41 protein-coding genes, 1 tRNA gene and 2 pseudogenes are annotated in these 44,199 nt (G+C 52.7%); 20 read left to right on the top strand and 24 right to left on the bottom strand.

The annotated features are described in order from the left end of the window. On the bottom strand, window positions 1-1,308 hold a 1,308-nt coding region (locus tag FDW95_RS23835), incomplete at its 3' end, for a DNA translocase FtsK 4TM domain-containing protein (RefSeq protein ID WP_249359086.1). A 134-nt stretch (window positions 1,309-1,442) separates the two neighbouring features. Then, window positions 1,443-1,937 carry a leucine-responsive transcriptional regulator Lrp gene (gene lrp, locus FDW95_RS13670; protein WP_000228473.1) on the bottom strand — a complete coding sequence of 165 codons (495 nt, stop codon included), beginning with the start codon at window positions 1,935-1,937 and terminating at the stop codon, window positions 1,443-1,445. 584 nt (window positions 1,938-2,521) lie between these two features. Between lrp and trxB the strand changes: the two genes are divergently transcribed. From trxB to infA, 6 genes and pseudogenes are all read left to right on the top strand, one after another. Next, window positions 2,522-3,490 (top strand): thioredoxin-disulfide reductase, encoded by a 969-nt coding sequence (gene trxB, locus FDW95_RS13665; RefSeq protein WP_096757696.1) that lies wholly within the window; start codon window positions 2,522-2,524, stop codon window positions 3,488-3,490. 114 nt (window positions 3,491-3,604) lie between these two features. Beyond that, window positions 3,605-5,371, top strand: a complete 1,767-nt coding sequence (gene cydD / locus FDW95_RS13660) for a cysteine/glutathione ABC transporter permease/ATP-binding protein CydD (RefSeq protein ID WP_115258950.1) — start codon at window positions 3,605-3,607, stop codon at window positions 5,369-5,371. Further along, the gene (cydC, locus tag FDW95_RS13655) at window positions 5,372-7,093 is read left to right on the top strand and encodes a cysteine/glutathione ABC transporter ATP-binding protein/permease CydC (protein WP_115258951.1); all 1,722 of its coding nucleotides are present in this window, start codon (window positions 5,372-5,374) and stop codon (window positions 7,091-7,093) included. A gap of 43 nt (window positions 7,094-7,136) precedes the next feature. Further along, on the top strand, window positions 7,137-7,841 hold the full coding sequence (aat, locus tag FDW95_RS13650; protein ID WP_096757699.1) for a leucyl/phenylalanyl-tRNA--protein transferase: 705 nt from the start codon (window positions 7,137-7,139) through the stop codon (window positions 7,839-7,841). Further along, window positions 7,842-8,199, top strand: a pseudogene (locus FDW95_RS13645) (hypothetical protein). Beyond that, entirely contained in the window at window positions 8,127-8,345 is a 219-nt protein-coding gene (infA, locus tag FDW95_RS13640) for a translation initiation factor IF-1 (protein ID WP_002211347.1), read from the top strand. Before FDW95_RS13645 ends, infA begins: the two are co-directional and overlap by 73 nt. A 78-nt stretch (window positions 8,346-8,423) precedes the next feature. On the opposite strand, the gene FDW95_RS13635 is transcribed toward infA, so the two are convergent. Beyond that, the gene (locus FDW95_RS13635; protein ID WP_115258952.1) at window positions 8,424-9,335 is read right to left on the bottom strand and encodes a LysR family transcriptional regulator; all 912 of its coding nucleotides are present in this window, start codon (window positions 9,333-9,335) and stop codon (window positions 8,424-8,426) included. Between the two features lie 108 nt (window positions 9,336-9,443). On the opposite strand from FDW95_RS13635, the gene FDW95_RS13630 reads away from it, so the two are divergent. The 3 genes from FDW95_RS13630 to FDW95_RS13620 all read left to right on the top strand — a co-directional run bounded on the left by FDW95_RS13630 (window position 9,444) and on the right by FDW95_RS13620 (window position 11,234). After that, window positions 9,444-10,304, top strand: a complete 861-nt coding sequence (locus FDW95_RS13630) for a pirin family protein (protein ID WP_115258953.1) — start codon at window positions 9,444-9,446, stop codon at window positions 10,302-10,304. A gap of 16 nt (window positions 10,305-10,320) precedes the next feature. Further along, the gene (locus tag FDW95_RS13625) at window positions 10,321-10,998 is read left to right on the top strand and encodes an isochorismatase family protein (RefSeq protein ID WP_137363525.1); all 678 of its coding nucleotides are present in this window, start codon (window positions 10,321-10,323) and stop codon (window positions 10,996-10,998) included. A 148-nt stretch (window positions 10,999-11,146) separates the two neighbouring features. Continuing rightward, window positions 11,147-11,234: transfer RNA gene (locus tag FDW95_RS13620), tRNA-Ser, on the top strand. A gap of 137 nt (window positions 11,235-11,371) precedes the next feature. On the opposite strand, the gene rlmC is transcribed toward FDW95_RS13620, so the two are convergent. The 10 genes from rlmC to FDW95_RS13570 all read right to left on the bottom strand — a co-directional run bounded on the left by rlmC (window position 11,372) and on the right by FDW95_RS13570 (window position 20,231). Next, window positions 11,372-12,499, bottom strand: a complete 1,128-nt coding sequence (gene rlmC / locus FDW95_RS13615; protein ID WP_115258955.1) for a 23S rRNA (uracil(747)-C(5))-methyltransferase RlmC — start codon at window positions 12,497-12,499, stop codon at window positions 11,372-11,374. 40 nt (window positions 12,500-12,539) lie between these two features. Beyond that, complete coding sequence (locus FDW95_RS13610; protein ID WP_096757704.1) at window positions 12,540-13,049, bottom strand: YbjO family protein; 510 nt, start codon at window positions 13,047-13,049, stop codon at window positions 12,540-12,542. A 36-nt stretch (window positions 13,050-13,085) separates the two neighbouring features. Continuing rightward, window positions 13,086-13,931 carry a putrescine ABC transporter permease PotI gene (potI, locus tag FDW95_RS13605; RefSeq protein WP_115258956.1) on the bottom strand — a complete coding sequence of 282 codons (846 nt, stop codon included), beginning with the start codon at window positions 13,929-13,931 and terminating at the stop codon, window positions 13,086-13,088. After that, complete coding sequence (potH, locus tag FDW95_RS13600) at window positions 13,928-14,881, bottom strand: putrescine ABC transporter permease PotH (RefSeq protein WP_115258957.1); 954 nt, start codon at window positions 14,879-14,881, stop codon at window positions 13,928-13,930. Before potH ends, potI begins: the two co-directional genes overlap by 4 nt. 9 nt (window positions 14,882-14,890) lie before the next feature. Further along, complete coding sequence (gene potG, locus FDW95_RS13595) at window positions 14,891-16,024, bottom strand: putrescine ABC transporter ATP-binding subunit PotG (protein ID WP_115258958.1); 1,134 nt, start codon at window positions 16,022-16,024, stop codon at window positions 14,891-14,893. Between the two features lie 137 nt (window positions 16,025-16,161). After that, window positions 16,162-17,274 (bottom strand): spermidine/putrescine ABC transporter substrate-binding protein PotF, encoded by a 1,113-nt coding sequence (gene potF / locus FDW95_RS13590; protein WP_115258959.1) that lies wholly within the window; start codon window positions 17,272-17,274, stop codon window positions 16,162-16,164. 431 nt (window positions 17,275-17,705) lie between these two features. Then, window positions 17,706-18,182 carry a YbjN domain-containing protein gene (locus tag FDW95_RS13585; RefSeq protein WP_096757709.1) on the bottom strand — a complete coding sequence of 159 codons (477 nt, stop codon included), beginning with the start codon at window positions 18,180-18,182 and terminating at the stop codon, window positions 17,706-17,708. Between the two features lie 90 nt (window positions 18,183-18,272). Next, window positions 18,273-19,175, bottom strand: a complete 903-nt coding sequence (gene rimK / locus FDW95_RS13580) for a 30S ribosomal protein S6--L-glutamate ligase (RefSeq protein ID WP_115258960.1) — start codon at window positions 19,173-19,175, stop codon at window positions 18,273-18,275. Between the two features lie 59 nt (window positions 19,176-19,234). Beyond that, entirely contained in the window at window positions 19,235-19,957 is a 723-nt protein-coding gene (gene nfsA / locus FDW95_RS13575) for a nitroreductase NfsA (RefSeq protein ID WP_115258961.1), read from the bottom strand. Then, window positions 19,941-20,231: a DUF1418 family protein gene (locus FDW95_RS13570; protein ID WP_096757712.1), complete on the bottom strand. Its 291-nt coding sequence runs from the start codon at window positions 20,229-20,231 to the stop codon at window positions 19,941-19,943. Before FDW95_RS13570 ends, nfsA begins: the two co-directional genes overlap by 17 nt. A 172-nt stretch (window positions 20,232-20,403) precedes the next feature. On the opposite strand from FDW95_RS13570, the gene FDW95_RS13565 reads away from it, so the two are divergent. Then, a complete protein-coding gene (locus FDW95_RS13565) occupies window positions 20,404-20,667 on the top strand; it encodes a GrxA family glutaredoxin (RefSeq protein WP_115258962.1) in 264 nt (87 codons plus the stop codon). Window positions 20,668-20,701: 34 nt separating this feature from the next. On the opposite strand, the gene FDW95_RS13560 is transcribed toward FDW95_RS13565, so the two are convergent. Beyond that, the gene (locus tag FDW95_RS13560; protein WP_096759440.1) at window positions 20,702-21,082 is read right to left on the bottom strand and encodes an inner membrane protein YbjM; all 381 of its coding nucleotides are present in this window, start codon (window positions 21,080-21,082) and stop codon (window positions 20,702-20,704) included. A gap of 267 nt (window positions 21,083-21,349) precedes the next feature. Between FDW95_RS13560 and FDW95_RS13555 the strand changes: the two genes are divergently transcribed. Together FDW95_RS13555 and FDW95_RS13550 are read left to right on the top strand one after the other, a co-directional pair. After that, a complete protein-coding gene (locus FDW95_RS13555; protein ID WP_115258963.1) occupies window positions 21,350-23,035 on the top strand; it encodes an aspartate:alanine antiporter in 1,686 nt (561 codons plus the stop codon). Window positions 23,036-23,286: 251 nt separating this feature from the next. Next, window positions 23,287-24,084, top strand: a complete 798-nt coding sequence (locus tag FDW95_RS13550; RefSeq protein ID WP_115258964.1) for an SDR family oxidoreductase — start codon at window positions 23,287-23,289, stop codon at window positions 24,082-24,084. A gap of 15 nt (window positions 24,085-24,099) precedes the next feature. Here FDW95_RS13550 and FDW95_RS13545 read toward each other — a convergent pair whose 3' ends face one another. Further along, window positions 24,100-24,642, bottom strand: coding sequence for a TetR/AcrR family transcriptional regulator (locus FDW95_RS13545; protein WP_115258965.1), 543 nt, complete (start codon window positions 24,640-24,642; stop codon window positions 24,100-24,102). An 85-nt stretch (window positions 24,643-24,727) separates the two neighbouring features. On the opposite strand from FDW95_RS13545, the gene FDW95_RS13540 reads away from it, so the two are divergent. From FDW95_RS13540 to FDW95_RS13530, 3 genes are all read left to right on the top strand, one after another. Continuing rightward, a complete protein-coding gene (locus FDW95_RS13540; RefSeq protein ID WP_096757718.1) occupies window positions 24,728-25,936 on the top strand; it encodes an MFS transporter in 1,209 nt (402 codons plus the stop codon). Next, entirely contained in the window at window positions 25,936-26,751 is an 816-nt protein-coding gene (locus tag FDW95_RS13535; protein WP_115258966.1) for a Cof-type HAD-IIB family hydrolase, read from the top strand. Before FDW95_RS13540 ends, FDW95_RS13535 begins: the two co-directional genes overlap by 1 nt. Window positions 26,752-26,853: 102 nt before the next feature. Continuing rightward, window positions 26,854-27,141: a hypothetical protein gene (locus FDW95_RS13530; RefSeq protein WP_115258967.1), complete on the top strand. Its 288-nt coding sequence runs from the start codon at window positions 26,854-26,856 to the stop codon at window positions 27,139-27,141. Window positions 27,142-27,638: 497 nt separating this feature from the next. On the opposite strand, the gene FDW95_RS13520 is transcribed toward FDW95_RS13530, so the two are convergent. Next, the gene (locus tag FDW95_RS13520; RefSeq protein WP_096757721.1) at window positions 27,639-28,871 is read right to left on the bottom strand and encodes an MFS transporter; all 1,233 of its coding nucleotides are present in this window, start codon (window positions 28,869-28,871) and stop codon (window positions 27,639-27,641) included. A gap of 297 nt (window positions 28,872-29,168) precedes the next feature. Between FDW95_RS13520 and ybjG the strand changes: the two genes are divergently transcribed. Continuing rightward, on the top strand, window positions 29,169-29,777 hold the full coding sequence (gene ybjG / locus FDW95_RS13515) for an undecaprenyl-diphosphate phosphatase (protein ID WP_115258968.1): 609 nt from the start codon (window positions 29,169-29,171) through the stop codon (window positions 29,775-29,777). A 66-nt stretch (window positions 29,778-29,843) separates the two neighbouring features. Further along, window positions 29,844-30,602 carry a DNA-binding transcriptional repressor DeoR gene (deoR, locus tag FDW95_RS13510; protein ID WP_115258969.1) on the top strand — a complete coding sequence of 253 codons (759 nt, stop codon included), beginning with the start codon at window positions 29,844-29,846 and terminating at the stop codon, window positions 30,600-30,602. Between the two features lie 45 nt (window positions 30,603-30,647). Here the strand turns inward: deoR and dacC are convergent, their stop codons facing one another. After that, the gene (gene dacC / locus FDW95_RS13505; protein ID WP_115259972.1) at window positions 30,648-31,850 is read right to left on the bottom strand and encodes a serine-type D-Ala-D-Ala carboxypeptidase; all 1,203 of its coding nucleotides are present in this window, start codon (window positions 31,848-31,850) and stop codon (window positions 30,648-30,650) included. Window positions 31,851-32,168: 318 nt separating this feature from the next. Between dacC and FDW95_RS13500 the strand changes: the two genes are divergently transcribed. After that, window positions 32,169-32,795 (top strand): glutathione S-transferase family protein, encoded by a 627-nt coding sequence (locus tag FDW95_RS13500; RefSeq protein WP_096757724.1) that lies wholly within the window; start codon window positions 32,169-32,171, stop codon window positions 32,793-32,795. A gap of 16 nt (window positions 32,796-32,811) precedes the next feature. Here the strand turns inward: FDW95_RS13500 and FDW95_RS13495 are convergent. Next, window positions 32,812-33,923, bottom strand: a pseudogene (locus tag FDW95_RS13495) (PQQ-dependent sugar dehydrogenase). Between the two features lie 102 nt (window positions 33,924-34,025). Further along, entirely contained in the window at window positions 34,026-34,412 is a 387-nt protein-coding gene (gene bssR / locus FDW95_RS13490; protein ID WP_096757726.1) for a biofilm formation regulator BssR, read from the bottom strand. 207 nt (window positions 34,413-34,619) lie between these two features. Between bssR and FDW95_RS13485 the strand changes: the two genes are divergently transcribed. Continuing rightward, window positions 34,620-35,546, top strand: a complete 927-nt coding sequence (locus FDW95_RS13485; RefSeq protein WP_115258971.1) for a LysR family transcriptional regulator — start codon at window positions 34,620-34,622, stop codon at window positions 35,544-35,546. Window positions 35,547-35,578: 32 nt separating this feature from the next. On the opposite strand, the gene glgP is transcribed toward FDW95_RS13485, so the two are convergent. Further along, complete coding sequence (gene glgP, locus FDW95_RS13480; RefSeq protein WP_115258972.1) at window positions 35,579-38,029, bottom strand: glycogen phosphorylase; 2,451 nt, start codon at window positions 38,027-38,029, stop codon at window positions 35,579-35,581. 471 nt (window positions 38,030-38,500) lie between these two features. Between glgP and rimO the strand changes: the two genes are divergently transcribed. Beyond that, entirely contained in the window at window positions 38,501-39,808 is a 1,308-nt protein-coding gene (gene rimO / locus FDW95_RS13470; protein ID WP_115258973.1) for a 30S ribosomal protein S12 methylthiotransferase RimO, read from the top strand. A gap of 59 nt (window positions 39,809-39,867) precedes the next feature. Here rimO and gsiD read toward each other — a convergent pair whose 3' ends face one another. The 4 genes from gsiD to FDW95_RS13450 all read right to left on the bottom strand — a co-directional run. Beyond that, entirely contained in the window at window positions 39,868-40,779 is a 912-nt protein-coding gene (gsiD, locus tag FDW95_RS13465) for a glutathione ABC transporter permease GsiD (protein WP_096757731.1), read from the bottom strand. Window positions 40,780-40,781: 2 nt separating this feature from the next. Then, window positions 40,782-41,702 carry a glutathione ABC transporter permease GsiC gene (gene gsiC / locus FDW95_RS13460; protein WP_096757732.1) on the bottom strand — a complete coding sequence of 307 codons (921 nt, stop codon included), beginning with the start codon at window positions 41,700-41,702 and terminating at the stop codon, window positions 40,782-40,784. A gap of 47 nt (window positions 41,703-41,749) precedes the next feature. Next, the gene (gene gsiB, locus FDW95_RS13455) at window positions 41,750-43,288 is read right to left on the bottom strand and encodes a glutathione ABC transporter substrate-binding protein GsiB (RefSeq protein WP_096757733.1); all 1,539 of its coding nucleotides are present in this window, start codon (window positions 43,286-43,288) and stop codon (window positions 41,750-41,752) included. Window positions 43,289-43,311: 23 nt separating this feature from the next. Further along, window positions 43,312-44,199 (bottom strand): ATP-binding cassette domain-containing protein (locus FDW95_RS13450; protein WP_137363530.1); only part of this gene is annotated, 888 nt, incomplete at its 5' end.

Here is a 44,199-nt window from a genome sequence, read left to right as displayed (position 1 = left end):
AGGCGGCTGCCACTGCGGCTGCATTTGCGGCTGCGGAGCTACCGGCTGTTGGTATTGAGGTTCGACAACGGGCGGCACAGCATATTGCGGCTGAGGCTCAACCGGTGCGGGCTGCTGCCACGGCTCATAAGGCTGTGCCGTCGGTTGAGTATATTGTGCAGGCTGCGGATAACCTTCGTAGGCAGGAGTCACAACCGGCTCAGCCACCTGTGGCGCTGGCGCAGGTTGCCATGCAGCAGTCGGTGCAGGCTGAACAGGAACGCCACCGGAAACCAGCGGAGCTTGCATTAAAGGATCGGCTGGCGCACTCCAGGCCTGCGCGGTCGCCGTGGCTGCTGCTGCGGCTGTCACAGGCTCAGTCACCGAGTGACCACTTAGCAGCGGGTCGAACTCATCATATTCAGGCAGCGTCGCGCGATTACCCGAGAACAGAACATCATTCGGATCGGCGGCAACACCACGGGCGCTGTATTCAATTTCATCTTCGTCGTCCATCCGTTTACCGGAGAACAGTGCAGCATCGGTATGACGACCAAGCGGATTGGTAAACTTCTCGGTCAGCCGCTTACGACGTGCTAATGCCCCACGAAGAATACGCGCCCGGCGTGATTCATGCGGTTTTCCTTCGGCGATGTCGACGGACTCTTCATCGTCTTCATATTCTTCGTCATCGACCCATGTATCGTCACGACGAGTGCGGTTACTGGCAAAGGTCAGGATATTGAGTAACCAGCCGCCCAGTTTTTCCGCAATGCTCACCCATGACCAACCGGTAAACAACGTCAGACCTGCCGCCCAGATACACAATAGTGTGAGTGTTCCCCCGCTGCTATGCAGCAGAGGTTGTAGCGTGGTACTGAGCAGACTGCCAATCACGCCGCCAGACGCGAAATACCAGATATCATCGGCATTGATTGCCGCCAGTCCGCAAGAGGTGAGAATGAGCGCCAGAACGCCAATGATGCGCAGCGATACGGCGAAATAGTCAACGTACTCGTCACTGGCCTGATGTCGCCAGGTAAACCAACAGCCCCCAACAATGATCACAGGTAGGGTGTAGGCCATGATGCCAAAAATAAAGAACAGCGTGTCCGCCAACCATGCTCCGGGTATTCCCCCAAGATTGTGGATAGGCTCGTGCCACGCGGTTTGCGACCAGCTGGGATCCGAAGGGTTAAAGCTGAGTAAGGCAGCCATCAACCAGACGGCAAAAAGGGCAATAAGGATCAGTAGCGCTTCCAGAAGTCGGCGCCCGCTGCTTAACTTCGTCAATGTGACGTCTTTGTCTTCAGTGTATTCCTGGCTCAAAAACGGCTCTCCAGGTTTCAGGCTTTTCCTGCCCGATGCTAAAACGGACAACAGCACCGGGTTGCCCCGGCACTGTTGCTGTATGGATTAACAGGAGTGTAATCAAACTACGTCGATTTTGCACCTGTTCCGTGTTAGCGCGTCTTAATTACCAGACGATTGCTCTGTTTAACTTCTTCCATTACCACGTAAGTACGTGTGTCATTCACGCCAGGCAGACGCAGCAGGGTTTCCCCCAATAGCTTGCGGTATGCTGACATATCCGGTACGCGTGTTTTCAGCAGGTAGTCGAAATCACCGGAAACCAAATGACACTCTTGAATTTCTTCAAGTTTTTGCACTGCAGTGTTGAACTGCTCAAAGACATCCGGTGCGCCACGATTCAGAGTAATCTCAACAAAAACCAGAAGTGATGCATCCAGATAATGCGGGTTTAACAGCGCCGTATAGCCCTGAATAAATCCCTGTCTTTCTAACCGACGCACACGCTCAAGGCAGGGCGTTGGTGAAAGTCCCACTCGTTTAGAAAGCTCGACGTTAGAAATACGCCCATCCTTTTGCAGCTCATTAAGAATGTTACGATCGATACGGTCGAGATCTTTGCCAGGGCGCTTCTTACTATCTACCATTATTATTGTCTCTCTGTATTCCTTCCCTACTCCTGCCTGACCCTTCTAACATCACTGTTCAGAGTCGCTACCCATCACAATACCCGAAACCCAGAGGGATTTACGGTGTGAAATGTCTGGGTTTATGGTGAGAAGACCGTTGCCTGTCGGCGGCTATCGACATCACGAATGGCATCTGTCCACACCATGCGTAGATTTCGCTAACTCGGTAAACATGGTATCTGGATGCATGATTATGCAGCACACACACGACACAGTTTTTTTCTTCCTTGAATGTTTTCGCAAAACAGCAGGGGATTGTCAAAGCAAAACATCGATTTTTAGTACAACATGCCAGTTATTCATTGGGAGTGATGGAAAATCGTCATTTTATCGCCTTATAACTGGCCGATTTTAAGTAGAAATCGTTATGTCCCGTCATACTTCATGTTACCTGTGCGTTGGTTGACGTCCTTGCCGCCTGTCTGGCCGATCATCGGCTCCCGCTATTGCACAAATTGTTAACAAAATTGCCATGCTCTTTTTTTACGCCTGCAAATTCCCTACAATCCAGTTCATTGCCTGCCAACAACTATGGGGATCTCATGGGCACGACCAAACACAGTAAACTTCTTATTCTGGGTTCAGGCCCTGCCGGGTATACCGCTGCGGTCTATGCTGCACGCGCAAACCTGCAACCGGTACTGATTACCGGTATGGAAAAAGGGGGTCAGTTGACCACGACGACGGAAGTCGAAAACTGGCCTGGCGACCCGCACGATCTTACGGGCCCACTGCTGATGGAACGTATGCATGAGCATGCGACAAAATTTGAGACGGAAATCATTTTTGATCACATCAGCAAGGTTGATCTGCAGAACCGTCCGTTCCGTCTGACCGGCGACAGCGGCGAGTACACCTGCGATGCGTTGATTATCGCCACCGGCGCTTCCGCTCGCTACCTTGGCTTACCGTCTGAAGAAGCGTTTAAAGGTCGCGGTGTTTCTGCCTGTGCGACCTGTGACGGATTCTTCTATCGCAACCAGAAGGTGGCGGTTATCGGCGGTGGCAACACGGCTGTAGAAGAAGCGTTGTATCTGGCGAATATCGCCTCTGAAGTGCATTTGATTCACCGTCGCGACAGCTTCCGTGCAGAAAAAATCCTTATCAAGCGCCTGATGGATAAAGTCGAAAACGGCAACATCGTGCTGCACACGCACCGCACGCTGGAAGAAGTAACCGGCGATCAAATGGGCGTCACCGGACTGCGTCTGCGTGATACCCAAAACACCGATAACGTCGAGTCTCTGGACGTTGCAGGACTGTTTGTCGCCATTGGTCACAGCCCGAACACCGCGATTTTTGAAGGCCAGCTTGAGCTGGAAAACGGCTACATCAAAGTTCAGTCCGGCATTCACGGTAATGCGACGCAAACCAGCATTCCAGGCGTGTTCGCGGCCGGTGACGTGATGGACCATATTTATCGCCAGGCGATTACCTCTGCAGGTACGGGTTGTATGGCAGCCCTTGATGCAGAGCGTTATCTCGACGGTCTGGCTGACGCCTGCAAATAAGTTTTACAAATCAGTAACAAAAGTAAAAAAGGCGACTATCAGTCGCCTTTATTTTTGCCCCGTTGTAACATTGTCCTGCCTAAAAATTCCTATAACTCACCTGCTAAGCGAGCAATGAATAAAACCCGTCAAAAAGAGCTAACACGCTGGTTAAAACAGCAAAGTGTCATTTCCCAGCGTTGGCTGAATATTTCACGCCTGTTAGGCTTCGTCAGCGGCCTGTTAATTGTCGCTCAGGCCTGGCTCCTGGCACGCATTCTTGATCACATGATCATGGATAATATTCCCCGCGAAGCCCTTCTGCTCCCTTTCATCGTATTAGTGCTGATTTTCATCCTGCGTGCATGGGTGGTCTGGCTACGTGAGCGGGTCGGTTTTCACGCGGGACAGCACATTCGTTTTGAAATTCGCCGTCAGGTTCTGGACCGTCTGCAACAGGCAGGCCCCGCGTGGATCCAGGGTAAACCAGCCGGAAGTTGGGCCACGTTGGTGCTCGAGCAGATTGACGATATGCATGATTACTACGCGCGTTATCTGCCGCAAATGGCGCTTGCCGTCTGCGTCCCCATTTTGATTGTCGCGGCCATTTTCCCGTCTAACTGGATAGCTGCCCTTATTCTGCTTGGCACTGCACCGCTAATCCCCATGTTTATGGCAATGGTCGGTATGGGCGCTGCTGATGCTAACCGACGTAACTTTCAGGCGCTAGCCCGACTCAGCGGTCATTTCCTCGACCGCTTGCGTGGTATGGAAACGTTAAGAATATTTGGTCGCGGCGAAGCGGAAACAGAAAGCATTCGTGCGGCATCACAAGATTTTCGCCAGCGCACCATGGAAGTTCTGCGCCTCGCGTTCCTCTCCTCCGGCGTACTGGAATTTTTCACCTCGCTGTCCATCGCGCTGGTGGCGGTTTACTTTGGCTTCTCGTACCTCGGCGAACTCAACTTCGGCCACTATGGCGTTGGTGTTACCTTAGCCTCTGGATTCCTGGCACTGATTCTTGCGCCTGAGTTTTTCCAGCCCTTGCGCGATCTGGGCACGTTTTATCATGCCAAAGCCCAGGCCGTCGGTGCCGCAGACAGCCTGAAAACGTTCATGGAAACGCCGCTGGCGCATCCTGAACGTGGCGACATTGAGCTGGCCGTAAAAGAGCCGGTTTCGATTACCGCAGAAGATCTGGTTATCACCTCCCCGGAAGGAAAAGTGCTTGCTGGTCCACTTAACTTCTCGCTGCCAGCCGGTCAGCGCGCGGTACTGGTGGGACGTAGCGGCTCTGGTAAGAGCTCGCTGCTGAACGCCCTTTCTGGTTTTCTCTCGTACCAGGGTTCGCTGCGAATTAATGGTTTTGAGCTTCGCTCCCTGGCTCCTGACTCCTGGCGAAAACAGCTGTCGTGGGTAGGACAGAACCCACAGCTTCCTGCCCCAACGTTGCGCGATAATGTGCTGCTGGCACGTCCAGATGCCAGTGAACAACAGCTTCAGGCCGCGCTCGACAGCGCCTGGGTAAGTGAGTTTTTACCCCTGCTGCCTCAGGGCGTGGATACCCCGGTCGGCGATCAGGCCGCCCGGCTTTCCGTCGGGCAAGCGCAGCGCGTTGCCGTCGCCCGCGCCTTGCTCAATCCGTGTCAGCTAATGCTACTGGACGAACCCGCCGCTAGCCTCGATGCGCACAGCGAGCAGCGCGTCATGCAGGCGCTGAATGCAGCATCACGCCGCCAGACCACGCTGATGGTCACGCACCAGCTTGAAGACCTTACCGAGTGGGATGCCATTTGGGTCATGCAGGACGGACAGATCGTCGAGCAAGGCACTTATGCTCAACTGAGCGCAGCCAACGGGACTTTTGCAACACTGCTGGCTCACCGTCAGGAGGACATCTAAATGCGCGCTTTGCTACCTTATCTGACGCTGTATAAACGTCATAAATGGATGTTAACGCTGGGAATTATTCTGGCGATCATCACGCTATTAGCCAGTATCGGCTTGCTGACACTTTCCGGTTGGTTCCTCTCCGCTTCCGCGGTGGTTGGCGTCACCGGGATTTACAGTTTTAACTATATGCTCCCCGCTGCCGGCGTGCGCGGTGCGGCGATCACCCGTACCGCAGGTCGTTATTTCGAGCGACTGGTCAGTCACGACGCGACATTCCGTGTGTTGCAGCACCTGCGTATTTATACATTTAGTAAGCTGCTGCCACTCTCTCCGGCGGGTCTGGCCCGTTATGGCCAGGGTGAACTGCTTAACCGCATCGTTGCGGATGTCGATACGCTTGATCACCTTTATCTGCGCGTCATCTCTCCGCTGGTTGGGGCATTTGTCGTGATTATGGTGGTGACGCTGGGTCTGAGCGTGCTCGATCTCACGCTGGCCATCACCCTTGGCGGCATCATGCTGCTGACCTTGTTTATTTTGCCTCCTCTGTTTTATCAGGCCGGAAAACGTACCGGGCAAAACCTGACGCACCTGCGCGGGCAATATCGCCAACAGCTGACCTCCTGGCTGCAGGGCCAGGCCGAGCTGACCATTTTTGGCGCAAGTGTTCGCTATCGAGCACAAATGGAAGCCACAGAGTTACAGTGGCACGAAGCTCAGCGTCGCCAGTCCGAATTAACGGCGCTGTCTCAGGCCCTAATGCTGGTGATTGGCGCACTGGCCGTCATCGTGATGCTCTGGATGGCCTCGGGCGGCGTGGGAGGCAATACCCAGCCAGGTGCGCTGATTGCGCTGTTTGTGTTCTGCGCACTGGCCGCATTTGAAGCCCTGGCCCCGGTAACGGGTGCATTTCAGCACCTCGGTCAAGTGATCGCCTCTGCCCTGCGCATTACAGAACTGACGGAACAAAAACCGGAAGTCACTTTCCCCGACGCAGGATCGACGGTTTCTGGGCCGATTACCCTCACGCTGCGCGACGTTTGTTTCAGCTACCCGGGCCAGGCGCAAAATGCGCTGGATACCCTCTCCCTGCAAGCAAAACCCGGCGAGCATGTTGCGATTCTCGGCCGCACCGGCTGTGGAAAGTCCACCCTGCTACAACTGCTGACCCGCGCCTGGAACCCGCAACACGGTGAAATTTTGTTTAACGACCGCCCGATTTCAACCCTGAGTGAGTCAACGCTGCGTCAAAGCATCAGCGTTGTGCCGCAACGTGTGCACCTGTTTAGCGCCACATTACGCGACAACCTGCTGCTGGCCGCGCCGCAGGCCAGTGATGACGCATTATCCGAAATACTGTGCCGCGTTGGTCTGGAAAAACTGCTGGAAGATGATGGCCTCAACGCCTGGTTAGGTGAAGGGGGTCGTCAGCTTTCCGGCGGCGAACTCCGCCGTCTGGCAATCGCTCGCGCGGTACTCCACGATGCCCCGCTGATGCTGCTGGATGAACCTACCGAAGGACTGGACGCTACCACCGAAAGCCAAATGCTTGAATTGATTAGTGATGTCATGCGAGATAAAACGGTATTGATGGTGACGCATCGCCTGCGCGGGCTATCGCGTTTTAATCAAATAATAGTGATGGACAACGGACACATTATTGAGCAAGGTAATCACGCAGATCTGTTAGCCAGGCAGGGGCGTTATTACCAGTTTAAGCAACGTCTGTAAGCTATTATTGAACGATCGACTCGCGTAGTGGAGTTTCGCTGTCATGCGCCTGGTGCAACTGTCCCGCAATTCTATCGCCTTCCCGTCACCGGAAGGCGCGTTACGCGAACCTAACGGTTTGTTAGCGCTGGGTGGCGATCTCAGCCCTGCCCGTCTGCTTATGGCGTACCAGCGCGGTATTTTTCCGTGGTTTTCTCCTGGCGACCCAATTCTTTGGTGGTCGCCCGATCCGCGCGCCATTTTGTGGCCTGAGACATTTCATCTTAGCCGTAGCATGAAGCGTTTTCATAAACACTCACCTTATCGTGTCACGTTAAATTACGCCTTTGGTCAGGTGATTGAAGGTTGTGCCAATGACCGCGAAGAAGGGACCTGGATAACGCGTGATATTGTTGACGCTTACCACCGCCTGCATGAATTGGGGCACGCGCATTCCATTGAAGTGTGGCGGCACAATGAATTAGTCGGCGGTATGTACGGCGTTTCGCAAGGCACGCTCTTCTGCGGTGAATCAATGTTCAGTCGTCAGGAAAATGCCTCAAAAACCGCGTTGCTTGTTTTTTGCGCTGAATTTAGCCAGCAGGGTGGGAAGTTAATTGACTGTCAGGTGTTAAATGGACATACAGCGTCGCTGGGCGCCGTCGAAACGCCGCGTCGGGAGTACCTTGAACACTTGAGCAGACTGCGCCAGCAGCGGTTACCCAGCCATTTTTGGGTACCCCGGACGTTATTTTTACCTCAGGAGTGAATGTTTTCGGCACATTTTTTGTCGGGGTGTTATAATTGCGTCGCAGAGTTGGTTTAGCCCATTACCCCGCCGCCGTTAAGGAACAGTTCGCGTCAGGCAACGCCTATCGTTTATCTCATCGTTCCCTTACACGTTGCGCTTTAAGTGCGGCTTTGCCGTGTGTGGATAGAGTAATGCGCCAAACTTGATTTGCTGTATTTTAATCGCGCAAATCTTTACTTATTAAAAGAACTTCGGCATTATCTTGCCGGTTCAAATTACGGTAGTGATACCCCAGAGGATTAGATGGCCAAAGAAGACAATATTGAAATGCAGGGTACCGTTCTCGATACGTTACCTAATACCATGTTCCGCGTAGAGTTAGAAAACGGTCACGTGGTTACTGCACACATCTCCGGTAAAATGCGTAAAAACTATATCCGCATCCTGACGGGAGACAAAGTGACTGTTGAACTGACCCCGTACGACCTGAGCAAAGGCCGCATTGTCTTCCGTAGTCGCTGATTTTTTTCACGCCAGACTGGCGTCCAGATAATAAAAGGTCGGTATATCCGGCCTTTTTTGTGGGCCAAATTTGAGGCTTTAGTCCTCAATCATGCGTGCATATTCTTCCGTCAGGAAATCCACTAATGCGCGCACCGAGGGTAATAACCCCCTACGCGATGGAAAGACCGCGTGAATAATCTCCCGCCTCGGTTCCCAGCCATCCAGCAATGCCACCAGCTCCCCTGCGGCTAATTGATCCTTGACCATTAACTGCGGGAGTTGCACCACGCCTACCCCGGCAACCGCGGCCTCGCGCAGCGCCAGCATATCTGTGGTGATCATACGCGGCGTAAAATGCACTTCCGCGCGGGCATCCTGTGGGCCAAACAACTCCCAACGATGAACATGTTTCCCCGCTGCCAGACTCAGCCCGGGCCAACGGGTCAGCTCTGCTGGGGCGTGTAATATCCCCATCTGCTCAACCAATCGCGGACTGGCATACAGCCGGTGCCCTCTGTCAGCAAGCACCCGCATGACCAAATCACTGTCTTCAAAAGGACGAGGTCGGACGCGAATCGCCACATCCAGACCTTCTCCGACGACGTCAACGCGGCGATTCGTGGCTTCAAGCTGTACTGCGACATCCGGATAACGCGCCATGAACCGGGCCAGCATGGGGCCGATATGGACATGCAACAGCGTCACCGGGCACGTCAGTTTAACAATGCCACGTGGCTCAACCTGCAACGCCGCAATGGCATCCTGTGCCGCCTGTGCCTCCACCAACATCGCCTTACAGTGTTCGTAAAAGGTCTGCCCGACCTCCGTGACATTAAACTGCCGGGTTGTTCGCTGAATCAAACGCACCCCCAGTCTCTCCTCCAGTTGCGCAATACGCCGACTGAGTTTGGATTTGGGCTCATCAAGCGCACGGCCTGCCGCTGCGAATCCTCCCTCTTCGACAACATGCACAAACCATGCGAAATCATTGAGATCCAACTTCGTCATCTTATTGTCCTATTAATGAGACGGTGAGGACTATTTTAGCCACTACTCAGCTCGCTGTCATGGATATAAGCTTATTCACATCAAGATAACGCCACTGAGGAGATACATATGAAACACGTAACAGGCGTCTATACCGCACCTCGCCCACACTGGGTTGGCGATGGATTTCCAGTTCGCTCGATGTTCTCTTACCAGTCTCATGCTGAGCAGCTCAGTCCGTTCCTGCTGCTGGATTACGCGGGTCCGCATACCTTTACACCGGGTAATGAAAAGCGCGGCGTCGGTGAGCACCCGCACCGTGGTTTTGAAACAGTGACCATTGTTTACAGCGGTGAAGTTGAACATCGCGACTCAACCGGGCGCGGCGGCATTATCGGTCCAGGCGATGTGCAGTGGATGACAGCAGGGGCCGGGATTTTACACGAAGAATTTCATTCGCCGGAATTTACCCGTAAGGGCGGCGAGCTGGAAATGGTCCAGCTGTGGGTCAACCTGCCAGCCAAAGACAAAATGACCGTGCCGGGTTATCAGGGCATCAGCAGCGACGTTATTCCCACCGTCGACCTGCCAGATGACGCAGGTACCGTGCGCGTGATTGCGGGCAGCTATCAGGACACGAAAGGCCCCGCGCATACCTACTCACCGTTAAATGTGTGGGACATGCGCCTGCAAAGTAATCGCCCGGTCACGCTGTCCCAGCCGGAAGGATGGAGCACTGCGCTGGTGGTGCTGAAAGGCACGATCACCATCAACGGTGCCACCTCCGCGGGTGAGGCGCAACTGGTGGTATTAAGCCAGCAGGGTAAAACCCTACATATCGAGGCTAGTAGCGACGCCAGCGTGCTGCTGCTGTCAGGCGAACCGTTAAATGAACCCATTGTCGGTTACGGTCCGTTTGTGATGAACACAAAACAAGAGATCGCCGAAGCCGTACGCGATTTCAACTCCGGCCGTTTTGGCCAAATCTAAAGCGAAGGAGAATACGATGTCCAGTCCTGCAAATTTTAATGGTTCACGCCCGGTTATCGACGTAGATGATGCCGTGATGCTGCTTATCGATCACCAGAGCGGTCTTTTTCAGACCGTCGGTGATATGCCAATGCCCGAACTGCGTGCCCGTGCCGCTGCGCTGGCAAAAATAGCCACCCTGGCGAAGATTCCGGTGATCACCACCGCCTCCGTTCCACAGGGACCCAACGGCCCGTTGATTCCGGAAATCCACGCCAATGCGCCCCATGCTCAGTACGTGGCGCGCAAAGGCGAGATCAACGCCTGGGATAACGAAGACTTTGTTAAAGCCGTCAAAGCAACGGGTCGTAAAACGCTGATTATCGCCGGTACCATTACCAGCGTTTGCATGGCTTTCCCGGCCATCAGCGCGGTAGCGGAAGGGTATAAAGTGTTTGCCGTCATTGACGCTTCCGGCACTTACAGCAAGATGGCGCAGGAAATCACGTTGGCGCGAGTGGTACAGGCAGGCGTGGTGCCAATGGATACCGCAGCCGTTGCGTCTGAAATACAGCGGACCTGGAACCGGGAAGATGCCGCTGAATGGGCGGAAGTGTATACCAAAATCTTCCCAGCCTATCAGCTGCTGATCGAAAGCTACAGCAAGGCTCAGGAAGTCGTCACCAACGGTGAAAAACTGGACTCTCAGCGCTAATCATGTTCTCTGCGCCTGTCCGGGCGCAGAATATGTCTATTGCGTAACCAAACGAGAGTGAAGACGTAAATTCTGCTTGACCGTTTTAGCGCAACTCCCTATAGTAGCGCCCCGTTGCCCCCCAAGCGGTCAGGCAGCAATACAATACGGTGAGGTGTCCGAGTGGCTGAAGGAGCACGCCTGGAAAGTGTGTATACGGCAACGTATCGAGGGTTCGAACCCCTCTCTCACCGCCATATTTGAAGAAGAGCTCGTACGCAAGTACGGGCTTTTTTTTCGTCTATTGCATTTGCCGAATGCGGCCAACAACCCGCATCCATCCTTAGACCTGACAAGCGAAGCGTCATCAGGCATTCCCTGCGAAGAAAAGAAACTATTGTCGGCTGAGCAGCGTCAATACTTCATAGTGCGCGGTGTGCGGGAACATATCGAAAAGTTGAACCCGTTCTATGCGATAGCCTGGCAGCTCGCCAATATCCTTCGCCATGCTTTGCGCATTACAGCTGGAGTAGATGATAAACGGCGGTGCCATGTTGGAAAGATAATCACACAGGGGTTTACCAATGCCCCGACGCGGCGGATTCACCAGCACCAGATCCGGAACGTCTTCCTGTGCCGTCGCGAATTGGGTCGAATCGAGCGCTTGAAAGTGCAGATTCTGTAACCCCAACGTCTGCGCAGATTGTTTCGCACAGGCGATCGCCTCTGGTGCGATCTCGATACCCGTCAGTTTCATCTGCGACGTAGCGCAATGCAGGCCAAAACCGCCAACACCGCAAAACAGATCCCACATATGGTTGACCGAAAGCTGACGCACCCAATCGCGAGCCGTGCCATACAAACGCTCAGCCACTACCGGGTTGGTTTGAAAGAAACTCTGCGGGCGGATCCACAGCGGTACATCATTAAAACGTTCAGCCAGCGCCTGCTGCTCCGTCAGGAAGATTTCTGTCTCCCCTTCCATAATCGCCATATGCACTGGTTGGATATTGGCCGTTATCACCTTTAACTGCGGTAACTGCGCCTGCAGCCACGGCAACGCCGCGCGCAGTTGGCTCAGCTTGGCCTCTGAGCGTAAGACAAAACGCAGCATCATACCGCCGTCAAACTGGCTTTCCGTTAACAGCACATATTTCAGTTCGCCCCGCTTACGCGCTACGTTGTAAGGCGTCAACCCGGCACGGGCGATAAAGGGTTTTAGTGCGGAAAATACCGGCGCAAATGAGGCAGGATAAAGCGGACAGTCGCACAAATCTTCAGGTGTACCGTCACGATGCAGCATGCCCAATAGCGGTTTTTCCACGCTACCGCTCACCACCATTTTGGCTTTATTACGAAAAGCGCTCTCCGGGCCAGCGACGGGCGCGCACCACTCCCCGACCGAATAGTCGGTAAGAAGAGTCTGGAGATCGGCCATTTTTGCACGGAGTTGATCGCCAACGGGCTGTGTTATCCACTGACAGGAACGACAGCGATCGGCGTCATAAAGAGCGCACTGCATAAGAAAACCTTCAAATTAACCGGGGCGAAGATTATACACATTATTGCAGACGGAAGAACCGTCGACTGGATGCCGGAACAAACAGCAACAACAGCACCAGCATATCCGGTAATTTCTGCATCACCAGCGTGCGAAAAATTTCACGCTTCGATTCACCCGCAATACTGAACAGCTCGGGGTAACCATAACCTAACGATGCCGCCCACAAATAACCGGAGGCCACCACCTGGGTAAACAGATAAATCCAGCGCGCCCAGTTACGTCCTTTGACCAATGAAAAGGCACAGTAAATTTCGATAAACACTAGTATCAGACTGCTTAAAAACACCAGCGTTAAATTCCAGGTCTGCACGCTACGCTGGATAAATGCCATTGTCCCGCTCACACCCAACGTATTGAAAATCATCAACAGATCGAGGCCGCGGATCATAATAATAGCGAGCGCCGCCACCTGCACTAAAGCAGGAACGTTTAAGCGAGCATGTGATGTGGATGATTTCTTAAAAAATCCCAACGCGTCGTCTTCCGTGAAAACGGTGCAGCGCCACATGCTGCACCGAGTAGAGGTTGGCAGATTTTAGTTTTTTCAGCCGCGTCTTGCACGCTGGATATCGCGCAACCGCTGCTTTTCTGTCCGGGCCATCAGGTACCACGCGATAAATCCGATAATTCCTACCACGCCAAGAATCAGCGTCGCCAGCGCGTTAATTTCTGGATTAACCCCCATACGTACGCTGGAGAACACCAGCATCGGCAACGTCGTCGCCCCAGGACCGGAAACAAAGCTGGCGATCACCAGATCGTCAAGCGACAGGGTGAAAGCCAACAGCCAGCCGGAAATCACCGCCGGCATAATCATCGGCAGCGTGATGACAAAGAAGACCTTCAGCGGCGTGGCGCCAAGATCCATCGCCGCTTCTTCGATGGAGTGATCCAGTTCGCGCAAACGCGAGGAGATAACAACCGCCACATACGCCGTACAGAAAGTGACGTGCGCCAGCCAGATGGTTAACATCCCGCGATCTGCCGGCCAGCCAATAGCATGCGCCATGGCGACAAACAGCAACAACAGCGACAGGCCAGTGATGACATCCGGCATAACCAGCGGCGCTGTTATCATAAAGGCAAAGCCATTCGAACCCCGGAAACGACCAAAGCGCACCAGCACCACCGCAGCAATCGTGCCGAGGATCGACGCCATCGTCGCCGCACAAGCAGCAATGGTCAAACTCATCCCGACAGCGCTTATCATTGCAGTATCGTGGAGCAATTCACCGTACCAGCGCGTTGACCACCCTGCCCAGACCGTCACCAGTTTGGAGCTGTTAAACGAATAGATAACCAGCATCAGCATCGGCGCGTACAGGAAAGTGAACCCTATGACCAGGGTAAAAATACGCCACGGTGAGCGAACGACGGGTAAATTATTCATCCGTGTTCCCCCACACTTTTTTGCTGATATTTATGGAACCACATGATCGGCACAATCAATAACAGCAGCATAATAATGGCCACAGCCGACGCCACCGGCCAGTCACGGTTATTGAAAAACTCCTGCCACAACACACGGCCAATCATAATGCTGTCCGGCCCGCCCAGCAGTTCAGGGATCACAAACTCCCCGACCGCCGGGATAAACACCAGCATTGAGCCTGCGATGATCCCACCTTTGGTCAACGGCACGATCACGCTAAAGAACGTTTTCAGCGGTCGGGCCCCAAGATCCAGCGCCGCTTCCACCAGCGAATAGTCGATACGTGTCAACGCGGTGTAGATCGGCAGTACCATAAACGGCAAATATGCATAAACAATCCCGATATAGACCGCCAGATTGGTGTGCAGGATCGTCAGCGGCTGATCGATAACTCCCAGCCACATCAGAAAATTATTCAGGATCCCGTTATTTTTCAGGATCCCCATCCAGGCATACACGCGAATCAAAAACGAGGTCCAGGAAGGCAGGATCACCAGCAACAGCAGAATATTCCGCGTTGACGGTTTGCTGTGTGCCACAGCCCATGCCAGTGGATATCCCAGTAGCAAACAGCAGATCGTCGAAATCCCCGCCACCTGCAACGACTGCAGGTAAGCATCAACATACAGCGGGTCAGCCGTCAGTTGCAGGAAGTTGCCAACATTGAGCGTGATGGAGAGCTGGTCGTCTGCCCATGATATAAGGTCAGAATACGGGGGTATCGCCCGCGCCATCTCAGAAAAAGAGATCTTAAAGACGATTAAAAATGGCAGCAAAAACAGCAGAATCAGCCAGATATACGGCAGCGCAATAACCACCTTGCGCCCATGCTTCATCTGCATCCGCGACATAAACAGCGTGAAACGGCTCGCGTTGTCCACGCGCGCCGGAGGTTCAAGTGTACGCATTTTCACTCCTTAAACCGTCAACACTACGCAACTGTCCGCATCCCAACACAAACGCACCTCATCGCCCCAGGTCGGTAGCCCCTTACGGTAGCGATGTTCGTTTTGTAGCTGGGCACTCAACATCTGGCCGCTTTTTAAACGCACGTGGTACACCGACAAATCACCGAGATAGGCAATGTGAACCACTTCCCCCACCGCAAAGTTATAGCCATCCGCCGGTGGAGTCTCACAGAGCATAATTTTTTCCGGACGCAGCGCGACGTACACCGGGACGTTATCAACGATGGAGGCATCAGCATCGACTTTCAGCGGATGGACCAGCCCCGGAGAGTCAATGATCAGGCCGTCTTCCTGACGCGCTTTCAGTAGCCCCTCGAACACGTTTACCGAGCCAATAAATTCCGCGCTATAGCGGGTGGTCGGGTGCTCGTAAATCTCTTCAGGTTCGCCGATTTGCACGAACTTGCCGCGATTCATGATCGCAATACGCCCCGCCATCGTCATGGCTTCTTCCTGATCGTGCGTTACCATCACACAGGTCGCACCCACACGTTCGAGGATATCGACCACTTCCAGTTGCATGCGGTCACGTAGCTTTTTATCCAGCGCCCCCATCGGTTCGTCCAGCAGCAGCAGTTTAGGACGTTTTGCCAGGCTGCGCGCCAGTGCCACACGCTGTCGCTGACCGCCGGAAAGCTGATGCGGTTTGCGTTTGGCAAATTCCTGCATATGCACCAGGTCCAGCATCTCGTTGACCCGGCTGGTAATTTCAGCTTTCGGCAACTTGTCCTGCTTCAGGCCAAAGGCAATGTTCTGCTCCACCGTCATATGTGGGAACAGCGCGTAGGACTGAAACATCATATTAATCGGGCGCAGATACGGCGGGACGTGTGCTAAATCGACACCATCGAGCATAATTTGCCCGGTGGTCGGCAGTTCAAAGCCCGCCAGCATGCGCAGCAGAGTTGATTTGCCGCAGCCGGAGGCCCCTAGCAGGGCAAATATTTCGCCTTTGTAGATAGTCAGGCTGACGTCATCGACGGCGTGCTGGCCATCGAAAGACTTGGTCAGATTACGAATTTCAAGCAGCGGGGTTAGCGCTTTGCGGGTCTTCGCCTGTGGGCGGGGGGTCGCATCATTCACGTGAGTGCTCTCCGGCATAAAACAAAGAAACAGTGCAAATAACGCACCAGCATGGTGCGTATTGCCGGGTTATGAGTGTTCAGGGTTCGGGTGTCCCGGCGGACTTACGCGCCGCCGGGTCATCTCCCTGACGCGGGTTATTTCCCGCTTTTCACCTTGGTCCAGGCACGAGTACGGACACGATCGATCTTCGGATCCTGTACTTTCAGAGTGAACAACTTAGCTCGCACATCGGCCGGCGGGTAAATCCCCGGATTGTCACGAACTTCAGGGCTGACCAACGCCGTCGCCTCTTTGTTCGCGTTGGCGTAGAACACGTGGTCGGAAATATGGGCAATCACATCCGGACGCAGCAGATAGTTGAGGAACTGATACGCTTCGTCTTTATTTTTAGCATCCGCAGGCATGGCGAAAACATCGAAGAACGCCATCGCCCCTTCTTTTGGAATTGAGAAGGAAATATTGACGCCATTTTTCGCTTCTTTCGCGCGATTAGCGGCCTGCCATACGTCCCCTGCCCAACCAATTGCCACGCAGCTATCACCGTTTGCCAGATCGTTAATGTATTGAGAAGAGTGGAAATAACGAATATTCGGACGCAGCTTCAACAGCAGATCGGTTGCCGGTCCGGTGTAATCGTCCGCTTTGGTACTGTTGGGGTCTTTACCCAAGTAATTCAGCACGGTGGCAAACACTTCTTCGGGGGCATCAAGGAACGAGACGCCGCAGCTTTTGAGTTTTTCCAAATTTTCCGGCTTCAGGATCAGATCCCAACTGTCGACCGGCGCATCCGCGCCCAGCACCGCCTTCACTTTATCCACGTTGTAGCCAATACCGGTGGTTGCCCACATATACGGCATCGCAAACTTGTTGTCTGGATCGTGTTTCGCCACCAGCTTCAGCAATTCGGGATCGAGGTTTTTCCAGTCTGGCAGTTTACTTTTGTCCAGCGGTTGGAAAACACCCGCAGTAAGCTGACGCTCAAGGAAGCTGGCGGAAGGAACGACAAGGTCAAAGCCAGTGCTACCCGCCATGAGCTTACCTTCCAGTACTTCATTGGAGTCGAACACATCATAAACCACTTTAATGCCGGTCTCTTTTTCAAAATTAGCCACCGTGTCGGGGGCGATATAATCAGACCAGTTATAAATATGCAGCGTTTTTTGTTCAGCAGCGAGCGTGCCGGCAGAGAGGGCTATCAGAGCACCCGCAACCAGGCCTGATAACCATTTTTTATTTAAGGCGGTCATAATCTCTTTCCTTCTGAAAGTTCGTTAACAAACGAACAAAAAATTCACACTCTATGATATGCAAGAAACGTGCATATTCTTTCATTCAGCACAAATAAGAAAAGAGGCTTCCCCTGTGCCGCTATGGCTCGCTGATAATCGCGGAATCATTCAACATGCATTGCGGTCGCATGCAGCCCATAAAGGGTTCATTGAAGGATGACGTTTATAAGCCTCGCCAGAATAACTTTAGCCAGGATTCGAGGATATAGCCCAGTTAAAAAAACGTCTTTTATCAATTTTTTATGCAGGATTTATCTATGACATAAGGCAGGAGGCGTGGAAGTTAGGTGAATAATTCTTTAATAAAAGGTTAAATGCAGAATAAAAATAGGGTAATACGCAACCGCTCTGGCAGCGGCTGCGCTTTTGGCATCATTGCTCAGGAAATATTAATGGAGGAAATGGGTCTCAGTACCGCTGTTTTGCACATCTTCTTCAGCGTTAAATAATAGTTGATGCGCCCCGGCTTCAAGGATCACCATGGATATCTGCTCTTCGCTCTGGCGAACAAAACATTCGAACTGCTCAAACGTGACGCCCGGCACAACGTATAAAGACTGGCAAACCACCAGCTTTGGCAGATTATCATCCTGCATGTCCAGAAAGGCTTTCACCGTCAGCGAACTGGCATTAATGGATGACAGATCGGCAGCCAACGGCAGCAACGCCGATGGCCTGACTTCCGCCATCGCAGAGAACAGTATGACGTTATCCACCAAATCAATTTTCGCATCAAAGATGCCGTCAAAGTTTTGCATATGAGGTAAATGCAGCGCCTGACAGGTATCGCATTCAAAAAAACTCATGCCCAGGTCGTCGAGCCATTGACGCAACGTATCCAGAGTGGGAACGACCAGTGATGTCATAATAATGTGCGACCTCTTTCGATGAAAAAATTACCGGCACAGCTTACGCAAAAAGACCGCCTCATACCACGATCGCCATCGATATTGCGTTCAGCCGCCGATTTTAAGACAAAATTCCGGAGTTGCATGACGTTCGATCCACTTGATCATCCGTCCGGCAATATCAACCCCCGTGGTTTTCTCCACGCCTTCAAGCCCCGGAGAAGCGTTAACTTCCATGACCAGCGGCCCGCGGTCTGCACGCAAAATATCAACGCCAGCCACATCCAGGCCCATGGTTCGGGCGGCTTTTATCGCGATGTCCCTTTCACGCGTCGTAATATTGGCAATACTGGCCACGCCACCGCGATGGAGATTAGAACGAAAATCGCCCTCTTTAGCCCGACGCTCAATAGCAGCCACTACCTCGTCCCCTACGACAAAACAGCGAATATCCCGCCCTTTGGCCTCTTTAATATATTCCTGCACAAGGATATGTGCGTTCAGTCCTCGAAATGCATCCACGACGCTCTCCGCGGCCTGACGCGTTTCGGCCAGCACCACACCGATACCCTGCGTGCCTTCTACCAGTTTCACCACCAACGGTGCGCCGCCGACCATATCAATCATGTCGCTGGTATCGTCCGGTGAGTGCGCGATTCCGGTAATCGGGAGATCGATTCCCTGACGTGCCAGCAGTTGCAATGAGCGCAGCTTATCGCGCGCACGGGTGATCGCCACTGACTCATTCAACGGATAACTCCCTAACATCTCGAACTGGCGCAACGCCGCCGTACCGTAAAAGGTAATCGCCGAGCCGATTCGTGGGATGACCGCATCAAAATGAGGGAGCCGGCGGCCCTTGTAATGAATCGAAGACGCCGCCGGACTAATGTTCATATAACAGGAAAGGGGATCGATAATTTCAACCAGGTGACCGCGCTGCATCGCCGCTTCACGCAGGCGCTTACAAGAATAGAGCGTTCCGTCCCGGGACAAAATGGCAATTTTCACCCTGCACCTCTCTGAAAGACCTGCTGAAAGCCGGCGTATCATACACCGGGTTAAAATCTTTAGCGCGTAGCCCATCCCTGTTTGTGCAAATATTCCAGAATAAAGGGGCGATTTTCTTTGATGATGGTGCGGCGAATATGATCGCTCCAGGTATCACGACGCGTGTTGCTGCCACGGGTCAGATAATACTGCGCAAGCTGTTCATCATAGTGAGCCAGGGCGTCCTTATCGAGCGGCTGGTATTGATTTTCATGCACCACAATGGCCGCAGGCAGTCGTGGCTTGATATCGGGATTATCTGCAGGCCAACCGAGACACAGACCAAACAGCGGCAGAACATGCTGCGGCAGTTTCAGTAACTCAGTTACAGACGCAATATTGTTGCGCAGTCCGCCAATATATACACCGCCAAGCCCCAGCGACTCTGCAGCCGTCAGCGCATTTTGCGCCATCATCGCCGTATCAACCACGCCCAGCAGCAGTTGTTCTGCCAGTCCCAGCTGTGCGTCAGGGCAAATCTGTAAATGACGGTTAAAATCGGCGCAGAACACCCAGAATTCGGCAGCCTTCGCCACGTGCGGCTGCCCACCTGACAGCGTCACCAGCGACTCTCGCAGGGCCTTATCCGTCACCCGAATAATCGTGCTGCACTGTAAAAAACTGGAGCTCGAGGTGCCTTGCGCGGCAGCTATAATCGCCTCGCGCTGCGCATCCGAAATCGACGCCTCGGTAAAATGGCGAATAGAACGGTGGCTGCGAAGTAAATCAATGGTTGGAGTCATCTCTTTTTTCTCTGGCTGAACGGGAAGATACGCTGGATGTTCGCGACATCAGCTGCGGCGCCAACAGTTGCGCAATGCGCCACATTAAAAACACAGCGGCGGGAAGCATCAACAAAACCCCCAGAAAAATCATCACCACACAGGCCAATGGACTGTTAAGCGGCGCGGGTAAGGTGAGATAATCGTTAAGCGACAATAGCGCCAGCGCTAACGACACCATACCGATCGTTTCCAGAATCAATATGCTTTTAGGTAACACACCCACAGTGCGCATACGTGGCCTCCCGGCGAAGTGGCTCGTAGTATAAAACGTTCCGAGTTCTCATGTTTAACAGATATAGAGTAGATGTATCAAAGCAACAGGCCGAACCTACTTTCCATCCGACATAAATCGCGGCATCATACAGTCATTCGCCATCTGGCCTGATAAGTTCGAGGAGAGTGAGATGTTTGCTGTTATTTTTGGTCGCCCAGGGTGCCCGTATTGCGTGCGCGCAAAAGAATTGGCAGAAAAATTAAGCAATGAGCATGAAGATTTTAACTTCCGCTACATTGATATTCATGCTGAAGGGATCTCAAAAACCGAACTGGAAAAGACGGTTGGTAAGCCGGTAGAGACCGTACCGCAGATTTTTGTCGATCAGAAACACATCGGCGGCTGCACGGATTTCGAAGCATGGGCAAAAGAGAATGTGAATCTGTTCGCCTGATTGCCGTCTCTACGCCCTCCACTGGAGGGCGTAATCAGTGTTTTTTCCGCTGCTGATGCTGATTAAATAGGCTACTGATAAACAGAAAACACAATGCGCCAAGCGCGCACCAAAACACCGCACTAAACAACCATGCAAGCTCTTGCCACAGCGAACGCGTAGGCATAAACACAAATCGCATCAATAACAAACAACACGGTGCCGCCAGCATTGCACCGAGAAGAGGTCTAAGCACCTCACGACGATGGGAAAAAAAGCTGGCCGCTGCTCCTGGCAATATAAAAAACAACAACCCAACCTCAGGATGCCCAGCCGCCTTAAATGCTCCTTTCACGTTCAGCGTCAATGAAAGACACACCACAATAAAAAGCACAAAGCAGCAGATCGCACCCGCCCAACCTTGCCTATGTTTCAATCGTTCCTCCTGACACTCTCTATCGAACACTCTTTTCGCCCAAAGGCGTCCAGTCAGATAAAGTCGTTCGGCATTCCATGCCAAAAACGCACTCACACGATTCTTATAGCCGTTGAAACGTAATGAGATTAAACTAGCCGCATATATCGTCATGCTGCTTTATTTGGGGCTGTGTACGATGCTGTCGCCCCTTAATTTCTGGCAAAAACATTAGCGTAAATTGCCATTTCTTTCAATAGCTTACTAGTAAACAAGAAGTTAGTCTCCGTGAATATAAACGTCGCAGATTTGTTAAATGGGAATTACATCCTGTTATTATTTGTGGTCCTGGCGCTGGGGCTGTGTCTGGGGAAATTACGCCTGGGTACAGTCCAACTCGGTAATTCCATTGGCGTTTTAGTAGTCTCCCTATTATTAGGCCAGCAGCACTTTAGTATTAACACTGATGCTTTAAATCTCGGCTTTATGCTGTTTATTTTTTGCGTCGGCGTCGAAGCTGGTCCCAACTTTTTTTCGATTTTTTTTCGCGATGGGAAAAATTACCTAATGCTTGCTCTGGTCATGGTCGGCAGCGCAATGCTGATCGCCCTGGGACTGGGTAGGCTATTTGGCTGGGACATCGGCCTGACAGCTGGCATGCTGGCAGGTTCAATGACCTCCACGCCGGTGCTGGTCGGCGCGGGTGACACATTGCGCCATTCAGGGATGACAGGAACACAGCTGTCAACGGCTCTTGATAACCTGAGCCTCGGTTACGCACTGACCTATCTGATCGGACTGGTCAGCCTGATTGTCGGCGCACGCTACCTGCCAAAACTGCAGCATCAGGATTTGCAAACCAGCGCCCAACAAATCGCCCGTGAACGTGGCCTCGACACCGACGCCAACCGTAAGGTCTATCTGCCTGTGATCCGCGCCTATCGTGTCGGTCCGGAATTGGTTGCCTGGGCTGATGGTAAAAATCTGCGTGAGCTGGGTATCTATCGCCAGACCGGTTGTTATATCGAGCGTATCCGTCGCAACGGCATTCTGGCTAACCCGGACGGCGACGCTGTATTGCAGATGGGCGATGAAATTGCCTTAGTGGGCTACCCGGATGCACATGCCCGCCTCGACCCTAGCTTCCGTAACGGCAAAGAGGTGTTCGATCGCGACCTGCTCGATATGCGCATCGTCACCGAAGAGATTGTGGTGAAAAACCACAATGCCGTCGGTCGTCGTCTGGCGCAGTTAAAACTGACCGATCACGGCTGCTTCCTTAACCGCGTGATCCGTAGCCAGATTGAAATGCCGATTGATGACAACGTCGTGCTCAATAAAGGGGATGTGTTGCAGGTCAGCGGCGATGCCCGCCGCGTAAAGACCATTGCAGACCGTATCGGCTTTATTTCAATTCACAGCCAGGTCACCGACCTGCTGGCCTTCTGCGCTTTCTTTATCATCGGCCTGATGATTGGGATGATCACCTTCCAGTTCAGTAATTTCAGCTTTGGCATCGGAAACGCAGCTGGCCTGCTGTTTGCCGGTATTATGCTTGGCTTCCTGCGCGCCAACCACCCGACGTTTGGCTACATCCCACAGGGTGCGCTGAACATGGTGAAAGAGTTTGGCCTGATGGTCTTTATGGCGGGCGTCGGCTTGAGCGCGGGCAGCGGTATTGGCAACGGCCTCGGTGCAGTCGGCGGACAAATGCTGGTTGCGGGCCTGATTGTCAGCCTGGTGCCGGTGGTTATCTGTTTCCTGTTCGGCGCTTACGTATTGCGCATGAACCGCGCCCTGCTGTTTGGCGCCATGATGGGCGCACGAACCTGTGCACCGGCGATGGAAATCATCAGCGACACCGCGCGCAGCAACATCCCTGCTTTAGGTTATGCAGGCACCTATGCTATTGCCAACGTCTTACTGACGTTGGCGGGGACACTGATCGTCATCGTCTGGCCTGGCCTCGGTTAAAATTTACCCTTTTATGAAATTTTTTTGCAGATAAGCAGAACTTTTCTTCAAGGTGTCAGTCATAACTATTGCCACTGCTTTTCTTTGATGTCCCCAATTTGTGGAGCCCATCAACCCCGCCGTTTTGGTTCAAGGTTGATGGGTTTTTTGTTGCCTGAAATTTTGCATCCCTTCCTATCCCTTCGACCAATTTGCATCATGCCGGTTATGGCACATACTTTTACACGGTGCTTTTGGTGATGGGGTGCGCAATGTTACTTGCAGGCAAAGTCGCGGTGATTTTCGGGGGCAGCGGTGCAATAGGGTGTGCGGTTGCGCAGGTGATGGCACGCGAAGGGGCACATGTGTTCCTGGGTGCACGTAGCCAGCAAAATCTCAATCAGGCAGCGAGCCGCATTCGCGCGTCGGGTGGCTCGGTCGACACCTTTATCATCGATGAGCTCGACGAGCAGTCGACAGCTGAGCAGGTTATGCACCTTGTTCAGAACACCGGGGGGATTGACGTGGTGGTCAACGCCACCGGCTTTATGCACGATCAGGGTAAACAAATTGACGCATTATCCCTGGCGGAGTTTATGCGCGGCATCATCCCTTTTCTCACCGCACAATTCACGATCTCTAAAGCTGTCTCGCCACATATGGGCGGTGAGCGAGCAGGAACAATTATCACCGTTGTTGCCCCGGCGGCGTCCATGGCGATACAGGGACATCTGGGCCACATCGTTGGCTGCGCGGGAATCGAGGCATTTATTAAAGCGCTCGCCAGTGAGCTTGGCCCACAGAATATTCGCGTCCTTGGCGTGCGATCGCATGCCATTGTTGATGCAGTGCAAGCAGGGTCTTATACCGGAGAAATATTCGCCGCAAAAGCGCAGTCAATGGGGTTAACCGTCGAGCAATGGCTTGGTGGAGCCGCACAAAGTACGATGCTTAAGCGTCTGCCAACGCTGGCACAAATCGCCGAGGTCACAACGTTTCTGGCATCAAACCACGCCAGTGCGATGACCGCGACGGTAGTAAATGTCACCGGGGGCGCAACCGTCAGTTGATAAGCTGTGTCAGTACTACGACAGCCCGGCGATGCGCTCAACCATCACCAGGATATCGTCTCGCTGCAGCGGTTTTTTATCGGTCACAAAATGCAGCGTCATGCCTTCAATAAAGGCATCCAGCGCACGGGCCGTGGCGGGGTCAAACCACTGCTCTAAGGTTTGTTGACTGCGTTGCATCCAGTTTTGCATCACCGTTTTCAACGCCGGTTTACGGCTGGCGAACGCGTACAACTGGTACATAATCTCCATGTTATCCGGTGTGGTGACCTGCGAACTGTAAATCATCTCGGTAATGGCATGACAGGCCTGTGGCGCATCCATCACGTCCATAAAAAATGCCTGATATTGCCGCGACATAGTTTCGGTAAAATGACCGAATGCCTCCATCAGAAGCTCATCGATTCCCGAAAAATAATAGGTCATTGAACCCAACGGCACCTGCGCAATCGTTGCAATCTTACGATGCGTAACTGCATGAATACCATAAGTTATTACTGCGTCCAGCGTAGCCTGAACTATTTTTTCCCGCCGTTGTGGATCGTTCGCGCGTCGCACCGCATTTCCTCTTCTTGCATTTGTGTACAAATGTACACAACCTTGCTAATGTTGTCTCCTTTCCTCATTTCTTTGGCTCGAATTCATGACTGGCATCTCATCACGCAAAGCCTTAAGACGCCGAACCTGGGCGCTGTTTATGTTTTTCTTTTTACCAGGATTATTAATGGCTTCCTGGGCAACGCGTACCCCAGCCATCAGAGATATCCTCTCCGTTTCTACCGCTGAAATGGGGGCAGTATTATTTGGACTCTCTATTGGTTCGATGAGTGGCATTCTTTGTTCGGCCTGGCTAGTGAAACGATTTGGCACGCGGAAAGTGATCCGCACCACCATGTCATGTGCGGTTGTTGGTATGGCGATCCTTAGCGTGGCGCTATGGCTACATTCCGCCTGGCTATTTGCGTTTGGGCTGGGGGTTTTTGGTGCCAGCTTTGGTGCCGCAGAGGTTGCCATTAACGTCGAAGGTGCAGCGGTTGAGCGTGAGATGAACAAAACCGTGCTGCCGATGATGCATGGTTTTTATAGCCTCGGCACCCTGGCAGGCGCAGGCGTCGGGATGGTGCTCACCGCCTTTAGCGTTCCCGCCAATGCGCACATTCTGCTGGCGGCACTGGTGGCTATTGCGCCAATATTTATCGCCATCAAAGCGATTCCTGACGGCACCGGTAAAAATGCCGCTGACGGTTCTCACTCAGCCGAAAAAGGGCTGCCCTTTTACCGCGATATCCAGCTGCTGCTCATCGGCGTCGTGGTACTGGCGATGGCATTTGCCGAGGGTTCCGCCAATGACTGGCTTCCGCTCCTGATGGTAGACGGACACGGATTTAGCCCGACCTCAGGCTCCCTGATTTATGCCGGGTTTACGCTGGGCATGACCGTCGGACGGTTTACCGGCGGCTGGTTTATCGATCGCTACAGTCGCGTCGCGGTCGTACGCGCCAGTGCGTTAATGGGCGCGCTGGGTATTAGCCTGATTATCTTTGTCGACAGTTCGTGGGTCGCAGGTGTGTCCGTTATCCTGTGGGGACTCGGTGCGTCGCTGGGCTTCCCGTTGACTATTTCAGCCGCCAGCGATACCGGCCCCGATGCACCAACCCGCGTGAGCGTTGTAGCAACCACCGGCTATCTGGCCTTCCTGGTCGGGCCGCCGCTGCTGGGCTATCTGGGTGAACACTATGGCCTGCGCAGCGCCATGTTGGTGGTGCTGGCGCTGGTGCTGGTTGCGGCCATCGTCGCGAAGGCTGTCGCCAAACCAGACGTTAAAAATACCCCTGTGACGGAGAACAGCTAATGGCTATTAAGTTAATTGCAGTCGACATGGACGGCACCTTTTTAAGTGACCAAAAGACCTACAACCGTGAACGGTTTATGGCGCAGTACCGTCAGATGCAAGCTCAGGGGATCCGCTTTGTGGTCGCCAGCGGTAACCAGTACTACCAACTGATCTCTTTTTTCCCCGAGCTGGCCGAGGAAATCTCTTTTGTGGCGGAAAACGGCGGCTGGGTCGTTAGCGAAGGGGAAGATGTGTTTAACGGCGAGCTGGCTAAAGACGATTTTCAGACCATCGTGGATCATCTGCTAACGCGCACCGACATTGACATTATTGCCTGCGGAAAAAACAGCGCCTACACCCTGAAGCACTACAGCGACGAGCTAAAATCCGTCGCCGCCATGTACTACCACCGCCTCGAATTTGTTGATAATTTCAACAACATCAACGATGTATTTTTCAAATTCGGGCTGAATATCTCTGAAAAACAGATCCCGCAGGTTCAGTCTGCACTGCATGACGCGATTGGCGACATTATGGTTCCAGTGCATACCGGCTACGGCAGCATCGATTTAATTATCCCTGGCGTACATAAAGCAAACGGTCTGCGTCTGCTGCAACAGCGCTGGAATATTCGCGATGAGGAAGTCGTGGCGTTTGGTGATGGCGGTAATGATATTGAGATGCTGCGTCAGGCGGGGTTCAGTTTTGCGATGGCCAATGCCAACTATACCGTGGCCCGTGCGGCAAAATATCGTGCGGGGTCGAATAACGAAGAAGGCGTACTGGATATTATCGACCGGGTGCTAAAAAACGACGCACCGTTTACGCAATAACACCTCAGCACAGACGGCAACAAAAGAATGGCATGATCTCTTCATAATCCGCGTCACATTAATCCGCTGGATAAATATCTCCAGTGAATATTTTCAGGTGATCTGATGATGAAGAAAAGTGTACTAATAGTGGCAATATTGCTGGGGGTTGCGGGAACTGCACTGGCGCAAAGCGTCACCGTTGATGTACCAAGCGGTTATAAAGTTGTCGTGGTTCCTTCTTCCGTGAGCGTGCCGCAGGCGGTCAGCATGACCACCGCGCCACAAACGGTTTATGTTGCTCCGGCTCCTGCGCCGGCACCCGTTTATCGTGTACATCCTTATGCACGGCATGTCGCCAGCGTAGGCGAAGGGATGGTTATTGAGCATCAGATTGACGATCACCACTAAGTTCGCGTAAAGCCCGGGCAGCCGTCAACGCCTCATCGATTTTCAGCCGGACCAGGGTGTCGCTTCAGCTCTCTGGCTTTCAGCTATATCCGTTTTGCTGTTCAGAGATATTCAAGTAAAAGCGCAGGTGGTCAGTTGTGGGCTGGTCCGGCTGAAAATTGCCGACGTGTTTCCGTAAGGCCGGGAGAACCCGCAGGGATGCGGGTTCAGGGCGCGTTTTGCAGGGACGCTACCTCGCGCCCGGCCCGATAGCCTGGAGGAATAAGCGGAGGGGATTGCGAAGCAACAATTTTCCTGCCGGGAGCCGGGATTGTAAAGGGCGTGGCGAAGAACGCCCTTTACACGTTCACAGGAATCGGTGCCTCAGAAAAACGATGAACATGAGGTGAACGGAACCCTTTCTCTGAGAGAGCATATTCATCCCCCCCGCCGCCAACACATGTTGATGCTTTCTGATACCGAGACGTTAACTGAACGGTATTACGGATAGCCGGGCTTTATCCTTCCCGTGAATCCCCTACTCGCTTATCTTTCAGGAAAATAAACATCAGCGCCAGCCACAGTATCCCGCTGGCCAGATTAAACAGGCTAAACAGGCCGTTACCGCCGAGTAAATAAGCATGTTTGCTCAGCTCAATACCAACGGTAAAAATCAGCATCTGCAGCATGCCCATCGCGGCGGAAACCGTCCCTTTGCTCATGTCGCTGGCAAACAGCGTCAGGCGTACCAGCCCGGCATTCGCCACGCCAATCCCAAACGCATAAACACTCAGCCCTGCCGTCATCCACAAATAGGCATGGGAAGAAACCACCGTGGCCGCCGCGGCAATAATCAGCCCCACGGCGATTGGCCAGCCGCCCATAATAATCAGCGACCGTACCGTGCGTCGTGCGGTCAGGCGCGCCAGCACGAGGTTACCGGCGATCAGCGCACCAAAAATCGGCACCTGTAGCAGACCATATTCATAGCTGCTCAGCTGTTCACCGCTAATAATGATAATCGGGGATTGAGCGATCCACGCCAGCAACGGCAGACTGACAAAGCCCAACGCCAGGGCACCGGCGACAAAACGCACGTTCTTCAGCACCAGCTTGTAGTCTTTGCCCAGCTCTTTAATCGACAGCGTTTCACCGAGTCGGGTCGCGGTTTCAGGCATCGCGCGCTGCAGGCCAACAAAGGCGATGGCGGCCAGTACCGCAAACAGCACAAACATCCCTTCCCACGGCAGCACGTGCACCCAGGCCGCGCCGACCAGCGGGCCCAGCAACGGGGCAATCAGCGCCACGTTCGCCATCAGGGCGGTAATTTTAATGCATACCGCCTCTTCAAAGGATTCCTGAATCGCGGCATAGCCCACCGCGCCAATAAAGCACAGGCTAATGCCCTGCAAAAAGCGCAGGAAAGTGAATTGTTCAATGTTCTGCGCAAACAGCGTCGCAAGGCAGGTAACAATGAACCACACCACACCGGTTAACATCACCGGCCGACGACCAATACGATCCGACAGCGGTCCTAATAACCACTGCAAAAACATGCCGCCTGCCAGGTAAGCGGTCATGGAGGTGGGAACCCAGTCTAATCCGGCCTGATATTGCTCCACCACCGCCAGCATACCGGGCTGGATCATATCGTTGCCGATATACGTAGAGAATTCGTAAAGCACCAGACAGAGAGGGAAAAGTAATGCCTGACGCCCCAGTCGGGCGCCTGAAGATAAACGGTTGTGCATGCAGTCTCTTAACCAATGAAAAAACGCGCAAAGTGTAATAAATGCGCCGGACTGGTGATAGTGAATTATGTGATTTGGCCGCAAAATGCGCACATTTTTACACTCAGTTTCACAATGCTCTTTTGCTTTAAGGTTAATTTAAGTTGAACCCGTTATCATGCTCTATAGACGTCATTAATTATCTTAAAAATAGTCATTTAGCTGACAAATAAGACAACACCGCTTTTTATCCCGCTAAAGCGAACTTATGCTCTGCCTGATGGGACTCTTTTAACTACTGTCGTGAATCTGGATGTTATGCTGGAAAATCTGAACAACTCGCTATTTTACCTGATCAACGCCACGCCGGACTCTGCGCAATGGGCGATCGCGTTTGCCATCTTTATTGCTAAAGATCTGATCAGCATCGTGCCGTTGTTAGCTGTAATCCTGTGGCTTTGGGGCCCGCGCGACCACGTGACGACTCAGCGCAAACTGGTGATCAAAATGGCGCTGGCAATAATTGTCAGCCTGGTCATTTCATGGCTGATAGGACATCTGTTCCCACACGATCGCCCGTTTGTTAACCACATCGGCTACAACTTCCTGCACCATGCACCTGATGACTCTTTCCCAAGCGATCACGGCACCGTTATTTTCACCTTTGCACTGGCCTTTATATTCTGGCATCGCCTGTGGTCTGGCGCCCTGTTTATGGCGATTGCCGTGGCGATCGCCTGGTCACGGGTGTACCTCGGCGTACACTGGCCGCTGGATATGCTGGGTGGGTTCCTGGCAGCGTTAATCGGCTGCCTGAGCGCCCAGATGATCTGGCAACGGTTCGGCACCTCGCTGTATTCCGCGTTGCAGGCCTGCTATCGCACCTGCTTCGCCCTGCCGATCCGTAAAGGCTGGGTGCGTGACTAATCCACGGTAAAAAGAGTAGTATTAAGCGCGCGATATGAAACGCTTATTCTACTCACCAGGGGAACTATGGAAACACGACGCGACGAGCGTATTGGTCAATTGCTGCAGGCGCTGAAACGCAGCGATAAATTACACCTTAAAGAAGCCGCGACGCTACTTGGCGTATCTGAGATGACCATCCGTCGCGACCTGAATAATAACGATGCCCCGGTCGTGTTGCTGGGGGGATATATTGTTCTGGAACCCCGTAGCGCCAGCCATTACTTAATCAGCGACCAAAAGTCCCGGCTGGTGGATGAGAAACGTCGCGCGGCCCAACAAGCTGCGAGCCTCGTTCAAGCGCATCAGACGATCTTTTTTGACTGCGGCACCACCACGCCGTGGATCATTGAAGCTATTGATAACGATCTGCCTTTCACCGCGATTTGCTACTCGCTGAATACCTTTCTGGTACTCCAGGAAAAACCGCTGTGTCGCGTCATCCTATGTGGCGGTGAATTCCACGCCAGCAACGCTATTTTCAAACCACTCGATTTCCAGGAAACGCTGAACAACCTGTGCCCGGATATCGCGTTTTATTCTGCGGCTGGCGTACACATTGACAAAGGTGCAACCTGTTTTAACCTGGAAGAACTACCGGTGAAGCATTGGGCGATGTCGATGGCGCAGTATCATGTACTGGTGGTGGATCACAGCAAGTTTGGTAAGGTGCGTCCCGCTCGGATGGGTAATCTGAAACGCTTTGATAGCATCATTAGCGATACCCGTCCTGACGATGAGTTTGTTGATTACGCAAAAGCGCAGCACATTAAACTGGTGTACTGAAATGACATTGCCGGACGCACAAACGCTGTCCGGCAATAACGGTGATTAAGAGAACCAGCCACCAAACCACTGGTGGAATTTCATCATCACAAAGTCCCACATCCGGCTAAAGAAACCGCCCTCTTCAACGGCCTCCATCACCATCAGCGGACGCTGTTCAATGGATTTCCCGTTCAGCTGGAAGTCGATCGTCCCGACAACCTGGCCTTTCTTCAGTGGCGCGGTTAATTGCGGTTCGGTCAGTGTAAAGCTGGCTTTCAGATTTTTAAGCTGACCGCGCGGAATAGTCACCGAACCGGCTTCGCCTGCGCCCAGGTTAACTTCACTCTTATCACCGAACCAGACGCGCTGGGTCACAAAGGTGGCATCCGGTTTAATCGGCGTGACCGTTTCAAAGAAGCGGAAGCCCCACGTCAGCAGCTTCTCTGACTCATTGAATCGAATACGGTCGGTTTTCGCTCCCAGCACTACCGAGATCAGGCGCATATCGCCCTGGGTGGCGGAAGCCACCAGGTTATAACCCGCGCCCGTAGTGGTGCCCGTTTTCATCCCGTCCACGTTCAGGTTGGTGCTCCACAGCAGGCGGTTGCGGTTCGGTTGGCGAATTTTATTAAAGGTAAACTCTTTTTCTTTATGAATGGCGTACTCTTCCGGCACATCGTGGATGAGTGCTTTACCGAGCAAGGCCATGTCGCGCGCGGTACTGAACTGCCCCGGCGCATCCAAACCATGCACCGTCTGGAAGGTGGTATTCGTCAGCCCCAGCTTTTGCGCATAGCCGTTCATCAAACCAATAAAGGATTCCTGGCTGCCAGCCACGTAATCTGCCAGTGCGATACATGCATCATTACCCGACTGAATAATAATGCCTTTGTTCAGATCGGAGACCGCTACCTGATCGCCGGGTTTCAGGAACATCACTGAAGACCCACGCAGAGCCGGGTTGCCCGTCGCCCAGGCATCTTTTCCTACGGTAACCATGTCGTTCAGGTTAATTTTCCCGGCCTTCAGCGCCTGGCCAACCACATAGCTGGTCATGATCTTGGTCAGACTGGCTGGATCCAATTTCTCATCAGCATTGCCCTCCGCCAGCACCTTGCCGCTGGCGTAATCCATTAAGATCCACGCGCGCGCATCCACGCTCGGCGGCGCGGTGGGTTGCTCTACCGCCTGTGCGGTCGGTGCCAAAAGGAATAACAGCGCTGAACCTGCGGCGAAACTGCGAAGGGAAGAGAAGTATTGCGTCATAAATGCCACCCGAGTATCCATTCCAAAAAACCACGTCATAACACACCATGTTTACACAAACTGCATCGGCCAAACCCGCGCAGAAGCGGCCTGATGGATGACGTGTAAAATAAGTGCGGTGAGTAATAACGCACTAACGAGCTTAAAGAAACCGTAAGTTGGTAAAGTTTTTAAAGTTTATGCAATAACACTGCGCTGCGCCGCTTTCATCACGATTTTTTTACGTGTTGTTGCGTAAATATTAGGTTTACCCCACCATGTAACGGGTTTAATACCGAATGCAGCCATCAAGCTGCTCAATGATTACGCGGGGTTACTATGATTACACTGTGGGGTCGCAATAACTCGACCAACGTGAAAAAAGTGTTGTGGACGCTTGAAGAACTGGAACTGCCGTATAACCAAATACTGGCGGGCGGGCAGCACGGTATCAACCGAGATGCTGACTACCTGGCGATGAATCCAAACGGTCTGGTCCCCCTGCTACGCGATGATGAAACCGACGTTTTACTGTGGGAATCCAATACCATCGTCCGCTATCTGGCCGCCCAATACGGGCAAAAACGGCTGTGGATCGATGCCCCGGCAAAACGTGCAGAAGGCGAAAAATGGATGGACTGGGCTAACCAGACGCTAAGCCCTGCTCATCGGGTCATCTTATTTGGTCTGGTCAGAACACCGGCAGAACAACGCGACCAGGCGGCCATTGACGCAGGCGCGAAGGTTTGCGACAACCTGTTTGCCATGCTCGACAACGCGCTGGCCGACCAACCGTGGTTCTCCGGGGACGAGTTTGGTACCGGCGATATCGCCATCGCCCCGTTTATCTACAACCTGTTTAACGTTGGCCTGAGCTGGACCGAACGTCCTCACCTTGAGCGTTGGTACCAGCAGCTTACCGAACGTCCAGCGTTCCAAAAAGCGGTGATGATCCCGGTCAGCTGATGCTGTAGCGCTGCGGCTACCGGGGGCTCACCTTCAGTAGTTGCCCGTCGGACTCGTCGGTTAACACATACAAATAACCGTCTGGTCCGACACGCACATCGCGGATCCGCTGTCCTCTTTCGCGTAAAATACGCCCGTCCTCAGTAACCTGATTCCCGTTAACGCTTAAAACGATCACATCCTGGTCTTTTAACGCGCCAATAAACACCTTCTGCCGCCACTGCGCAAAGGTATCGCTATTGTAAAAAGCCATCCCGCTGACCGCCGGCGACTTTTCCCAGTAGAAAACAGGCTGTTCCGTACCCTCAACAATTCCACCTTTAGCCTCAGGTATTTTTAAACCGCTGTAGTTCATCCCCCAGGTCGCTAACGGCCAGCCGTAGTTTTTGCCTTTCTCGGGGATATTAATTTCGTCGCCACCGCGCGGGCCATGTTCGTTGAGCCACAGCGTGTCACTCCAGGGATTCATCGCCATCCCCTGTGGATTACGGATGCCATAGGACCAAATCTCAGGTCGAGCACCGGCCTGGTTCACAAATGGATTATCCGGCGGAATGCTGCCCTCATCGGTCAGTCGCACCACCTTACCCTGCAGCTTGTCCAGATCCTGAGCGGTAGCGCGCTGGTTATTTTCACCCAGACCAATAAACAGGTGGCCTTTACCGTCAAACACCATGCGGCCACCAAAATGGTTGCCGGTTGAAAGTTTTGGCATCTGGCGAAAAACCGTCTGGAACGCCTGCAGATGTTTGAGATCGTCGCTCAGTCGTCCATAACCGACTGCCGTACCGGCCTTACCCTCATGGTCGGCTTCAGCAAAGCTGAGCCAAACCCGCCGGGAACGTTCAAAATCCGGGGCGAGCACCACATCGAGTAACCCCCCTGACCGTGCGCCCAAACCTTTGGTACCCCGGTTAGCGGATCGGAAAGTCCTTCCCCCGCCTGCCATAGTCGCAACTGTCCACCCCGCAGCGTGAGTAATATGCCGCGGTTGTCAGGTAAAAAGGCCAAGGACCAGGGGTGATCAAGTTTGGTTTGCAGCACCTCAACCTTCAGCGCAGACGGTTCAGCACTGGTGTGAGGGGCAAACAGTAACAGTGGGGCCGCACAGAGAAAGAGTCGCCGCATAACACCTCCTTAATGGCTCTGCATAAAGCGTAGCCAGCAAGGGGCAATTTCCCGCAACTTTTACACAATCTTAACGAAAAGGGGGAGCGCCCTCCCCCGGATTCAGACATGTTCCAGCGTTGAGTACATTTGCAAACACTGGATACTCAGCGTCAGCGTTGTCAGGCAGTTTTCCAGTTTCTCTGCGTTAACGGCGATAAAGGTCGGACAATCGTGATGTCCGCTCATCAGACAAACAGCCGCGGCGGCTAACGCGCCTTCAGCACGGCGCAGGGCATTCCACTCTTCCTGGTCAAGATGCATACCGTGGAGCTGTGATTGGTCATCATGCAGTTCGCGATTCAGTGCAAAAAAATTATCCCGCAGACGATCGCTCTCACTCACTGACATATAGCCTTTCGCTTTCCTCAACAACAGATAAGCGGCGAGATCGATACGGGCGTTTATCAACTTGTTGAGAAGATCGGTTCTCAGTCTGTCAACGACCATACTTTGTTCCTCCTCTTTCCAACCATGGTGCAACTTAATAGTATGGTCGTTTTTTGAACAAATTGATGCTCCACGTCAATAAACCATAATTGATTAACATTATTTACAATGTTACAACGCACAGAGAAACCGTCTGTTTCTGACGTAGCGATAATTTTTTGCTATACCTGATGGGGTTACTGTCGCGACACGGATGATGAGGGGTCTATGTCAAAAGCAAATGATGCCGAGAAGATACGCACGCTATCAAAGATAGACCTGAATCTGCTCACCATTTTCTGTTTAATTTATAGCGTAGGGAGCATTACCCGCGTCGCCGATATGCTGAATATTTCTCCCTCGGCTGTCAGTCAGTCGTTAAAAAAACTGCGCGAACTGATGGGAGATAATCTTTTTGTTCGCAGCGGCAATGCGTTATTACCAACCGTCTATTCCGACGAGCTTTACGACAATGCAATCCCGATTATTGATAAACTGTCGCTGCTAATGCCACATACTTCCCCAGCATCCAGAAAAAGGCTCACGCTGTATACGGAATCGTTTATTTCACCGATCGTTATTCCCGACGTTACGGAAAAAATAATCAGCAATAACGCGGATATCAGTCTCCTGCATCTTACCGCTGATTTAAATGAGCAGAGTATTATCGAGCTGCTCACGATGCGGCAGGCTGATGTTGTTTTTTCTACCTTTTCCGTGGAGTCAGGCAGTATTTCCTGTCACAAAATATGTGATATGCGGCTGGTACTGGCAGCGTCACAAAATAATACGTTGTATGGTCATTCGATCAGTGAGGAAATGTTCAGAAGTGCCAATCTGGTGGGCTACAACACTAAAAACGAGAAAATAATTTATCACCGCAGCATCGTGGATAAAAAATTCAGAACCGGGGATCGCTGCCTGCTAACCTCTTCTTTTACCGCGATCCTCACGATTGTCGCGAATACCCAATGTTTAGGGGTGATCCCAGAAAAAGTCTTCGCCACGCATGCGCCACTTTATGGCCTGAAAAAAATCAATACGCCGTTCCCGTTACCGCAATTCAGTATTTTTGCCTCATCGCGCAAAGAAACCAATACCCATAAGCTCCTGGCGCCAATTCTCGCCGATTTACAAGCATCCTCCCTGTTCTGAAAACCAGGGAGAACACCCGTTGTGATTAAGGGTTAGACATGGATCCGGGTAATACGCCAAATATTATTGGCGTATTCCTGTACCGTTCTGTCCGACGAGAAGTACCCCATATTGGCAATATTATGCAGCGTTTTCGTCGTCCACTCACGGGGAGTACGATACAACTCATCCACAGAGTCCTGGCAATCAACATAGCGGCGATAATCCGCTAACACCTGATAATGGTCACCAAAGTTGATCAATGAATCGAGGATGTTGCGATACCGCCCAGGCTCCTGTGGACTAAACAGGCCGGTGCCAATTTGCGTCAGTGCCTGATGCAGTTCGGCATCATTCTCAAAAATCGTTCTTGGGTTATAGCCGTCACGTCGTAAGGCGTCGACTTCCTGCGCCGTATTACCAAAGATAAAGATGTTATCTTCGCCGACATATTCCTGCATTTCAATATTAGCCCCGTCCAGCGTGCCAATGGTCAACGCACCATTTAAGCCAAACTTCATATTGCTGGTACCGGAAGCCTCGGTCCCTGCCAGTGAAATTTGCTCGGAAAGGTCAGCCGCCGGAATAATTAGCTGCGCCAGGCTGACGCTGTAATCCGGGATAAACACCACCTTCAGCTTGCCGCCGATTTGTGGATCGTTATTCACCCGCTGTGCCACGTCATTTATTAAGCGAATAATCTGTTTCGCCATGTGGTACGACGAAGCAGCCTTACCGGCAAAGATATTCACACGAGGAACCCAGTTTTCCTCCGGTGCAGCTTTAATACGGTTGTAGCGTGTAATCACGTGGAGCACGTTCAATAATTGACGCTTGTACTCGTGAATACGCTTCACCTGTACATCAAACAGGGCCGCAGGATCCACCACCACCCCGTACTGGGTGGCAATATGGTGCGCCAGCCGCTGTTTATTTTTGTGTTTCGCGCGATGCACCGCATCGTTCACGCTTGGATAATCAATATACTGTTTCAGATCAGCAAGCTGCATCAGGTTAGTGCGCCAGTTCTGACCGATATTCTCATCCAGTACGTTTGCCAGCGGCGGGTTCGCCAATGCCAGCCAGCGACGGGCCGTCACGCCATTCGTGACATTAGTAAACCGCATCGGGAAGATACGCGCAAAATCAGCAAACAGTGATTCCGTCATCAATTTTGAATGTAATGCCGACACGCCGTTCACTTTATGACTGACCACGACGGCCAGCCAGGCCATCCGCACCACCCGGCCATGCGATTCATCAATTAACGAGACCCGTTTAAGCAGCTCACTGTCATCATGATATTTATCCGCCACGGATTTCAGGAAGCGATCGTTAATTTCAAAAATAATTTGCAAATGGCGCGGCAGGATCCGGCTCAGCATCTCTACCGGCCATGTTTCCAGCGCTTCACTCATCAAAGTGTGGTTGGTATAGGAGAAAATCTGACAAGTCACGTCAAACGCATCATCCCATGCAAATTGATGATTATCGATTAACAGACGCATCAATTCCGGGATCGCCAGAACCGGGTGGGTATCATTAAGGTGAATCGCGATTTTATCAGCCAGATTATGATAAGTTTTGTGCAGTTGATAATGCCGGCTCAATATGTCCTGAATGGTCGCTGAGGCCAAAAAATAAGCCTGGCGTAGGCGCAGCTCGCGCCCGGCGTCGGTGGAGTCATCCGGGTACAGCACCCGCGAGATCTTTTCAAAATGGTATTTGTTTTCCACTTCAACGGTAAAATCATCATTCAGATTTACTTTGCCTGAATTGACTTCACTATTAACCTGCACATTCCACAAGCGCAATGTATTGGTGCTGTCGGTGTTATAACCTGGGACAATCTGGTCATGAGCTACGGCCAGAATATCCTCGGTCTCAATCCAGCGGACTTTGCTGCCTTCCTGCTGAACACGACCGCCAAAGCGCACTTTATAGTGGGTATTATGACGCTTAAATTCCCACGGATTTCCGTATTCTAGCCAATAGTCCAGCGACTCCTTCTGCACCCCATTAACGATATTTTGTTTGAACATACCGTAGTTGTAACGGATACCGTAACCGCATCCCGGTAAACCCAACGTGGCCAGCGAGTCAAGGAAACAGGCCGCCAGACGTCCGAGACCACCATTGCCAAGCCCTGGATCGTTTTCTTCGTCAATCAGCTCTTCCAGATCCAGTCCCATGGCTTCGAGCGCGCTGTTCACTTCGTCATAAATCCCCAGAGACAGCAGCGCATTCGACAATGTACGCCCAATCAAAAACTCCATCGACAGGTAATAAACCTGACGGGCATCCTGAGAGAATTGCGCCCGGTTTGAACGATGCCAGCGTTCGACCATGCGATCGCGCACGGCATATAGCGTAGCGTTTAACCATTCACGTTTAGTGGCAATGGCCGGATCTTTACCAATGGTAAATAAGAGTTTATTGGCAATATCATCCCTGAGTTTATCAACATCAATTTCGGCGGCTGTAGGAAGTGGGGAAATATACATATCAGCGTGACCTCGCAGAATCGGACAGGGGCAGAAAAATAAAATAAAAATAAAACACAAATAAATTTATGAGCGTTGATTCTTTTGCGGACTCACTTCATGACGAGTAATAGAATGAAGTTCATTCATTAATAAGCGCCAGCTTAAACCAGTGGCGAGCGAAATATAATATAAGCTCACACCATTAGCATAAAGGGTTCTCGCCATTTTAAGTTTTGACTGCAAAGCAATATCTTTCAAATTTAACCTCATGAATAACGCTCGACATATTAAATTTAGAAGACTTCTTCTCTATAGCCAAGAAGTGACACTTAAAGCCGGAATTAGACTCTCTAAATACCTTGCTCCTGCCGATAAGCCAATTACCGGTACTCCCCATTTAGAGCGTCCGACTTATGAACATCAGAGATAGATGTCACGCGATGGCATCTGTATAATCCCCCGATTACGAGCAATGTACAGTATAAGAAAATGGCAAAAATTGGTTTTATTTCACTAGGTTGTCCGAAAAACCTCGTTGATTCTGAGCGCATCCTGACTGAACTTCGTACCGAAGGTTATGACGTGGTGCCGAATTACGACGACGCGGATATGGTTATCGTTAACACCTGCGGCTTTATCGACAGCGCGGTACAAGAATCACTGGAAGTGATTGGCGAAGCGCTGAACGAGAACGGCAAGGTGATTGTCACCGGCTGTCTGGGCGCGAAAGTCGATCAGATCCGTGAAGTTCACCCGAAGGTGCTGGAAATCACCGGACCGCACAGTTACGAGCAGGTTCTGGAACACGTTCACCATTACGTGCCAAAACCAAAACATAACCCGTTCCAGAGCCTGGTTCCTGAGCAGGGCGTCAAGCTGACGCCGCGTCATTACGCCTATCTGAAGATCTCTGAAGGGTGCAATCACCGCTGCACGTTCTGCATCATTCCGTCCATGCGCGGCGATTTGGTCAGCCGTCCCATCGGCGAGGTACTCAGCGAGGCCAAGCGCCTGGTTGATGCGGGCGTCAAAGAGATTCTGGTTATCTCCCAGGATACCTCCGCTTACGGCGTGGATGTGAAGCACCGCACCGGCTTCCATAACGGTGAGCCAGTGAAAACCAGCATGGTTGATCTGTGCGAGCAGCTGTCGAAACTGGGTATCTGGACTCGTCTGCACTACGTCTATCCGTACCCGCACGTCGATGATGTCATCCCGCTGATGGCGGAAGGCAAAATCCTGCCGTATCTGGACATCCCGCTGCAGCATGCCAGCCCGCGTATTCTTAAGCTGATGAAGCGCCCAGGTTCGGTAGACCGCCAGTTAGCGCGTATTAAGCAGTGGCGTGAAATCTGCCCTGAACTGACCCTGCGTTCAACGTTTATCGTCGGCTTCCCGGGTGAAACCGAAGAAGACTTCCAGATGCTGCTCGATTTCCTGAAAGAAGCACGTCTGGATCGCGTCGGCTGCTTTAAATACAGCCCGGTAGAAGGTGCGGGGGCCAATGCGCTGCCGGATCAAATCCCGGAAGAGGTGAAAGAAGAACGCTGGAACCGCTTTATGCAATTGCAGCAGCAGATCTCTGCTGAACGCTTGCAGGAGAAAGTCGGCCGAGAAATTCTGGTCATCGTCGATGAAGTTGATGAAGAAGGCGCGATTGGTCGCAGCATGGCAGACGCCCCGGAAATCGACGGCGCGGTGTATATGAATGGCGAAACCAACGTGAAGCCTGGCGATATCATCCGCGTGAAAGTCGAAAACGCAGACGAATATGATCTGTGGGGCAGCCGCGTTTAACTCATCGTCACCCAACAGTAGGCCGGATAAGGCATTTACGCCATCATCCGGCCTACTGTTTATCCTTTAATCTTCGGGTCCAGCGCGTCGCGCAGGCCATCACCCAATAAGTTAAACGCCAGCACCGTCAGGAATATTGCCACCGCCGGGAATATCGCCACGTGTGGAGCAATCACCATATCCGCCCGCGCTTCGTTGAGCATCGCGCCCCACTCCGGCGTCGGTGGCTGAGCACCCAATCCCAGGAACGACAAACTCGCGGCGGAGATGATCGACGTCCCGATGCGCATGGTAAAAAAGACCACGATCGACGAGACCGTCCCCGGCAAAATATGGTTGAAGATAATGGTCGTATCGCTGGCGCCAATGCTGCGCGCCGACTCAATAAACGTCTGCTGTTTGAGCACCAACGTATTCCCACGCACCAGTCGCGCAAAGGCTGGAATGGAGAAGATAGCGACGGCAATTATCACGTTAGCAATGCCGCTGCCGAGCACCGCCACCACCGCTATCGCCAGCAGAATACCCGGAAAAGCGAATAGCACATCGCAGATACGCATAATCAGCCGATCCCACCAGCCTTCGTAATAACCTGCCAGCAGACCCAACACCGTACCTATGGCCGCGCCAATAAATACGGCAAACACCCCTGCCGCCAGCGAAATTTGCGCGCCAACCAGCACGCGGCTAAAAATATCCCGCCCCAGCGAATCGACGCCAAACCAGTGCAACATCGACGGCCCATCATTGAGGCGGTCATAGTCGAAGTAATTCTCGGCATCAAACGGCGTCAACCAACGGGCAAATATCGCCACCAGGATCAAGGCCAGCACGAATAACCCGGCGATCATCGCCACACGCTGGCGACGAAAACGCCGCCAGAACTCGTGCCACGGCGTGCGGATCTGTTCAGGCTTAACGAGCGGCATTGCATTTAAAATCGCCTGTCGGCGCCAGTTAAAAAATCGCATCCTTACTTGTACCTGATAGCCGGATTAATGGCGGCATAGAGCACATCCACCACTAAGTTAATAAGAATAAACTCCAGAGAAAATAACAGCACCTCGGCCTGAATCACCGGGTAGTCTCGCATTTCTACCGAGTCCACCAACAATCGTCCGAGCCCTGGCCAGTTAAAGACTTTCTCAACCACAATGGAGCCACCAAGCAAAAAGCCAAACTGCAGCCCCATCATCGTGACGACCGGGATCATCGCGTTACGCAAACCGTGTTTTAACACCACCCAGGTTTCACTCACCCCTTTTGCCCGCGCGGTGCGCATGTAATCTTCGCTGAGCACATCGACAAACGAGGCGCGGGTAAAACGCGCCAATACCGCTGCCACCGCCGCGCCCAGCGTGATAGAGGGCAGGATATAATGCTGCCAGGAATCCGCGCCCACGGTGGGTAACCAGCCGAGCTCCACGGAAAAAATCTGCATTAACAGCATGCCGAGGGCAAACGCCGGGAAGGAGATCCCGGTGACCGCAAGGGTCATACTCAACCTGTCCGGCCAGCGATTTCGCCATACGGCGGCGATGATCCCTGCCGTCATGCCAAACAAGACCGCCCACGTCATGCTGGCAATCGTCAACCAGAATGAGGGCATAAAGCGGCTGGCAATCTCTTCAGCAACCGGACGACGCGACACCATCGAGGTGCCAAAGTCACCTTGCAACACGTTCGTCATGTAATGCCAGAACTGAATATGCAGCGGCTGGTCCAGACCCAACTGCTGGCGCACCAGCTCAATCACCTCAGCGTCGGCCTCCGGTCCGGCAATCAACCGGGCCGGATCGCCTGGCAACAAATGAACAAATAAAAACACCAGCACCGCGACGATAAGTAGCGTTGGAATCAACCCCAGCAGGCGCTTGAAAACATAATTAAGCATCAGACTCCCTTCGGCGGCCCCCGGTGTTCAGGGGCCGAATGAATAGCTTATTGCAAATCCGCATCATCAAAACTAAATCCGGTGTCCGGCATAATCCAGAATCCGGTCAACTTGGTACTGTGCGCAGAGATCAGTTTCTCCACCACCAGCGGGATCCACGGCGACTCTTTCCAGATGATATCCTGTGCATCTTTGTACAATCGCGCTTTTTCGCTCGGATCGTTCGTTTGCAGCGCCGCGGCTAAATCGCTGTCCACCTGCTTGTTACTGTAAAACGCCGTATTAAACAACGTTGGTGGCCAGTTTTGCGAAGCAAATAGCGGTGATAATGCCCAGTCAGCTTCGCCCGTCGACGCCGACCAGCCGGTGTAGAACATCCGTACCCCGCTCTCTTTCTGCGCCTTACCTTCAACTTCTGCCGCCCGCTGTCCGGCATCCATCGCCGTCACCTGCGCCTTCACGCCGACTTGCGCTAACTGCTGCTGGGTAAATTGCAGCACTTTCTGCGCGGTGCTGTGATTATGCGATGACCACAGCGTGGTGGTAAAGCCGTTGGGATAACCCGCCTCTTTCAGCAACTCACGGGCTTTCGCCGGATCGTAAGGCCACGGCGTATAGCTTTGCGCGTAGGCTATCGCGGGCGGCAGCACGCCGGTCGCCGGTGTGGCGTAACCGGCAAATGCCACTTTTACCAACGCCTGGCGGTTAATGGCATAGTTCAGCGCCTCACGCACCTTCGGATTATCAAACGGTTTTTGCGTCACGTTCATGCTGATATAACGCTGCATGATCGACGGACTGGCAACCAGTTCCAGGTTTTTGTTCTTCGCCAGTAATGCGGCCTGCTCGTAAGGGATCGGGAAGGCAAATTGTGCCTCGCCGGTCTGCAACATCGCCGCACGGGTGTTATTGTCGGTCACCGGACGCCAGGTAATCGTATCAAGCTTCGGCAGGCCCTGCTGCCAGTAACCAGCGAACTTTTTCACCTTCACAAAATCGGTCTGATTCCAGGTTTCAAGCTGATAAGGCCCGGTACCCACCGGATGGAAGCCGATATCTTTACCGTATTTCTTCAGCGCCGCCGGCGATATCATTGCCGTTGCCGGGTGCGCCAGGATATTAATAAACGCCGAGAACGGCTGTTTCAGCGTGATCTTCACCGTCGTCGCATCAACGGCCTCGGTGTTAGCGATATTTTTATACAGGTTATAGCGTTTAAGATGATTTTCCGGATTGCTGGCTCGCTCAAGGTTAGCTTTCACCGCCTCTGCATTGAAATCGGTGCCATCCTGAAACTTCACCCCCTGCCGCAGTTTGACGGTATAGGTTAAGCCGTCATCGGAAACGGTATAGCTTTCTGCCAGCACATTTTTCAGCTTCATCTCTTTATCAAGACCGAAAAGCCCCTGATAAAACGACTTCGCCACCGCCTGCGACAGCGTGTCATTCGCGTCATAGGGGTCGAGCGTAGTAAAATTAGATCCTACCGCCACCACCACGTCTTTAGCCGACCAGGCAGGGGACGCAGCCAGTGCAGAGGCAACCCCCAGCGCAACCAGCCATTTACGAGCAACAATTTGTCTCATGTTATTCTCCTGAACCCTGCCTGTTATAGACGCGAAAGCGCATTTTCCACCTGCGGACGCGCAACATAATGCCCTGGCCCCACTAACTGGAGTGACACCGGGGAAATCTCTTCTCCGCGCTTGCGGATATTGCTGGGGATATCATCCGACAGCAGCACCCGCTGCGGCCGCTGATGAGAGGGATCGGCAACCGGAACCGCCGCCATTAATTTGCGGGTATACGGATGCTGCGGATTTTCAAACACCGCCCGACGGGGACCAATCTCGACAATCTGCCCCAGGTACATCACCGCCACACGGTGGCTGATACGTTCGACCACCGCCATATCGTGAGAAATAAACAGGTAGGCGATGCCCATTTCCCGCTGGAGATCGAGCAACAAATTAATAATCTGCCCACGAATCGAGACATCCAGCGCCGAAACTGATTCATCGGCAATGATCACTTTTGGATTGAGGGCCAGCGCCCGGGCAATACAGATACGCTGACGTTGGCCACCGGAAAACTCGTGCGGATAGCGCCAGGCGTGTTCAGGGAGTAGCCCCACCCGCTCCAGCAGCCAGGCGACCCGTTTTGCCGCGGCGTCCCCTTGCAGTAGACCGTGCACCCGCAGCGGCTCGAGAATGGAATAACCTACCGTCTGACGCGGGTCGAGCGACGCATAGGGATCCTGGAAAATAAACTGAATATCCCGACGGAGCGGCTGAAGCTTGCTGCTGGCCAGCGTGTCTATCCGCTGACCGTTAAAGGTGATCTCCCCGTGCTGAGACTCCACGAGTCGCAACAACGCCCGTCCGGTAGTAGATTTACCACAGCCGGACTCCCCGACCAGCGAGAGCGTTTCGCCTGGCCACAGATCAAAACTGACGTTTTCCACCGCGTGCACCTCGCGGGTCACGCGATTGAGAAT

The sequence above is a fragment of the Citrobacter sp. wls718 genome, from assembly GCF_005280945.1.
In the GTDB taxonomy this organism is placed as follows: Bacteria; Pseudomonadota; Gammaproteobacteria; order Enterobacterales; family Enterobacteriaceae; genus Citrobacter; species Citrobacter gillenii.
This window is presented reverse-complemented; position numbering and strand designations above follow the sequence as displayed.

Bases quoted from the DNA above. Each gene is read 5' to 3' on its own strand.
- lrp (WP_000228473.1), bottom strand. From the start codon at position 1,937: ATGGTAGATAGTAAGAAGCGCCCTGGCAAAGATCTCGACCGTATCGAT.
- trxB (WP_096757696.1), top strand. From the start codon at position 2,522: ATGGGCACGACCAAACACAGTAAACTTCTTATTCTGGGTTCAGGCCCT.
- cydD (WP_115258950.1), top strand. From the start codon at position 3,605: ATGAATAAAACCCGTCAAAAAGAGCTAACACGCTGGTTAAAACAGCAA.
- cydC (WP_115258951.1), top strand. From the start codon at position 5,372: ATGCGCGCTTTGCTACCTTATCTGACGCTGTATAAACGTCATAAATGG.
- aat (WP_096757699.1), top strand. From the start codon at position 7,137: ATGCGCCTGGTGCAACTGTCCCGCAATTCTATCGCCTTCCCGTCACCG.
- infA (WP_002211347.1), top strand. From the start codon at position 8,127: ATGGCCAAAGAAGACAATATTGAAATGCAGGGTACCGTTCTCGATACG.
- FDW95_RS13635 (WP_115258952.1), bottom strand. From the start codon at position 9,335: ATGACGAAGTTGGATCTCAATGATTTCGCATGGTTTGTGCATGTTGTC.
- FDW95_RS13630 (WP_115258953.1), top strand. From the start codon at position 9,444: ATGAAACACGTAACAGGCGTCTATACCGCACCTCGCCCACACTGGGTT.
- FDW95_RS13625 (WP_137363525.1), top strand. From the start codon at position 10,321: ATGTCCAGTCCTGCAAATTTTAATGGTTCACGCCCGGTTATCGACGTA.
- rlmC (WP_115258955.1), bottom strand. From the start codon at position 12,499: ATGCAGTGCGCTCTTTATGACGCCGATCGCTGTCGTTCCTGTCAGTGG.
- FDW95_RS13610 (WP_096757704.1), bottom strand. From the start codon at position 13,049: ATGTGGCGCTGCACCGTTTTCACGGAAGACGACGCGTTGGGATTTTTT.
- potI (WP_115258956.1), bottom strand. From the start codon at position 13,931: ATGAATAATTTACCCGTCGTTCGCTCACCGTGGCGTATTTTTACCCTG.
- potH (WP_115258957.1), bottom strand. From the start codon at position 14,881: ATGCGTACACTTGAACCTCCGGCGCGCGTGGACAACGCGAGCCGTTTC.
- potF (WP_115258959.1), bottom strand. From the start codon at position 17,274: ATGACCGCCTTAAATAAAAAATGGTTATCAGGCCTGGTTGCGGGTGCT.
- FDW95_RS13585 (WP_096757709.1), bottom strand. From the start codon at position 18,182: ATGACATCACTGGTCGTTCCCACTCTGGATACGTTGCGTCAATGGCTC.
- nfsA (WP_115258961.1), bottom strand. From the start codon at position 19,957: ATGACTCCAACCATTGATTTACTTCGCAGCCACCGTTCTATTCGCCAT.
- FDW95_RS13570 (WP_096757712.1), bottom strand. From the start codon at position 20,231: ATGCGCACTGTGGGTGTGTTACCTAAAAGCATATTGATTCTGGAAACG.
- FDW95_RS13565 (WP_115258962.1), top strand. From the start codon at position 20,404: ATGTTTGCTGTTATTTTTGGTCGCCCAGGGTGCCCGTATTGCGTGCGC.
- FDW95_RS13550 (WP_115258964.1), top strand. From the start codon at position 23,287: ATGTTACTTGCAGGCAAAGTCGCGGTGATTTTCGGGGGCAGCGGTGCA.
- FDW95_RS13540 (WP_096757718.1), top strand. From the start codon at position 24,728: ATGACTGGCATCTCATCACGCAAAGCCTTAAGACGCCGAACCTGGGCG.
- FDW95_RS13535 (WP_115258966.1), top strand. From the start codon at position 25,936: ATGGCTATTAAGTTAATTGCAGTCGACATGGACGGCACCTTTTTAAGT.
- FDW95_RS13520 (WP_096757721.1), bottom strand. From the start codon at position 28,871: ATGCACAACCGTTTATCTTCAGGCGCCCGACTGGGGCGTCAGGCATTA.
- ybjG (WP_115258968.1), top strand. From the start codon at position 29,169: ATGCTGGAAAATCTGAACAACTCGCTATTTTACCTGATCAACGCCACG.
- deoR (WP_115258969.1), top strand. From the start codon at position 29,844: ATGGAAACACGACGCGACGAGCGTATTGGTCAATTGCTGCAGGCGCTG.
- dacC (WP_115259972.1), bottom strand. From the start codon at position 31,850: ATGACGCAATACTTCTCTTCCCTTCGCAGTTTCGCCGCAGGTTCAGCG.
- FDW95_RS13500 (WP_096757724.1), top strand. From the start codon at position 32,169: ATGATTACACTGTGGGGTCGCAATAACTCGACCAACGTGAAAAAAGTG.
- bssR (WP_096757726.1), bottom strand. From the start codon at position 34,412: ATGGTCGTTGACAGACTGAGAACCGATCTTCTCAACAAGTTGATAAAC.
- FDW95_RS13485 (WP_115258971.1), top strand. From the start codon at position 34,620: ATGTCAAAAGCAAATGATGCCGAGAAGATACGCACGCTATCAAAGATA.
- glgP (WP_115258972.1), bottom strand. From the start codon at position 38,029: ATGTATATTTCCCCACTTCCTACAGCCGCCGAAATTGATGTTGATAAA.
- rimO (WP_115258973.1), top strand. From the start codon at position 38,501: ATGGCAAAAATTGGTTTTATTTCACTAGGTTGTCCGAAAAACCTCGTT.
- gsiD (WP_096757731.1), bottom strand. From the start codon at position 40,779: ATGCGATTTTTTAACTGGCGCCGACAGGCGATTTTAAATGCAATGCCG.
- gsiC (WP_096757732.1), bottom strand. From the start codon at position 41,702: ATGCTTAATTATGTTTTCAAGCGCCTGCTGGGGTTGATTCCAACGCTA.
- gsiB (WP_096757733.1), bottom strand. From the start codon at position 43,288: ATGAGACAAATTGTTGCTCGTAAATGGCTGGTTGCGCTGGGGGTTGCC.